53 protein-coding genes (2 of these 53 cut by a window edge) are annotated in these 57,671 nt (G+C 62.1%); 7 read left to right on the top strand and 46 right to left on the bottom strand.

Annotated features, from left to right (window positions below; all coding sequences use genetic code 11):
- The 28 genes from pnp to CRO46_RS13705 form a co-directional block, all read right to left on the bottom strand.
- Positions 1-914: the 5' portion of a polyribonucleotide nucleotidyltransferase gene (pnp, locus tag CRO46_RS13840; protein WP_097108386.1), read on the bottom strand. The gene continues 1,207 nt to the left of window position 1, outside the view; the window shows 914 of its 2,121 coding nt (coding positions 1-914); its start codon is at positions 912-914; its stop codon lies beyond the left edge, outside the window.
- Between the two features lie 327 nt (positions 915-1,241).
- Positions 1,242-1,586, bottom strand: coding sequence for a 30S ribosomal protein S15 (rpsO, locus tag CRO46_RS13835; RefSeq protein ID WP_244577897.1), 345 nt, complete (start codon positions 1,584-1,586; stop codon positions 1,242-1,244).
- Positions 1,587-1,721: 135 nt separating this feature from the next.
- Positions 1,722-2,075 carry a hypothetical protein gene (locus tag CRO46_RS13830; protein WP_097108384.1) on the bottom strand — a complete coding sequence of 118 codons (354 nt, stop codon included), beginning with the start codon at positions 2,073-2,075 and terminating at the stop codon, positions 1,722-1,724.
- A 110-nt stretch (positions 2,076-2,185) separates the two neighbouring features.
- Positions 2,186-3,121, bottom strand: a complete 936-nt coding sequence (gene truB, locus CRO46_RS13825) for a tRNA pseudouridine(55) synthase TruB (protein ID WP_097108383.1) — start codon at positions 3,119-3,121, stop codon at positions 2,186-2,188.
- A 1-nt stretch (position 3,122) separates the two neighbouring features.
- Positions 3,123-3,563 (bottom strand): 30S ribosome-binding factor RbfA, encoded by a 441-nt coding sequence (rbfA, locus tag CRO46_RS13820; protein ID WP_097108382.1) that lies wholly within the window; start codon positions 3,561-3,563, stop codon positions 3,123-3,125.
- A gap of 187 nt (positions 3,564-3,750) precedes the next feature.
- Positions 3,751-6,471 carry a translation initiation factor IF-2 gene (gene infB, locus CRO46_RS13815; RefSeq protein ID WP_097108381.1) on the bottom strand — a complete coding sequence of 907 codons (2,721 nt, stop codon included), beginning with the start codon at positions 6,469-6,471 and terminating at the stop codon, positions 3,751-3,753.
- Between the two features lie 93 nt (positions 6,472-6,564).
- Positions 6,565-7,179, bottom strand: coding sequence for an RNA-binding protein (locus CRO46_RS13810; RefSeq protein ID WP_280176271.1), 615 nt, complete (start codon positions 7,177-7,179; stop codon positions 6,565-6,567).
- Positions 7,180-7,217: 38 nt separating this feature from the next.
- On the bottom strand, positions 7,218-8,855 hold the full coding sequence (gene nusA / locus CRO46_RS13805; RefSeq protein ID WP_097108380.1) for a transcription termination factor NusA: 1,638 nt from the start codon (positions 8,853-8,855) through the stop codon (positions 7,218-7,220).
- A 109-nt stretch (positions 8,856-8,964) separates the two neighbouring features.
- Positions 8,965-9,594, bottom strand: coding sequence for a ribosome maturation factor RimP (gene rimP, locus CRO46_RS13800; protein WP_097108379.1), 630 nt, complete (start codon positions 9,592-9,594; stop codon positions 8,965-8,967).
- A 389-nt stretch (positions 9,595-9,983) separates the two neighbouring features.
- Entirely contained in the window at positions 9,984-10,685 is a 702-nt protein-coding gene (gene trmB / locus CRO46_RS13795) for a tRNA (guanine(46)-N(7))-methyltransferase TrmB (protein ID WP_097108378.1), read from the bottom strand.
- Positions 10,686-10,712: 27 nt separating this feature from the next.
- Positions 10,713-11,954, bottom strand: a complete 1,242-nt coding sequence (metK, locus tag CRO46_RS13790; RefSeq protein WP_097108377.1) for a methionine adenosyltransferase — start codon at positions 11,952-11,954, stop codon at positions 10,713-10,715.
- A gap of 246 nt (positions 11,955-12,200) precedes the next feature.
- Positions 12,201-12,620 (bottom strand): helix-turn-helix domain-containing protein, encoded by a 420-nt coding sequence (locus tag CRO46_RS13785; protein ID WP_097108376.1) that lies wholly within the window; start codon positions 12,618-12,620, stop codon positions 12,201-12,203.
- A 153-nt stretch (positions 12,621-12,773) separates the two neighbouring features.
- A complete protein-coding gene (gene lnt / locus CRO46_RS13780) occupies positions 12,774-14,369 on the bottom strand; it encodes an apolipoprotein N-acyltransferase (protein WP_097108375.1) in 1,596 nt (531 codons plus the stop codon).
- Between the two features lie 215 nt (positions 14,370-14,584).
- Positions 14,585-15,727 (bottom strand): hemolysin family protein, encoded by a 1,143-nt coding sequence (locus tag CRO46_RS13775; RefSeq protein WP_097108374.1) that lies wholly within the window; start codon positions 15,725-15,727, stop codon positions 14,585-14,587.
- Between the two features lie 13 nt (positions 15,728-15,740).
- Positions 15,741-16,256, bottom strand: coding sequence for an rRNA maturation RNase YbeY (gene ybeY, locus CRO46_RS13770; protein WP_097108373.1), 516 nt, complete (start codon positions 16,254-16,256; stop codon positions 15,741-15,743).
- On the bottom strand, positions 16,253-17,299 hold the full coding sequence (locus CRO46_RS13765; RefSeq protein WP_244577896.1) for a PhoH family protein: 1,047 nt from the start codon (positions 17,297-17,299) through the stop codon (positions 16,253-16,255). Before CRO46_RS13765 ends, ybeY begins: the two co-directional genes overlap by 4 nt.
- A 30-nt stretch (positions 17,300-17,329) precedes the next feature.
- Complete coding sequence (gene miaB, locus CRO46_RS13760; protein ID WP_097108371.1) at positions 17,330-18,739, bottom strand: tRNA (N6-isopentenyl adenosine(37)-C2)-methylthiotransferase MiaB; 1,410 nt, start codon at positions 18,737-18,739, stop codon at positions 17,330-17,332.
- Between the two features lie 43 nt (positions 18,740-18,782).
- Complete coding sequence (gene olsA, locus CRO46_RS13755) at positions 18,783-19,580, bottom strand: lyso-ornithine lipid O-acyltransferase (protein WP_097108370.1); 798 nt, start codon at positions 19,578-19,580, stop codon at positions 18,783-18,785.
- 50 nt (positions 19,581-19,630) lie between these two features.
- Positions 19,631-20,056 (bottom strand): Fur family transcriptional regulator, encoded by a 426-nt coding sequence (locus CRO46_RS13750; protein ID WP_097108369.1) that lies wholly within the window; start codon positions 20,054-20,056, stop codon positions 19,631-19,633.
- A gap of 62 nt (positions 20,057-20,118) precedes the next feature.
- The gene (locus CRO46_RS13745; RefSeq protein WP_097108368.1) at positions 20,119-20,610 is read right to left on the bottom strand and encodes a GNAT family N-acetyltransferase; all 492 of its coding nucleotides are present in this window, start codon (positions 20,608-20,610) and stop codon (positions 20,119-20,121) included.
- Positions 20,610-21,332 carry a tRNA (adenosine(37)-N6)-threonylcarbamoyltransferase complex dimerization subunit type 1 TsaB gene (gene tsaB / locus CRO46_RS13740; RefSeq protein WP_097108367.1) on the bottom strand — a complete coding sequence of 241 codons (723 nt, stop codon included), beginning with the start codon at positions 21,330-21,332 and terminating at the stop codon, positions 20,610-20,612. Before tsaB ends, CRO46_RS13745 begins: the two co-directional genes overlap by 1 nt.
- 58 nt (positions 21,333-21,390) lie before the next feature.
- Complete coding sequence (locus CRO46_RS13735) at positions 21,391-21,954, bottom strand: NifU family protein (protein ID WP_097108678.1); 564 nt, start codon at positions 21,952-21,954, stop codon at positions 21,391-21,393.
- A 94-nt stretch (positions 21,955-22,048) separates the two neighbouring features.
- Positions 22,049-22,540, bottom strand: a complete 492-nt coding sequence (locus CRO46_RS13730; protein ID WP_097108366.1) for a universal stress protein — start codon at positions 22,538-22,540, stop codon at positions 22,049-22,051.
- Positions 22,541-22,662: 122 nt separating this feature from the next.
- Positions 22,663-23,727, bottom strand: a complete 1,065-nt coding sequence (gene trpS, locus CRO46_RS13725; RefSeq protein ID WP_097108365.1) for a tryptophan--tRNA ligase — start codon at positions 23,725-23,727, stop codon at positions 22,663-22,665.
- A 112-nt stretch (positions 23,728-23,839) separates the two neighbouring features.
- Positions 23,840-25,405, bottom strand: coding sequence for a murein biosynthesis integral membrane protein MurJ (gene murJ, locus CRO46_RS13720; protein WP_097108364.1), 1,566 nt, complete (start codon positions 25,403-25,405; stop codon positions 23,840-23,842).
- A 7-nt stretch (positions 25,406-25,412) separates the two neighbouring features.
- Positions 25,413-28,262 carry a [protein-PII] uridylyltransferase gene (locus CRO46_RS13715; protein ID WP_097108363.1) on the bottom strand — a complete coding sequence of 950 codons (2,850 nt, stop codon included), beginning with the start codon at positions 28,260-28,262 and terminating at the stop codon, positions 25,413-25,415.
- A 126-nt stretch (positions 28,263-28,388) separates the two neighbouring features.
- Positions 28,389-29,846: a RimK family protein gene (locus CRO46_RS13710; protein ID WP_097108362.1), complete on the bottom strand. Its 1,458-nt coding sequence runs from the start codon at positions 29,844-29,846 to the stop codon at positions 28,389-28,391.
- Positions 29,839-30,951, bottom strand: a complete 1,113-nt coding sequence (locus CRO46_RS13705) for a GNAT family N-acetyltransferase/peptidase C39 family protein (RefSeq protein ID WP_097108361.1) — start codon at positions 30,949-30,951, stop codon at positions 29,839-29,841. The genes CRO46_RS13710 and CRO46_RS13705 overlap by 8 nt, the downstream gene beginning before the upstream one ends.
- A gap of 250 nt (positions 30,952-31,201) precedes the next feature.
- Here CRO46_RS13705 and CRO46_RS13700 point away from each other — a divergent pair, with 250 nt between their 5' ends.
- Positions 31,202-31,915, top strand: coding sequence for a sulfate transporter family protein (locus tag CRO46_RS13700; protein WP_097108360.1), 714 nt, complete (start codon positions 31,202-31,204; stop codon positions 31,913-31,915).
- Positions 31,916-31,965: 50 nt separating this feature from the next.
- Here the strand turns inward: CRO46_RS13700 and CRO46_RS13695 are convergent, their stop codons facing one another.
- The 3 genes from CRO46_RS13695 to nth all read right to left on the bottom strand — a co-directional run bounded on the left by CRO46_RS13695 (position 31,966) and on the right by nth (position 36,223).
- Positions 31,966-34,047, bottom strand: coding sequence for a TRAP transporter permease (locus CRO46_RS13695; protein ID WP_097108359.1), 2,082 nt, complete (start codon positions 34,045-34,047; stop codon positions 31,966-31,968).
- Between the two features lie 98 nt (positions 34,048-34,145).
- Complete coding sequence (locus tag CRO46_RS13690; protein WP_097108358.1) at positions 34,146-35,147, bottom strand: TAXI family TRAP transporter solute-binding subunit; 1,002 nt, start codon at positions 35,145-35,147, stop codon at positions 34,146-34,148.
- Positions 35,148-35,455: 308 nt separating this feature from the next.
- Entirely contained in the window at positions 35,456-36,223 is a 768-nt protein-coding gene (nth, locus tag CRO46_RS13685; protein WP_097108677.1) for an endonuclease III, read from the bottom strand.
- Positions 36,224-36,317: 94 nt separating this feature from the next.
- Between nth and CRO46_RS13680 the strand changes: the two genes are divergently transcribed.
- Both CRO46_RS13680 and CRO46_RS13675 read left to right on the top strand, forming a co-directional pair.
- Positions 36,318-36,785: a DUF2244 domain-containing protein gene (locus tag CRO46_RS13680; protein WP_097108357.1), complete on the top strand. Its 468-nt coding sequence runs from the start codon at positions 36,318-36,320 to the stop codon at positions 36,783-36,785.
- Positions 36,786-36,906: 121 nt separating this feature from the next.
- Positions 36,907-37,794: a methylated-DNA--[protein]-cysteine S-methyltransferase gene (locus CRO46_RS13675; protein WP_097108356.1), complete on the top strand. Its 888-nt coding sequence runs from the start codon at positions 36,907-36,909 to the stop codon at positions 37,792-37,794.
- A gap of 122 nt (positions 37,795-37,916) precedes the next feature.
- Here the strand turns inward: CRO46_RS13675 and CRO46_RS13670 are convergent, their stop codons facing one another.
- The 7 genes from CRO46_RS13670 to CRO46_RS13640 form a co-directional block, all read right to left on the bottom strand.
- On the bottom strand, positions 37,917-38,552 hold the full coding sequence (locus CRO46_RS13670) for a 2,3-bisphosphoglycerate-dependent phosphoglycerate mutase (protein WP_097108355.1): 636 nt from the start codon (positions 38,550-38,552) through the stop codon (positions 37,917-37,919).
- A 44-nt stretch (positions 38,553-38,596) separates the two neighbouring features.
- Entirely contained in the window at positions 38,597-39,406 is an 810-nt protein-coding gene (gene dapB / locus CRO46_RS13665) for a 4-hydroxy-tetrahydrodipicolinate reductase (RefSeq protein ID WP_097108676.1), read from the bottom strand.
- A gap of 17 nt (positions 39,407-39,423) precedes the next feature.
- Complete coding sequence (locus CRO46_RS13660) at positions 39,424-41,223, bottom strand: ABC transporter ATP-binding protein (RefSeq protein WP_097108675.1); 1,800 nt, start codon at positions 41,221-41,223, stop codon at positions 39,424-39,426.
- A 151-nt stretch (positions 41,224-41,374) separates the two neighbouring features.
- Complete coding sequence (locus tag CRO46_RS13655; RefSeq protein WP_097108354.1) at positions 41,375-42,400, bottom strand: glucokinase; 1,026 nt, start codon at positions 42,398-42,400, stop codon at positions 41,375-41,377.
- 69 nt (positions 42,401-42,469) lie between these two features.
- Positions 42,470-42,847 carry a methylglyoxal synthase gene (locus tag CRO46_RS13650; RefSeq protein WP_097108353.1) on the bottom strand — a complete coding sequence of 126 codons (378 nt, stop codon included), beginning with the start codon at positions 42,845-42,847 and terminating at the stop codon, positions 42,470-42,472.
- Positions 42,848-42,989: 142 nt separating this feature from the next.
- Positions 42,990-44,048 carry a penicillin-insensitive murein endopeptidase gene (mepA, locus tag CRO46_RS13645; protein WP_097108674.1) on the bottom strand — a complete coding sequence of 353 codons (1,059 nt, stop codon included), beginning with the start codon at positions 44,046-44,048 and terminating at the stop codon, positions 42,990-42,992.
- A 166-nt stretch (positions 44,049-44,214) separates the two neighbouring features.
- Positions 44,215-46,065 (bottom strand): hypothetical protein, encoded by a 1,851-nt coding sequence (locus CRO46_RS13640; RefSeq protein WP_143439050.1) that lies wholly within the window; start codon positions 46,063-46,065, stop codon positions 44,215-44,217.
- A 109-nt stretch (positions 46,066-46,174) separates the two neighbouring features.
- On the opposite strand from CRO46_RS13640, the gene CRO46_RS13635 reads away from it, so the two are divergent.
- Entirely contained in the window at positions 46,175-47,206 is a 1,032-nt protein-coding gene (locus CRO46_RS13635) for a glycosyltransferase (RefSeq protein ID WP_097108351.1), read from the top strand.
- A gap of 66 nt (positions 47,207-47,272) precedes the next feature.
- Here the strand turns inward: CRO46_RS13635 and CRO46_RS13630 are convergent, their stop codons facing one another.
- On the bottom strand, positions 47,273-48,259 hold the full coding sequence (locus CRO46_RS13630) for a Gfo/Idh/MocA family protein (RefSeq protein ID WP_097108350.1): 987 nt from the start codon (positions 48,257-48,259) through the stop codon (positions 47,273-47,275).
- A 290-nt stretch (positions 48,260-48,549) separates the two neighbouring features.
- Between CRO46_RS13630 and CRO46_RS13625 the strand changes: the two genes are divergently transcribed.
- Entirely contained in the window at positions 48,550-48,936 is a 387-nt protein-coding gene (locus CRO46_RS13625) for a GtrA family protein (protein ID WP_097108349.1), read from the top strand.
- Between the two features lie 21 nt (positions 48,937-48,957).
- Here CRO46_RS13625 and CRO46_RS13620 read toward each other — a convergent pair whose 3' ends face one another.
- Positions 48,958-50,343 carry a nicotinate phosphoribosyltransferase gene (locus tag CRO46_RS13620; RefSeq protein ID WP_097108673.1) on the bottom strand — a complete coding sequence of 462 codons (1,386 nt, stop codon included), beginning with the start codon at positions 50,341-50,343 and terminating at the stop codon, positions 48,958-48,960.
- 238 nt (positions 50,344-50,581) lie between these two features.
- Here CRO46_RS13620 and CRO46_RS13615 point away from each other — a divergent pair, with 238 nt between their 5' ends.
- Entirely contained in the window at positions 50,582-51,262 is a 681-nt protein-coding gene (locus CRO46_RS13615) for a ZinT family metal-binding protein (protein WP_097108348.1), read from the top strand.
- A gap of 115 nt (positions 51,263-51,377) precedes the next feature.
- Here the strand turns inward: CRO46_RS13615 and pheT are convergent, their stop codons facing one another.
- The 6 genes from pheT to infC form a co-directional block, all read right to left on the bottom strand.
- Positions 51,378-53,789 (bottom strand): phenylalanine--tRNA ligase subunit beta, encoded by a 2,412-nt coding sequence (gene pheT / locus CRO46_RS13610; RefSeq protein WP_097108347.1) that lies wholly within the window; start codon positions 53,787-53,789, stop codon positions 51,378-51,380.
- A 13-nt stretch (positions 53,790-53,802) separates the two neighbouring features.
- The gene (locus CRO46_RS13605; RefSeq protein WP_179759064.1) at positions 53,803-54,213 is read right to left on the bottom strand and encodes a GFA family protein; all 411 of its coding nucleotides are present in this window, start codon (positions 54,211-54,213) and stop codon (positions 53,803-53,805) included.
- Complete coding sequence (gene pheS / locus CRO46_RS13600) at positions 54,210-55,295, bottom strand: phenylalanine--tRNA ligase subunit alpha (RefSeq protein WP_097108345.1); 1,086 nt, start codon at positions 55,293-55,295, stop codon at positions 54,210-54,212. Before pheS ends, CRO46_RS13605 begins: the two co-directional genes overlap by 4 nt.
- 170 nt (positions 55,296-55,465) lie before the next feature.
- Positions 55,466-55,867, bottom strand: a complete 402-nt coding sequence (gene rplT, locus CRO46_RS13595) for a 50S ribosomal protein L20 (RefSeq protein ID WP_097108344.1) — start codon at positions 55,865-55,867, stop codon at positions 55,466-55,468.
- 36 nt (positions 55,868-55,903) lie between these two features.
- Positions 55,904-56,104, bottom strand: a complete 201-nt coding sequence (gene rpmI / locus CRO46_RS13590; RefSeq protein WP_097108343.1) for a 50S ribosomal protein L35 — start codon at positions 56,102-56,104, stop codon at positions 55,904-55,906.
- A 258-nt stretch (positions 56,105-56,362) separates the two neighbouring features.
- Positions 56,363-56,899 carry a translation initiation factor IF-3 gene (gene infC, locus CRO46_RS13585; protein ID WP_179759082.1) on the bottom strand — a complete coding sequence of 179 codons (537 nt, stop codon included), beginning with the start codon at positions 56,897-56,899 and terminating at the stop codon, positions 56,363-56,365.
- Between the two features lie 193 nt (positions 56,900-57,092).
- On the opposite strand from infC, the gene CRO46_RS13580 reads away from it, so the two are divergent.
- Positions 57,093-57,671, top strand: the 5' portion of a protein-coding gene (locus tag CRO46_RS13580) for an alpha/beta hydrolase (protein ID WP_097108342.1). 219 nt of this gene lie beyond the right edge of the window; the window shows 579 of its 798 coding nt (coding positions 1-579); its start codon is at positions 57,093-57,095; the stop codon falls past the right edge of the window.

Genomic DNA, 57,671 nt, shown 5'->3' with positions numbered 1-57,671 from the left:
TTGGCCTGCAGCGTCTTGAAGACGGCGCCGATGACTTCGGACGCGTAGCGCGGCTCTTCACCTTCTGCCGGAGCGAAGTGATCCTTGACCTTGGCCTTGACCGCGTCGATGGCGGCATAGCGGGCCGCCTTGTCGGTGTTGGTGTAGGCCTGGCGCAGATCGGCTTCGCACATGGCGAGCATTTCGGATTCGAGATCGGAATGATCGGGAGCTGCGAAATCGCGCGGTTCCTTGGCGGCGGCTTCGGCCAGCTTGATGATGGCGTCAACAACCGGCTGCATCGACTTGTGGCCGAACATGACCGCACCGAGCATGACGTCCTCGGAGAGTTCCTTGGCTTCGGATTCCACCATCAGCACGGCGTCGGAGGTGCCGGCCACGACGAGGTCGAGATCCGATTCCGGCATTTCGTCGACATGCGGGTTGAGCACGTATTCGCCGTTGATATAGCCGACGCGGGCACCAGCGATCGGGCCCATGAAGGGGATGCCGGAAATGGTCAGCGCAGCAGAGGCCGCAACCAGCGCCAGGATGTCGGGGTTGTTTTCCAGGTCGTGCTGCAGAACGGTGATGATGATCTGGGTGTCGTTCTTGTAGCCTTCAGGAAACAGCGGGCGCAGCGGGCGGTCGATAAGGCGCGACGTCAGCGTCTCGTTTTCGCTCGGGCGGCCTTCGCGCTTGAAGTAGCCGCCGGGGATCTTGCCGGCTGCGTAGGTCTTTTCCTGGTAGTTGACGGTCAGCGGAAAGAAATCCTGGCCGGGCTTGGGTGCCTTCGCCGAAACGACGGTGGCAAGCACGGTGGTCTCGCCGTAGGAGGCGACGACGGCGCCGTCAGCCTGGCGGGCAACCTTGCCGGTTTCCAGTGTGAGCGGACGGCCGCCCCATTCAATCTCGACCTTATGGGTATCGAACATGTCTTGTCCTTCGTGTGCGGGCTTGTGGGCGTGGCAACTCCGTGGCCGCGCGCGTCACTGTCCCGTGTGTTTGAGCGCATCTTGGGCAAGACAGCGGGAGGCTTTGAGGAGGCCGTGTCTTGAACGGCTAAAGCATCCGGCAATCCTGCCCCGTGACAGGCTATTTTGATGTCCTGATCCGAATGTCCGGAGAGCAGAACGGTTTCGGTGCGATTATCCGGCCCGGTTGGCCGGATGGCGCGCGCCGCAGCGCCACGGTCCCGATATAACAGGACCCGAGAATGGTTTCGGCGGGCGGTGCACGAGACCCCGCCCACCGAAAAGCAGTTAGCGGCGGATGCCCAGGCGGGCGATCAGCGCAGAGTAACGCGCTTCGTCCTTGCGCTTGACATAATCAAGCAGGGAACGACGCGTGGACACCATCTTCAACAGCCCGCGGCGTGAGTGGTTGTCCTTCTTGTTGTCCTTGAAGTGACCGGTCAGGTTGTTGATCCGTTCGGTCAGAATGGCAACCTGAACTTCCGGCGAGCCGGTGTCGCCTGGCTTGGTGGCGTATTCTTCAATCAGCGCAGCCTTGCGCTCAGCAGTAATCGACATCTCGTATCCTTTCATTCTGGATGGATCTGGCGCCCTCTGCCGGGATGTCGTCCAGCAGGGGCCTCGACGTGGCATGCAGGAAAAACCTGCAGCAACGGCTGGGCTATAGGCCAATTACCGCCAAAATGAAAGGAAAATGTGGCGGAGACCCACGAGAGTTCAGACCCGGCCAGGCGGGAACCGCCACTCCCGGCAGCCGGACCTGTGAAGTCAGCAGCCGCGCTTGACATAGGCGTCGGGCACAGCCTCAACCCAAGCAACCGAGCCGGCCTCTTCCTTCGAAATGTAGGGGCCGTCGGCAACACAGTAATAGCCGTTGCGAAAACCGTCGACGTCCGAGGTGTTGATAACACGCGATCCGGCGCCACCGCCAACTATCGGGCCGCCGAGTTGCAGCAAGCTGCGCTTGGCATCCGGGCGGCTCGTCGAGCAACCAAGAACGATGTACCAGCCGCAACCATTGACATCGAAGCCCGGCGTCTGTGCCCTGCCCGGATCAAGGGTTGCGCCGGACATCGCAGCCGCAAAGCCGGCGACTGCCGCAAAATGCCTATATCTGGTCATGGCTTCATCCCCATGGTCCTGCCCGGCTGTCGCTTAAAACGGCGAGGTTTTGAAGGTGGCAGTCTGTAACGCGGCAAGGCCCGGCGCAAATCTCGCGCCCATATCCCCGATCAGCCCTTGAAAACTCGCCGCGGGCGGAACTCGCCATCGGCAACTTCGCCGATCGAAAGCAGCTGGCCCCGTACGAAGGCGCAGGCGTCGTCGGTTGCAACCGGCGCGTCGCGGCCACGCAGAATGATCGGATTGCCCATGCGGATGCGGTGGGCCTGATCTTCACTCACATTGATCCGCGGCAGCATGCCCAGCGCCTCGCCGGGCGGCACCAGATATTCATCCAGCTTCGCCAGCCGCTCCGCGTCATCCTCGATTTCCTCGAGCGCAACCAGATCGGTGAGCGGAACCATGGCGTCTTCGGAGAACGGGGCGACCATGGTGCGGCGAAGCGCAGAAATGTGCCCATAGCAGCCGAGATCGCGGCCGAAGTCACGGGCCAGCGCGCGCACATAGGTGCCCTTGCCGCACTCGACCTCGAACACCGCATGATCGGCATCGGGGCAGCCCAGAAGCGTGATCCGGTGGATTTCGACTTCCCGCGCAGGAATATCAACCACTTCACCATCCCGGGCCATGTCGTAAGCGCGCTCACCTGCGATCTTGACGGCTGAGAACGCCGGCGGGATCTGCTCGATGACGCCGGTATAGCGAGGCAGCAACGCCTCGATGGCGGTTCTATCGGGGCGGTCGCCGGAGCTCGCCACGACCTCGCCCTCGAGATCGTCGGTGTTGCGCTGCTCGCCCCAGGCGACGGTGAATTCATAGACCTTGCGGCCGTCCATGATGTAGGGAACGGTCTTGGTGGCGTCACCAAGCGCGATCGGCAACATGCCCGAAGCCAGCGGGTCGAGCGTGCCGGCATGACCCGCCTTTTCGGCCTTGAACAGCCACTTGATCTTGGAGACCGCTTCTGTTGACCCGAAGTCCCAGGGCTTGTCGAGGACCAGCCAGCCGGAAATCGGGCGACCCTTCTTCTTGCCGCGACGGCCCATGTCAGGCCTTCCCTTCGGCTTCTGGGCCTGCGTCAGCCTCGTCGCCCTCGTCCCCGCGATCGAGGTCGCGGGCCACTTCAGGCGAACGCAGCAACGCGTCTATCTTTGAATAATTCTCGAAGCTGGTGTCGTCGCGGAAGCGGAGCTCGGGAATGTTGCGCATCTGGCGCAGTTCCGGCGAGACGCGGCCGCGGATGAAGCGGGCGTTCTTGTTGAGTGCGGCAATGGTCTCGGCGTGATCGTCAACGCCCAGCGGCGTGACATAGGCGGTGGCCACCTGGAGGTCTGGCGACATCCGGACTTCGGTCACGGAAATCAGGGTGTTGGAGATGACGGGATCGCGAATCTCACCGCGCTGCAGCACCTGGGTGAGGGCTGCGCGGACCTGTTCGCCAACACGCAGCATTCGCTGGGATGGGGCGGATGAGGATGATTTGGGCATGGGATTCCAACCAGGTTTGCGGGCCAAAGCGCCTGTTCAAACCGGTTGCCGGTGACGCACCTTGCCCCAATGTTCGTACATGTCGTTTTCGCAACACCGCTGCACATGCTTCCGCGACATGCATCATATGGCCCGAGGTGCAAAACGGAAGTCAGCCCGGCGCATAACGCGCCGGGCCTTTATCCGATTACAGCGAGCGCGTGACGTGTTCGACGCGGAAGCACTCGATGACGTCGCCGGCGCGGATGTCCTCGTAGTTCTCGAAGGCCATGCCGCATTCCTGGCCGCCATTGACTTCGGCGACTTCGTCCTTGAAGCGCTTCAATGTCTTGAGCTTGCCTTCGTGAATGACAACGCTGTCGCGGATCAGGCGGACGCCCGAGCCACGCTCGACCTTGCCTTCGGTGACGCGGCAACCGGCAACCTTGCCGACCTTGGTGATGTTGAACACCTCGAGGATCTCGGCATTGCCGAGGAAGGTCTCGCGACGTTCCGGCGACAACATGCCCGACATCGCTGCCTTCACGTCATCCACCAGATCGTAGATGATGTTGTAGTAGCGGATCTCGACATTGTCGCGCTCGGCGGCATCGCGTGCCTGCTTGTTGGCACGGACGTTGAAGCCGATGATCGCGGCGCCCGATGCTTCGGCGAGGCTGATGTCGGATTCGGTGATCGCTCCCGCGCCGGAGTGGATGATCCGGGCGCGGACCTCGTCGGTGCCGAGCTTTTCGATCGCGCCGGCAATGGCTTCGATCGAGCCCTGCACATCACCCTTGACCAACAGCGGGAATTCCTGGCTGCCGGTATCCTGCAGCTGGGTCATCATCTGCTCGAGCGAGCCGCGTGAACCGCTCTGACGCGCCGCCGCCTTGTCGCGGGCAAGCCGCTGACGGTATTCGGCGATCTCGCGGGCGCGGCCTTCGTTCTCGACCACTGCAAAGCGGTCGCCAGCCTGTGGCGTGCCCTGGAGGCCAAGAATCTCGACCGGGAACGCCGGACCGGCTTCCTTGACCTGCTCGCCACGGTCATTGACCAGCGCGCGCACACGGCCCCACTGGTCGCCAGCAACGAGGATCTCACCCGGGTGCAGCGTCCCGGTCTGAACCAGAACGGTGGCAACCGAACCACGGCCGCGATCAAGCTTCGCCTCGATGACCACGCCTTCTGCGGTGCGGTCGGGATTGGCCTTGAGGTCGAGCAGTTCTGCCTGCAGCAGGATGGCGTCGAGCAGCTTGTCGAGGTTGAGCTGCTTGGTCGCCGAAACCTCGACGTCAAGCACCTCACCGCCCATGCTTTCGACAAACACTTCATGCTGCAGCAGATCCGTGCGGACCTTGTTTGCATCGGCTGTCGGCTTGTCGATCTTATTGATCGCCACGATGATTGGCACACCGGCCGCCTTGGCGTGGTTGATCGATTCGATCGTCTGCGGCATCACGGCATCGTCAGCGGCAACCACCAGAATGGCGATATCCGTCGCCTGGGCCCCGCGGGCGCGCATCGCGGTAAAGGCGGCGTGACCCGGAGTGTCGATGAAGGTGATCAGCTGACCGTTCTTCTCGACCTGATAAGCACCAATATGCTGAGTAATGCCCCCGGCTTCGCCGGAGACGACATTTGCGTCGCGAATGGCGTCGAGCAGCGAGGTCTTGCCGTGGTCGACATGCCCCATGATGGTGACCACCGGCGGGCGCGACACCTGGTTGCCCTCGTCGTCCTTGACGTCGAAGATGCCTTCTTCCACGTCGGACTCGGAAACACGCTTGACGGTGTGGCCGAATTCGCCGGCAATCAGCTCAGCCAGGTCGGCATCGATGATGTCGCCGGGCTTCATCATCTGGCCTTCCTTCATCAGGTACTTGATCACGTCGACCGAGCGTTCGGACATCCGCTGCGAAAGTTCCTGAATGGTAATGGTTTCGGGCAGCTGCACTTCGCGCATCACCTTCTCGCGTGGTTCCTGCGTCATCGAGCGACGCATCTTCTCCTGGCGTCGACGCATTGCCGACAGGGAGCGACCACGCGAATTGCCGTCATCATTGAGCGCAGAGGTAAGCGTCAGCTTGCCGCGGCGGCGATCATCCTCACCCTTCGGGCGTGTCGGCTTGGCAGCTTCAGGGCGAGCAACCTTGGCACCCGGGCGTGCGGGAGCGCCAGGACGGGCAGCGCCACCCGAGCGGGCCGGCGCTTCATCGTCGTTTTCGCGGCGGCGTCCCCGCCCCGAATCCGCAGACGTGGGCGGCACGGCTTCATCAGGCGCATTGGCGGCGGCTTCCTTGGCGGCCAGCGCCTCGGCTTCGGCTTCCTTGGCCCGCTTGGCATCCTCTATGGCCTGAAGCCGGGCTGCCTCAGCCTCTTCTGCTGCGCGGCGTGCATCTTCCTCGGCCTTGCGTGCGGCTTCTTCCTCTGCGCGCTTGCGCTCTTCCACGTCACGGATCCGGCTGTCCTGCAGAGCGCGGCGGCGGGCTTCGAGTTCGCTTGCCGAAAGCTGGTTGAGCACGGCACCACGCGGCGCTGACTTCTGCGGCGCGGGGCGTGCGGCAGCCGCCTTCGGCTCGGCGGCAGCCGGGGACGGCGCGCTCGGCGCAGCCTTGGGAGCCGCCTCGGCACTCGCAGGGGTCTGGCTCTGCGCCGGCGTAGCTGCTTGAGCCGGGGCCGGCTGGGCAGGCTTATCAGCGGCCGGAGCGGCCGGGGTCGCAGGGCGCGGCTTGAGAGTTACCGGCGGAACCGGCTTGTCGTCCTCGGGGCGGTTGATGCGGCGCTTGCGCGTCTCCACCACCACCGCCTTGGTGCGGCCGCGTCCCATCTCCTGGCGAACCATCCCCTGTTCCACAGAGGGGCGCTTCAGCGAGAAGGTCTTCTTGCCGGTAACACTGATCGTCTTGTCGTCGTTGCTGTCGCTCATTCCGTATCCGTTTCCGCGGGAAACCGCATCGCGCCTGAGCGCGTCGGCTTCTTGATCTTTCGCATCCGGGGCATGAACCCCGGCAGCCCGTTTTCAGCCCGGCCCCGCATCGGGGCCGTTTCTGTAGCGCGCAAGCATCTGTGCGCGCTTCACTACACCCTCACCGGCCTGCCCTGCAAGCGCGGCGGCATGGATAAAAGCGCCATCACCCAGGACAAGCGCCAATTCATCGGCTGAAAACAGCCGAAAGACGGGTATTTCCGCCTCCTTGACGCCCATCGCTCGCGCCGTGTTGGCCTGGCGCAATTTGCGTACGCCGTCATCAGCCGCATCCGTCGCATGCATCAGCGCCAGTGCGGCGCCGGAGCGGATGGCATCATCCACCTTACCAGATCCGGTGATGAACTGGCCGGATTTTCGCGCCAGATTCATCATCCCGAAAAGGCTGTCGCAAAGCAGCCTGTCGACCACTGCCCCCAACTCGGGGTCGGTGGTCACTTCACATTTCAGCGCCCGGCCGAAGAGCTTGCGCTTGACCGCAAGATCGACAGAGCTCCGCTCGGCCGTTACCCAGCAACCGCGCCCCGGAAGGGCGTGGCGCAGGTCCGGAACCACGGTCCCGTCCGGTGCGGCGACAAACCGGATCAGGCCATCCGGCTGGCCACGCTCCCTGGTTACTATGCACATCCGGTCGTTCACGGGCTCGATCCTGACCTTCACCGCAGAGCCTCCGGGGACACCCGGCCTCAGGCCTGTTCGCCGCCTGCCGCTGCCACTTCTGTTTCCGCTTCGCCGTCTTCGGCCTCGGCGGCTTCCTCTTCCTCGACGACCAGCTCGTCTTCAGTGATCCAGCCGACCGCAAGGCGGGCCTGCAGGATCATCTGCTCGGCTTCCGCACGGCTGACTTCGAGGTCCGAGAAGAGCCCGTCGAACCGCTTGGTTTCGCCATCCTTGCGCTCCGACCAGCCGGTCAGATCGTCGACGGCGCAACCGGCGAAGTCCTCGACCGTCTTGATCTCGTCGCCACCAAGCGCCACCATCATTGCCGTGGTGAGACCGGGGATCGAGCGAAGCTCATCCTCGACGCCCAGCTCCTTGCGCTTGGCGTCCAGTTCGGCTTCGACCTTGTCGAGATATTCGCGCGCACGGGTCTGCAGCTCGTTGGCAGTTTCCTCGTCGAAGCCATCGATCGCAGTGATTTCACCGATCTCGACATAGGCGACTTCCTCGACCTGGCTGAAACCTTCCGAGGCAAGAACCTGGCCGACCATCTCGTCGACATCGAGAGCTTCCATGAACAGCTGCGTGCGCTCGTTGAATTCCTTCTGACGGCGCTGGCTTTCTTCTTCCTCGGTGAGGATGTCGATGTCCCAGCCGGTCAGCTGCGAAGCAAGGCGGACGTTCTGGCCACGGCGGCCGATGGCCAGCGAGAGCTGCTCGTCGGGCACGACGACCTCGATGCGCTCGGCATCTTCGTCGAGAACGACCTTGGCCACTTCGGCCGGCTGCAGCGCATTGACGATGAAGCTTGCAGGCGATGGCGACCAGGGGATGATATCGATCTTCTCACCCTGCAGTTCGCCGACCACGGCCTGCACGCGGCTGCCGCGCATACCAACGCAGGCGCCAACCGGATCAATTGAGGAGTCATTGGAAATCACCGCAATCTTGGCGCGGCTGCCCGGGTCACGCGCAACCGAGCGAATCTCGATGATGCCGTCGTAGATTTCAGGCACTTCCATCTGGAACAGCTTGACCATGAACTGCGGATGGGTGCGTGAAAGGAAAATCTGCGGGCCGCGCTGCTCGCGGCGGACGTCATAGACATAGGCGCGGACGCGGTCGCCATAGCGGAAGGCTTCGCGCGGGATGGTCTCATCGCGGCGGATGATGCCTTCGCCGCGGCCGAGATCGACGATGACGTTGCCATATTCGACACGCTTGACCGTGCCGTTGACGATCTCGCCGATGCGGTCCTTGAATTCGTCGAACTGCCGGTCGCGCTCGGCTTCGCGTACCTTCTGGACGATGACCTGCTTGGCGGACTGGGCGGCGATGCGGCCGAAATCCATCGGCGGCAGCGGATCGGCAATGAAGTCGCCGAGCTGCGCATCGGGGTTCCGGTCGCGTGCCAGCATCAGCGGGATCTGAATCGAATAGTCTTCGGCATGCTCGACAACCTCAAGCAGTCGCTGGAGGCGGATTTCGCCGGTCTTGGCGTTGATGTCGGCGCGGATATTGGATTCCGAGCCATAGCGCGAGCGGGCAGCTTTCTGGATTGCGTCAGCCATGGCGGCGATAACGATTTCGCGGTCAATGGACTTCTCGCGAGCGACCGCATCGGCGATCTGAAGAAGCTCAAGCCTGTTTGCACTGACTGCCATGTCTGTCTCCATATGTCGGGCTGCGGCTGGCAGCCCTGGTCTGGTTTGGGTCCATCAACGGGACCGGATCAAAGGAACGCCGAAGGGCGGTCCGAATTTCTGCCCGGGATCAGGCGCTGTCGTCGTTCCCGGAGTCTTCCTGGGTTGCCCCGGCATTGTTCTCGTTTGCCGCGGCGGCAGCCTTTGCAGCCTTGTCGGCGCGTAGCGATTCGCGGATCAGCTCGTCGGTCAGCACCAGCTTGGCTTCGGCGAGTGCCGAGAACGGGATAACCGCAACATTTTCTTCACCGTAGGCAGGCTGATCACGCTCGACCGAAAAACCGGTATCGGTGACATTGCGGATATATCCCCGGAAGCGCTTGCGGCCATTGATCAGAACAGACGCGTCGCAACGGGCGAGATGACCTTCCCAGCGGACAAAATCGGATTTGCGCACCAGCGGACGGTCGATGCCTGGCGATGATATCTCAAGATGATACGCCTTCTCGACAGGGTCTTCAACATCAAGCACCGGCGAGATCGCCCGCGACACCGCTTCGCAATCCTCGACGCTCATGGTGCCGTCGTTGCGCTCGGCCATGATCTGCACGGTCAGGCCGTTCTGGCCCGAGGAGCGGACCCGCACCAGGCGCATGTCCAGCGACTGAATGACCGGCTCGACAATCTGTGCAATGCGCGCGTCAACACCGGTCTCGGTGACCAGTCGTTCCTCATTGGGCATTGCCGTGTCTTCTGTCATTGGGCCGTGTCCTGACTGCTGCAAGCGCCGCACCTCCAACAAGACCCGAGGGAGCAGGAGATGCAGCACCTTGTGAGTGCCGCAGCGCCCCGGTCCGTCATGCTCAAGGTGACGCGCTGCAATTGTTCGTCTGACCGTCCGGCAACAAAAAAGAGCGGGTCCTTGCGGGCCCACCCTTGTCCAAACGACCAAGAATTTGGACGTTGTATAGTCCGATTTGCGCCAGCGGGCAAGCCATTTCGATCCCGCGGCCGGATACAGCGTTTTCGTGCACAGCCGATTCGCGGTCGGAAGGAAGCACACAGCGCGTGACCTTGCCTGAAATGTGCCGAACAGATCGTGCCGGAGGTCACCTGCTTCCGCGCGACGTGATACGCCAGCCGGCTTGTTCAGCTGCGCAGAAATTCCAGGTAGCAGGGTGTACGGCCTTCACGGATCGCCTTGGCCTCGTAACGTGTGCCCGGCCAGCCCTGCCACGGTTCCCGCCAGTCGTCAGCCTTACGGGCCGTCCACTCGAACTCGGGATGGTCGCCGATGTGCGCAAGCGTCCAGTTGACATAGGTGTCGATATCGGAGGCAAAGCAGAAACGGCCGCCGGGCTTGAGAACCCTGGCGAAGCGATCGAGATTGACCCGGGACACGAAACGCCGCTTCCAGTGCTTCTTCTTGGGCCATGGATCCGGATAGAGCAGATCGATGTGATCGATGCAGGCATCGGGCAACCAGTCGAGAACCTGGGTCGCGTCGTCATCGTAAACACGGATGTTGTCGAGAGCTGCGCTCTCCAGGCCACCGAGCATCTTCGCCATCGAGTTGACGAAGGGCTCGACACCGATGAAGCCGGTGTCGGGCGCCAGGCCGGCGCGGTGCAGCAGGTGTTCACCGCCGCCGAATCCGATCTCCAGCCGGACCGCCGAGACCGGTTTCGGCCAGAGACTTGCAAACGGTTCCGGCGCGGGCTTTGAAAGATCGAGCTTGAGCACAGGAAGCAGCCCCGACAGCGCTGCCGCCTGCGGAACCTTGAGGGCCTTGCCCTTGCGGCGGCCGTAAAACGCCTCGGTGGCGCGGCTGCGCCTGTGCGGGCTGGTCATGTTCGGATCCCCGGCGTCAGACCTGTCTCAGCCCTTGATCGCTTCCTTGAGCGGCTTGACCAGGTCAAGCTTTTCCCAGGAGAACGATCCGTCGCGGCCGGCCTTGCGGCCGAAATGGCCGTAGGCCGCGGTGCGGGCATAGATCGGCTTGTTCAGGTCCAGATGCTTGCGAATGCCGCGCGGCGTCAGGTCCATGACCTTGGGCAGAGCGTCTTCCAGCGCCGCTTCAGACACCTTGCCGGTATCATGGAAATTGACGTTGATCGACAGCGGTTGCGCGACGCCGATGGCATAGGCAAGCTGGATGGTGCAGCGGTCGGCAAAGCCCGCGGCAATGGCGTTCTTGGCCAGATAGCGGGCGGCATAGGCCGCGGAACGGTCGACCTTGGTGGTATCCTTGCCCGAGAACGCGCCGCCGCCATGGGGCGCTGCGCCACCATAGGTGTCGACGATGATCTTGCGGCCGGTGAGGCCGGCGTCGCCATCCGGCCCGCCGATTTCAAACTTGCCGGTCGGGTTGATGTACCATTTGCAATCATCCGCGATCTCGAGCCCGGTCAGCGCTTCGCGGATATAGGGTTCGCAGACCTGCCGCACCTTCGCCGAATCCCAGCTTCCATCAAGGTGCTGGGTCGACAAGACGATCGAGGTGACTTCCGACGGCTTGCCGTCAACATAGCGCACCGTGACCTGGCTCTTGGCATCCGGCCCGAGTGTGCCGACATCGCCCTCGCCCTTGTGACGTGCGGCAGCGAGCAATTCGAGGATCTTGTGGCTGTAGTAAATCGGAGCCGGCATCAGTTCCGGCGTCTCGTTGCAGGCATAGCCGAACATGATGCCCTGGTCGCCGGCACCCTCGGACCCCTGATGGTCGGCAGCGTTGTCGACACCCTGTGCGATGTGGGCGGACTGAAAATGCAGCAGCACGTCGATCTTGGCCGTCTTCCAGTGGAAGCCCTCCTGCTCGTAGCCGATGGACTTGATCGCCCTGCGCGCGGCAGACTTGAACTTGGACGGGTTGATGACTTTCTTGCCGTTCTTGTCGGTCTTGACCAGCGATGGCGGTACGCGAACCTCACCCGCGATGACGACACGGTTGGTGGTTGCCAGCGTCTCGCAGGCGACGCGGACGCTCCATGGATCTACGCCGGTCTTCTTCGCCTCCCGATAGACCAGATCGACGATCTCATCCGAAATACGGTCACACACCTTGTCGGGGTGGCCTTCGGAAACAGATTCACTGGTGAAAAGGAAAGTCGAGCGCTCCATGGCAGGCTCCATCAGTTTGAAGTGTTGAAGCTTCTTAGTGGTAACGCATGATTCTGACAAGGTCAGAATGACATAAATATATCTTGATATGATTGACTTGAAACGCCGATATTGCCCACCACCCGGCAGCGCTCAGCCAGGGCTTCATCATGGCAAATGCGCCGCGTCCGCACTCTCTTCGTGCGGCACGCGGCGCAATCAGGTCCGGCACTTACCCGATACTGTCAACAAACGGGTCGCGGCAGTTCAATCGGTGTCAGGTTCCGAAGCGAGCGACTTGACCAGGTCCACCAGCTTGCGGCGGACCTTCGGGTCAGGGATCTTGATGAAGGCGCGGTTGAGCTGCAGACCCTCTGAAGAAGACAGGAAATCCACCACGTAATTCGAGCTGTTGGCTTCGGCCATTCCCGGCTGGGAAGTGGCCGGATCGCCCGGCGCATCCTCGAAGAAGAAACTTACCGGCACGTTGAGAATGGTCGAAATATTCTGCAGACGGCTGGCACCAACCCGGTTGGTGCCCTTTTCATATTTCTGGATCTGCTGGAAGGTGATGCCTAACGCCTCGCCGAGCTTCTCCTGACTCATGCCGAGCATGGTCCGCCGCAAGCGGATCCGGCTGCCGACATGGATGTCGATCGGGTTGGGTTTTTTCTTGTTTTCTATCATGCTTTCGTCCTGACAAGAGCCGCGGCCCTAAGGTTGATTTATCCCGCATTGATTGCAGCTCATAAATAGCCGGAAGCGTCCGGTCAGTCAGTGAGTAACCTCCGACGGGAAATGGGTTGACGAAAACAACTATGCTATTTTGGGGGTTTTGCGTCAATCAAACCGTTGATTTTTACTTCTGCGAGCAACGACCGCCATCACAACCATTATGACGATTATCAATCCAAAGTTAAATCGCCTAATTCTTATAAGCAAAAACTGGTCGGACGGAGACGGCAAGGCAACGTCGAAAACCCCGGCTTCACCGAGCGGCAAACTGCCGATTATCCGGCCACCGGTGTCAACCACCGCGGAGATGCCATTATTGGCCGCGCGGACGAGCGGACTGCGGGTCTCGACGGCCCGCAACTGCGCCTGGCGCAAATGCTGATAAGGGCCCGGTGTCATGCCATACCAGGCGTCGTTGGTGAGATTGAGGAGCAAGTCACCGCGTGCTTCCGGCACACTCGACAACGCGGGAAAAATCGCCTCGTAGCAAATCAGCGGCACCGCGCCCAAACCACCGGGCAAGGCCAGCAGACCGCGGCGGTCGGCAGCGGAAAAGCCGCCGAAGGTTTCCGCGACGGGGGTGAAGCCAAACCGGCGCAACAGGTTTTCGAACGGCAGGTATTCGCCAAAGGGAACCAGGTGCGCCTTGTCGGCCGATCCGATGATCTGGCCCTCATCGTCAATTACGTAGATCGTGTTGTAGTAACGCTGTGGCGCGCCTCCCACTCCATCCTCGAAACGGACCGCTCCGGTGACCAGCGTCTGACCGACCTGGAGCATGTCGGCTATGCGGGAAAGCGCTCCGGGGTTCTCGGTCAGCAGGAAAGGCAGTGCAGTCTCGGGCCAGATGATATGCGTCGGGCGCGGCTCTCCCTCGCGCGGCGGCACCGCGCTGAAGGCCAGAAGCCGCGCAAAGATCCGTTCGCGCGCCTCGAGATCCCACTTAGCGGACTGGTCGATCGCCGGCTGGACAATCCGGACGATGGCATTGGAGGCGACGGCGGACGTGGAATCGAGCCGGTACAGTGCAAACCAGCCATAGCCGAGATGGGCGGAGAAAAGTACCAGCGCGGCAACGAGGCCCGTGACCGCACCCTGCCTGGTTCCGACCAGCGCAGGCGCTGAAAAGACGAACACGGTCAGGGCCGACATGCCGAACAGGCCGACGAACTCCACCGACTGCATCATCAACGGCGCCGGCATGGCCGCATAGCCCATTGCATTCCAGGGAAAGCCTGTCAGCACGAAACTGCGCAGCCACTCGATCAGGCCGAAGGCAGCGCCCAGTGCCGCGATCCGGCCGATGCCGTCGGACCACAGCAGCCAGGCCGTAGCGGTGGCAAGTCCGTAAAACAGCGCCAGGATCGCCGGCAGGCCGAGCACTGCAAGCGGCAGAGCCCAGGCGAAACCACTCGCGTCCACCAGCAGCGCATTGCCAAGCCACCAGAGACCAGCAACGAAATAGCCGAAGCCGAACCACCAGCCGGTCGCGAAAGCAGGCCGAATCCGTCCCAGCAACCCACGTTCAGCCGATCCGCTGGCGCCGTCCAGCAACCAGACGAGGACCGGAAAGGAAATGAACAACACGGCAAAGAAATTGAAAGGCGGCAATGCCAGAACCGCCAGGGCTCCGGCGGCGAATGCCAGCAGGATGCGCTTGCCGCCCCAGCTCAGCATGATGGATTCAGCGATCCGTTCCAAATCCGGTCTACTCCCCGCCAACAAGGATCCTGCCCAGCCGATAGCTATCGGATAAGCGAATCAGTAGCCGCATCTTTTCAAAAAACCAGCGGCATGTCCGTCATCCGACGCGGCTTTTTTCAGCTTGCGCAAGGAGTGGGTTGTCCGTGTCACGGGCATTCGGTGGCCGATCGGATACCAGACCCCGGACTGGCGCTGCATATGTGGTTCAAATCTCAGGCGGCGCTGGCGTCACCCGGGTCGGAACTCTTCTTCTGCGCGGCTTCGCCACGGGCCGGACGACGGCGCGGTGGCTGGCGTTTCCGGATGATGCGCACCCGTTTGACGCGGCGCGGATCGGCATCCATGACGTGGAACTCGAAGCCCTGCAGGGCCTGCACAACTTCGCCGCGGGCGGGCACACGCCCAAGCTCGGAGAAGATCAGCCCGCCGATGGTGTCGACCTCTTCGCTTTGTTCGCGAATGTCGAAATCCCTGCCGATCTCGTCGGCAAGATCTTCCAGTTCGGCCTTGGCGTCGACAACCCAGATGTCCTCGCCTGACTTGGTGATCAGGGTTTCGTCCTCATCATCATGTTCGTCGGCGATATCGCCCACCACCATCTCGACAATGTCTTCAAGCGAAACCAGGCCGTCGGTTCCACCATATTCGTCGATCACCAGCGCCATCTGGATCCGGTTCGCCTGCATCCTTTGCATCAGGTCGGAGGCCAGCATGGAGGCCGGCACGAACAGCACTTTGCGGGTAATGCCTGACTCCTGCAGCGTCTTGCTCAGATCGACGCGTGAAAGTTCCAGCGCATTCAAGGAATTGAGTTTCTGCAGCGCCGTGGCGCTCTTGGCCGCCGACTTGCGCTTGGCACGGGCCTGCTTGGTGATCCAGGCAAGCAGATCACGGATATGAATCATCCCGCGCGGGTCGTCGAGATTCTCGGCATAGACCGGCATGCGCGAATGTCCCGACTCCTCGAAAATCTCGAGAAGACGGCCGAGCGATGTGGTCTGATCGACGGCTTCGACATCGGCGCGCGGCACCATGACATCTTCCACCCGCACCTCGCGCAAGCGCAGGATGTTGTGCAGCATGGCGCGTTCATCAGGCGAAAACGCCTCATGCAGCTCCCCACCCGATTGCAAGGCGTCGTTCAGATCTTCGCGGATCGACTCGCGGTCAGACGGAGGAAACAGCGCGCGCACGAGCCGCTGCCAGAGGCCCATGCCGCCACGTTCATCTTCATGGACAATCACTTCTCCCCCGCGTGCAGACACGGGGGGATGACTGGGGGCTTCTTCTGTGGAAGGTGCGCTCGAAGCGCTTTGCGCGTCTCCGGTCGGGGCCGGGGCATTGCTCTGTTTCATCGTCTCTTCAATGTCAAACCGGCTCGGTATCGCCGTATGGGTCAGATAGGTCAAGCGAGGCCAAAATGCGAGTCTCGATGGCCTCCATTTCCTCGGCATCACTGTTTTCGATGTGATCATAGCCGAAAAGATGAAGAAATCCGTGCACAATCAGGTGTGTGATGTGCTCGTCAATCGGCTTGTCCAGCTCAGCGGCCTCACGCTCGATTGTCTCGCGGGCCAGAATGATGTCGCCGAGCATTGGGCCCGGCTGGCCACCCGGTACCAGCGGAAAAGCCGGGAATGACAGCACGTTTGTCGGCTTTGGCTGGTTGCGCCACTGGCTGTTGATGTCGGTCATCATCGCATCATCAGCCAGCACGAGCGAGACTTCAGGAGGCGTTTCGGGAAACGGCTGCGCCTCGTGACCGGCCAGATCCGCGACGGCCGCCGCAAGTGCCGTCTCGGCCAAAGCCTCGACCGCCTCGAGGTCGCCCCACTCGCCACCTTCGACCGCTAGTGCCAGGCTGATTGCCGGAGATTTTGTCATTCCTCGGCGTCTGGCTTCGGGTAGAGCTTCTTGTCGTAGGCCTCGACAATGCGCTGCACCAGGGGGTGGCGCACCACATCAACACCACGGAAGCGGCAGGTGACGACACCGTTGACGCCGTCCAGAACCGACAGGGCTTCAACCAGGCCGGAGGTAACACCGCGCGGCAGATCCACCTGGCTGGGATCGCCGGTGATGATCATGCGCGAGTTCTCGCCCAGACGGGTCAGAAACATCTTCATCTGCATCTGGGTGGTGTTCTGCGCCTCATCGAGGATGACTGCAGCATTGGCCAGGGTGCGGCCACGCATGAAGGCCAGCGGCGCGATCTCGATAACGCCGGCGGTCAGCGCACGCTCGACCTTTTCACCCGGCATCATGTCGTAAAGCGCGTCGTAAAGCGGCCGCAGATAGGGATCGACCTTTTCCTTCATATCGCCGGGGAGAAAGCCCAGCCGCTCGCCGGCTTCCACCGCCGGGCGTGACAGGATGATGCGCTCGACAGAGCCGCGCTCGAGCAGCTGCGCCGCGTGGGCAACCGCCAGATAGGTCTTGCCGGTGCCGGCGGGCCCGACACCGAACACCAGCTCCGCACGCTCCATGGCGCGAATATAGGCGTCCTGGGTCGGCGTCCGGGCAATGACGGTCTTCTTGCGGGTGGCGATCTGCGCCAGGCTCATCTTGCCCTTGCGCTCCAGTGTAGGCAGCACCAGCTGGTCGTCGGCCGCGAGCGCCATGCGGATGGCACCCTCGACGTCTGACGTCTCGACACTGGCGCCCTTGAGAAGCCGGTCGTAGAGATAATCCAGCGCCCGGCGCGCCTGGTTGGTGGAGATTTCCTCGCCCCGCAGAGTGACCGTATTGCCACGCGCCCGCGCGTCGATCTTGAGCTTCTGCTCGATCAGCGCCAGGTTCTGGTCGAACTGGCCGAAAAGCTCACTGGCAAGACGGTTGTTTTCAAAAGTCAACGCGAGGTGGGTGGTATCCGACGCGCCCGATTTGGGCGTCGCAGCTTCTGTCCTGGACAGGTGCTCAGCTGTCAAACGATCTGGCTCCATAAATGCACCGGGCGATCACTCCGCGGGTTCCGCGAAAAGACCGGACGTGCCGGGTTGCGTGATTCTCACACGAACAATGTCACCGATTTTCCCGAGCTTTGCATCAACTATTACCGGCTGCAGCCAGGGTGAGCGGCCAATCAGCTGGTCAGTGTTGCGTCCGGGTTTCTCAAGCAGAAGATCGACCACTTTTCCGACACATTCGCGACCGAAGGCCCGCGTCTGCTCATTGATCAGATCCTGCAGCCGCGCCAGTCGTTCGGTCTTGACCGCTTCCTCGAGCTGGCCTTCCATATCGGCGCCGGGTGTGCCGGGACGGATCGAATACTTGAAGGTAAAGGCCGAGGCGTAGTTTACCTCGCGAACAAGCCGCATTGTGTCTTCGAAATCCTCGTCCGTCTCGCCGGGGAAGCCGACGATGAAATCGCCCGAGAGCGCAATGTCCGGGCGGGCGGCGCGGATGCGCTCGACGAGCCTAATATATTCCGCGGCCGTGTGCCGTCGGTTCATCGCCTTGAGAATCCGGTCCGAGCCGGCCTGAACCGGCAGGTGCAGATAGGGCATCAATTCGGGCAGGTCGCGATGGGCCTCGATGAGCGCATCATCCATGTCGCGCGGATGGCTGGTGGTATAACGGATGCGGTCAATGCCGCCGATGGTCGCGAGACGGCGAACCAGCTCACCCAAACCCCATTCACGGCCGTCTGCGCCCTTGCCGTGCCAAGCATTGACGTTCTGGCCGAGCAGCGTCACCTCGCGGACTCCCGCGCTTGCCAGCCGCTCCGCCTCACCGAGGATCCGGTCGACGGAACGCGATACTTCCGCGCCGCGGGTATAGGGGACGACGCAGAAGGTGCAGAACTTGTCGCAACCCTCCTGCACGGTAAGAAAGGCAGCCACGCCGCGAGCCCGGATAGCTTTCTCAGGCGTCTTTGGCAGGCCGTCGAACTTGTCCTCGGTGGGAAACTCGGTTTCGACCACACTCTCGCCCTGACGCGCCTTGGCCAGGGCTTCCGGCAGCCGGTGGTAAGTCTGCGGACCGATGACCACGTCGACCACAGGGGCGCGGCGAATGATCTCGCGGCCTTCAGCCTGGGCCACGCAACCGGCGACGGCCACCATCAGGTCACCGCCCTCGGCATTGCGCTGCTTCTTCAGCTTGGCCAGACGGCCGAGCTGCGAATAGACCTTCTCGGCAGCCTTTTCGCGGATGTGACAGGTGTTGATGAGGACCAGATCCGCTGCCTCGACCGTATCGACGGATTGATAACCGTCACGGGTCAGCGCATCGCCCATGCGTTCGCTGTCATAGACATTCATCTGGCAGCCATAGGTCTTGACGAAGACCTTCCTGGACTGTCCATCGGAGTGTGCGCCAGTTCCGTCTTGGGAATTGGCATCAGGTGTGAGGATTGCTTGTGTCATGGGGGCGCTTGTAGCGATAAAACTGCGGCTTGAAAATGGCCGTTCACCTATTGAGTTCACCGCGCAGTGCCGCGTTGAGACCTTCGCGCACACGCGCCTCAACCAGACGGGCGATGGCCTTGCGGTTGGTGGCGGCATCGAACGGCACGGCGTCGGCAAGAACAATGTCGACGTCGAGCGCGCCGTCGCGGATGACACGCAGCATGTGCGGCCCCAGCGCAACATCGCCGGGCCAGCCGGCGACCGGCCGGTGATAGCGGCCCATCGGTATGCCGTGGAAGCCGGTATAGGCGATCGAAACCGGCTGGATATACACCTTTCCCTCGGGCGCGAACGGCAAGGCAGCGCTGGCGGCGCCAAACAGCGAGGAGTTGAACGGCATCACCCGGTTGCCGTCCGATGTGGTGCCCTCGGCAAACAGCACCACCACTTCCCCCGAGACCAGCCTGGCAGACACATCGGAGATCTGGGTCCCGGTCTTGCGCCGAACCTCGCGCTCCACGAACACCGAGCGCTGAAGCCGCGCCAGCCAGCCCAGAACCGGCCAGTCACGAATTTCTGATTTGGCGACAAAGACGACATCGGCAACCGATCCGAGAACCAGAATGTCCTTCCAGGAGATGTGATTTGCCACAAGCAGCAACGGTCTGTCCCGGGACAGCTGCCCGCTGACGCGCACATTAAGCCCGATGATCCGGCACATCACCCGGTGCCACCAGCGTGGCAGCCGACGCATCACCGGATGGCCGGTGGCGAGTGCTATCAGTTGAACCGGAAGCAGCGCCAGGGTCAGGATCAGAAATGCCACGGAAACGACCGCAACGCGCAGGGCGGCGATCATGGCAGGACCGGCGAGGCTGAACAGCAGGCGGGATCCGGCATCGGGGTATTCTATTTCTTTTCGGACTTGATCGGAATGCCGTAAAGCTCGAGCCGGTGATCGACCAGCCGGAAGCCGTGCTCCCGGGCAATACGCTCCTGCAGGGCCTCGATCTCGGCTGAATGGAATTCGATCACCTGACCGGTGCGAAGATCGATGAGATGATCGTGATGCTCTTCCGGTACGGTCTCATAACGTGAGCGGCCATCGCGAAAATCATGCCGTTCGATGATGCCGATATCCTCGAACAGCTTCACCGTGCGGTAAACGGTCGACATGGAAATGCGCGGATCGACAAGAACGGCACGACGGTGCAGTTCCTCGACATCGGGATGATCATCGGCGCCATCGAGCACGCCGGCAATGATCCGGCGTTGCTCGGTCATGCGCATGCCGCGCTCGGCACATCTGTCTTCCAAGGATTTCTGCTCGTCCATCGCCGCCCCGCCAGTTCTCGTGCAGAGGATGCCGGCAATCAAAGCCGACGATCCACTGCGGACTAGCGAAGATCGCAGCGCATGACAAGCGCCGTCGTGCGCGCGCCGCCCTGCTGGGCGTAATAGGCGCTGCGTTCTCCGACCTTCGCAAAGTCGAGCTTGCGATACATCGAAACCGCGGCGGTGTTGGTTTCATCGACTTCGAGAAACATCTCCTCGGCGCCACGCCGCCTGGCTTCCTTCATAGCGCTGAGCATCAGCCGCCATCCCAGTCCGCTGCGGCGCTGCCTGGGGGAGATGCCGATGGAAAGAATCTCCGCCTCCCCTGCCGCTTCCCGCGCCAGCACGAAGCCTGCAGCCCCATCGCGGGCACGGCCCTCCGGACAAGCTAAGAAGCCGAAGACGGAGTGCTGTGAAATGAGGCTTTCGAACTCCCCGTCGCCCCAGGCGCGGGCAAAGGCTTCACCGTGGATGCGCGAAGCCGTTCGCGCGTCCTGCATTTCGATGGACAGAATCAGGCATTGCGGGGAACGCGAGAAAAAGCTGAAGGCCATCACTTCGCAGCCTGATGCGGCAGCACGAAGCCGGCCTGAGGCTTGGCGTCGGCATCGCGCAGATAGCGTGGTTCAGCCGGACTGGATGCCGGGTCGAGAGTTGCGGCCAGGCGGGCAACATCCTCGATCTCTGGCGCAACCCGTTCGCCGATGATCTGCTGAGCGAGAGCCGGATTGAGACCGGCAAGCAGAGGCGCACCGCTCCCGGTGATCAGGCAGCCGGCCTTGAGCGCCAGTGCAGACGCGGCATCGGGGGTGAATTCTGCTGCGGGGCTGATTTCTGTGCCCTCAGCATCAACCAGCATGGCCCAGACGTGATCGCGCCGGGCGTCCAGCACCGCCATGACTGATTTGCCATGCTCCGAGGCAGCAGGGAGCACGATGGCTTCGAGCGAGCCAACGCCGACCACCGGCACATCAAGCGCCAGGCCCAGGCCACGGGCAAACGCAACACCGACACGGATTCCGGCAAAGGAGCCGGGCCCAACCGTAACGCCAATACGCTTGAGTTGGGGCAGTTCAACCCCGGCTTCACCGAGCACTGACTGGACTATGGCAGGCAGTTGTTCGGCGTGGCCGCGTCCGATGTCGGGACTGGCCGCAGCAAGAAGCCTGCCCTCACCGGCTTCAAGCACAGCGACCGAACAAAACCTTGCGGAACAATCAATGGCGAGCGTCAGCACCGGGCACATCCGTTGGAACAGGCCGCACCACCAGCGCACGGCATCGTGTCCCCGAGTTTAATAGGGACAGAGACCGGCGCGGTAAAGCTCGATCGGGTCAGACGGCTTCGACTTCGCGCACTTCCGGCACAAAATGCCTGAGCAGATTCTGGATGCCGTGCTTGAGCGTTGCCGTCGAGGATGGGCAGCCGGCACAGGCGCCCTTCATGTGCAGGAATACTTTGCCGTCACGAAAGCCGCGGAAGGTGATGTCGCCGCCATCCTGGGCAACGGCTGGGCGGACCCGGGTTTCAAGCAGTTCCTTGATGGTGGCGACGATGGTTTCGTCTCCATCTTCAAAGAATTCCTCGTCTGGCATCGGTGCACTATCTCCGCCGGCGGCCATGATCGGCGCGCCAGACATGAAATGCTCCATGATGGTGCCGAGAACGGCGGGCTTGAGGTGCTGCCAGTCCGGACCATCCTTGGTGATGGTGATGAAATCGTAGCCGAAGAACACGCCGGTGACGCCAGGTATGCTGAACAGTTTGCCGGCAAGCGGCGAGACCATGGCGGCCTCTTCAGCGTCGCGGTAATCGGCGGTGCCCTGATTCATCACGACCTTACCGGGCAGAAATTTCAGGGTCGCGGGATTGGGTGTGGATTCGGTCTGGATGAACATGTCGGTCTCCATGCCGGGTGCATTGACCGGCCAGTTTAGAATTCTTCAAAACAAGATAAGCCTCGCGAGGCTCGCAATCAAGGGCTGATGCCGATCAACTCAATGCGTCGATTTCGTCATCGGTCAGCGCATCAGGGATCACCGTGACCGGGATCGGAAACGCAGCCCCCCGTCCGGCGATCGATGTCACCAGCGGCCCGGGGCCATCCTTGGCGGAGCCTGCAGCCAGCACCAGGATGGCAATGTCCTGGTCTTCCTCGATCACCGCATGGATTTCTTCGGTGGTCTTGCCCTCGCGGATGACCACCTCCGGATCGATGCCGATGATCTGCCGCATCTTTTCGCTGGCCTTGGCCAGTGTCGCCTCGGCTTCTTCCATGGCTTCGGCGCGCATGATTTCCTCGACACCGAGCCAGTGCTGGAAATCGCCGGGCTCGATGACATAGACCAGAACCAGGCCCCCGCCGGAGTTGTAAGCCCGCATGCCTGCGTAGCGCATGGCGCGTTCGCACTCGGGCGTGTCGTCGATGACTGCGAGGAACTTGCGCCGGTGGCCAGCTTCGCGGGAGCGTCTTTTCGATACCATGGGCGGGACAATGCCATCAGAGCGGGCCGTCCTGCAAGTGGGTTTTTGAGACCGCCGGGAATCCCCGGCAACCCGGCATTTTCCACCGATTTGCCGGGCCTCAAGGTATCATTCCGCTCGTTCTAGACGAAACCGATGATCTCGCGAACGTCCTTCATGGTCTTATGAGCAATCACGTTGGCGCGGGCGCTGCCATCCTTCAGAATCCCTTCGATATGCGCGGGATCATCCATCAGCCGCTTCATTTCGCCGGTGATCGGGGCGAGAACGTTGACGGCCAGTTCGACCAGGGCCGGTTTGAAGACGGAGAATTGCTGCCCGGCATATTCCTCCAGCACATCCTTGCGCGTCCGGTCGCTAAGCGCCGCGTAGATGCCGAGCAGATTCTGCGCCTCGGGGCGGCCCTCGAGCTCCTCGAGCGTTTCCGGCAGCGGAGCAGGATCGGTCTTGGCCTTGCGAATCTTCTTGGCGATGGTGTCGGCATCATCGTCGAGATTGATGCGGGAAAGATCCGACGGGTCGGACTTCGACATTTTCTTGGAACCGTCACGCAAGCTCATGACGCGCGGCGCCGGGCCCTCGATCAGCGGCTCTGTCATCGGGAAGAAGCCGGAGACCTTCTCCTCACCAACCATCATGTCGACGCCGACCCCGGCGTCGCGGATGCGGTCGGAAAAATCGATGTTGAATTTCTGGGCGATGTCGCGGGTCAGTTCGAGGTGCTGCTTCTGGTCGTCGCCGACCGGCACATGGGTGGCGCGGTAAAGCAGAATGTCGGCGGCCATCAGGCTGGGATAGGCAAGCAGGCCGAGTGAGGCATTCTCGCGGTCCTTGCCGGCCTTGTCCTTGAACTGGGTCATGCGGTTCATCCAGCCGATGCGGGCGACGCAATTGAAGATCCAGGCGAGCTCGGCATGGCCGGAAACGGCGGACTGGTTGAAAACGATGTGCTTGATCGGGTCGATGCCCGAGGCAATGAAGGCTGCTGCGATCGAGCGGGTCTGGGTCTTGAGATCGTCATGCACCAGCTGGGCCGTGATCGAGTGCATGTCGACGACGCAGAAGATGCAATCATGCTGTTCCTGCAGTGCCACGAACTTGCGGATGGCACCGAGATAGTTGCCCAGGTGAAGATTGCCGGTGGGCTGAACGCCGGAGAAAACCAGCGGCTTGAACGTGTCGGACATTGCGTGCTCCCGCCGGGCTTGTGGAGGGCCCGGATACCTCGTTGAAATCGGGCGGGGTTATGCGGCTGCAGCGAAGGCAGGTCAAGGGCCTATCCGTTGCGCAGACCTCACCTCAGACCTTTTTGCGACGTCTGAGCAAGCGGGCAAGTTCACGCCTGTCGAGCGCGCCGCTGGCAAAGGCGAAACCGAAATACACCAGCCCACCCACCAGTACGGTGACCAGCACCGACACAAGCCGGACAATCAGCGGCGCATCAAGCAGCAAATGTGGAAAGCTTGCCTCGGCCCACCACAACAGCGCACCCATCAATGCCGCACCGACAACCACAAGCACGATCCGCTTCAGGGTTATCGCTGCGGGACGGTAGAGATTGCGGCTTACAAGCTGCTGTCCGAGATAGAGCGACGAGACCCAGCCCGCCAGGCTGGTGGCCACCGCCAGGCCCATCACGCCGAGCCGCGGAAACAGGATCAGGCTGCCCGAGATATTGATGAAGACCGACAGGGCAGACGCCCAGAGCGGCGTACGCATATCTTCTCGAGCGTAGAAAACAGGGGTGAAGATTTTCATCAGAACGAAGGCCGGCAGGCCGACGGAAAAGGCCGCCAGCACCTGTGACGTGACGAGCGTCGTTTCGCGCGAAAAAGCGCCGCGCTCGAACACCAGTGCGACGATCGGTTCGGGCAACAGCGCCAGGCCGAATGCGGCCGGCACGGTGATCGCCATACCGAATTCGAGGCTGCGGTTTTGCAGATGCTGCGCTTCCTTCGCGTCGCCTGCACGCATGGCGCGGGAAAGTTCCGGCAGCAGCACCACACCAATGGCAATGCCGATGACGCCGAGCGGCAGCTGGTTGAGACGGTCGGCATAATTGATCACGGCGATGGCGCCCGCCTCGGCGGAGGCGATGATCTGGCCGACCAGCAGGTTGATCTGGGTGATGCCCCCGGTCACGGCTGCCGGCAGGGCCAGCCACAACAGGCGCTTGACGGCAGGCGTCAGCCGCGGCCGCACGAAGCCGAGATTGAAGTTTTCGCGCTTAACTGCCCAGACAAGCAGCCCGAGCTGAAGCAAGCCGGAGATAGTAACTGACCAGCCCAGCACCTTTCCGATATCGGGGGCTGCAAGGTCCAGATAACCCGCAGCCCCCAGGCCTGCGACGAGCACCACATTGAGGAGCACCGGGGCCAGGGCCGCCAAGAAATAACGACGCAGCGAGTTGAGGATGCCGGCCAGCATGGCAACCAGACTCATGGCCGCGAGATAGGGAAACATGATGCGGGCCAGAAGCACGGTGAGATCAAATTTCTCCGGATCCGCGGCGAATTTCGGTGCGATCACGGTTCCGACCAGAAATGGCATGAAGATCATCGCCAGCGCTGACAGTACGAACAACGACAGCAACAGCACCGCGAGCACCTGTTGGGCGTATTTCTGTGCAGCAAGCTGCCCGCCGCCCTCGATCTCCTTGGCGAACAGCGGCACGAAAGCCGCGTTGAAGGCGCCTTCGGCAAACAACCGGCGGAACAGGTTGGGGAAGCGGAAGGCGGCATAGAACGCATCGGCCACCGGACCGGCGCCGAGAAATGCCGCGATCATGGCCTCGCGCACGAAACCGAGAACGCGGCTTGCCATGGTGGCGCCACCGACGCTTGCGAATTTGCCAATCAGGCTCATGCCACTGTCAGCCTTGTGATGCGGAGGACTTGCTCCGCCGGGTTGAGCCTTGCGGGGCAATCATGCCTGGAGGCATCTTGTCGCGCACTTCGTCTTCTTCCTTGGCCAGCACCGCCTTGAGCCGTGCGACGATGTTGGTCTGGCGGTTCTCGTTAGTGATCTTCTGACCGACCAGGTCGCGGACATAGAAGGTGTCGACCACCTTCTCGCCGAAGGTGGTGATGTGGGCCGAGGCAATGTCGAGCGACAGGTCCGAGAGCACCGAGGCGATTTCCGACAAGAGCCCGGTACGGTCGAGACATTCGACCTCGATGACGGTAAACTTGTTGGACAAGGTGTTCGAAATCGTCACCTGCGGCTTGATGATGAAGGGCCGTTTTTTCGACTTGCCGCGGGTCTTGCGGGCGATCACCTCGGGAATATAGGCACGACCAGCCAGCACCTCCTCGATCATGCGCCCGACGGAGGCGCCGCGCCGCAACTCATCCTCGTCATCGGGCAGTTCGCGGTTGATCAGGATGGTGTCGAGCGCGCGGCCATCGGATGTGGTGAAGACCTGGGCATCGGCGATGTTGGCGCCAGCCGCGGCACAGGCGCCGGTGACAATCGACAGAAGCCGCGGATGGTCGGGTGACAGAAGCGTGATTTCGGTGATGGCGTGGAAGGCGTGGGTGCGCACCATGGTGGCGAGCGGCTTGTTCGCCGTGTCGGCCTCGCGGACGAAATTGGCGTGACGCACCTGTTCCTCGAGCGGAACAGCCAGGAGATAGGGTTCATAATGAAGCTTGAGATAGGCCTTGCGGTCCTTCTGGCTCCAGTCGGACAGCGCCTCGCCGAGCTCTTCCCGCGCATGCGCTGCGCGCTCCTTGCGGGAGACTTCCGAAAAGCCGCCCGAAAGCATCAGTTCGGTCTCGTAATAGAGCGTGCGCAGCAGTTGTCCCTTCCAGCCGTTCCAGACGCCGGGACCAACCGCGCGAATATCGCAGACCGAAAGAATCACCAGCATCTTCAGGCGTTCGAGCGTGCGCACCTTCTCGGCGAAATCCGAGATCGTCTTGCGGTCGTTGAGATCGCGGGTCTGCGCCACCATCGACATCGTCAGGTGCTCGGCAATCAGCCAGGCCACCAGTTCGGTCTGGTGGGCTGAGAGGCCGAGCCGCGGGCACAGCTTGCGGGCCACTCTGGCTCCGGCGACGGAATGATCTTCCGGGCGGCCCTTGGCGATATCGTGCAGGAAAAGCGCCACGTAAAGCACCTCGCGCTCCTCGATCCCCGGCATCAGCTTGGAGGCCAGCGGATGTTCGCGCTCGCCATCGCCCTTGTCGATGTCCGAGAGCACACCCACGGTGCGGATCAGGTGCTCGTCGACGGTGTAATGGTGATACATGTTAAACTGCATCATGGCGACGATCTTGCCGAATTCGGGAATGAAGCGACCCAGCACACCGGCCTCGTTCATGCGCCTGAGCATGATGGCAGGTTGCCGGCGCGAGGTCAGGATCGAGAGAAAAAGCCGGTTTGCCTCTTCGTTTTCGCGCAGTTCGGCATTGATCAGCCTGAGCGAGCGGGTCACCCGCTTGAGCGCGTCCGGGTGGAATTCCAGACCGCGGATATCAGCGAGATGAAACAACCGGATGATGTTGACCGGGTCGCGCTTGAAGGTGTCGGCGTCGGCCAGATTGATCCGGCCCTTGTCCTCGATGAAATCCAGCGTGCCGGGGATCTTGCGCGGCCGGCTGGCAAAGCGGCTGATGACGCCCGTGAGGCCCGGCGCCTGCTTGGCCTGCTGATCCTCAAGACCGGCGCAGAAGATGCGGGTCAGGTCGCCGACATCCTTGGCGACAAGGAAATAGTGCTTCATGAAGCGCTCGACTGCCGAAAGGCCGGGGTGATCCTGGTAACCGAGACCGGAGGCAATGTCGCGCTGGATGTCAAACGACAGCCGCTCCTCGGACTTGCCGGTGAGGAAGTGCATATGGCAGCGCACCGCCCAGAGAAAGTCCTCCGCCTTGACGAACAGGTTGAACTCGCGCTTTGACAATACGCCGAGACCGACAAGCTCGCGTGTGTCGCGGATGTGATAGAAGTATTTGGCGATCCAGAACAGCGTGTTGAGATCACGCAACCCGCCCTTGCCCTCTTTGACATTGGGCTCGACCAGATAGCGGGTGTCGCCGGCCTTGCGGTGACGTTCATCGCGCTCGGCCAGCTTGGCAGCGATGAATTCCGGACCGGTGTTCTCGACGACCTCGTTTTCGAACCGCGCACCAAGATCCCTGAACAGCTCTTTTTCGCCGCACAGAAAGCGGGCCTCGAGAATAGCCGTGCGGATTGTCATGTCGGAACGGGACAGTCGGATACACTCGTCGACATTGCGGGTAGCGTGACCAACCTTCAGCCCCATGTCCCAGAGAATGTAGAGAATCCATTCAACGACCTGTTCGGTCCAGGGCGTGTTCTTGTAGGGCAGCACGAACAGCAGATCGATGTCAGAGCCGGGCGCCAGGGTGCCGCGGCCATAGCCGCCGACGGCAGTGACAGTCATGCGCTCGGATTTCGAGGGGTTTTCCACCCGGTAGACATGGACGCTGGCATAATCATAGAGCGCCGATGTGATTTCATCCTGAAGATAGGAGATCCGCATGGCGCAGGCCGTGCCACCGCCATCGTCAAACAACATCTTGCGCGCCACGTCGCGGCCTTCGGCGTTCACCCGCTTGACCTCCGCCAGCACTGCCATGCGCGCTTCCTGGGTCGCTCCACCATGCTTGGCAGCAATGGCATTGAGCGCCTTGCGCAGTTTAGCCGGATCGACAATCTGTTGGAGATTGAGGTTGTCTTCGGCGGCATCGGGCATAAACGGGATCCTGGGTCACACTCTTCGTCAGGCCCGGGGCACGGGGCCGCGGCTGCTATAACCTGTTTCGCTGCGAAACGACAGCCGGAGCGGGCAAGAGATCCGCATTGCTCCCGGCACGACCGCTCAGGTGGCGATGCGCTCGATGAACCAGTTCGTCAGCCGGGTCCAGACCTCGTCCTTTTCCGCCGCATCCTCGACACCATGTTCAAGGTTCGGGTTGTCATTGACCTCGATGACGAAGACCCCGTCATTGGTCTCCTTGAGATCGACGCCATAAAGACCATCACCGATTGAGCAGGCGGCGCGCAGACCGGTGTCGAGCACCAGCGGCGGCACCTGCGCCAGCGAGAACGATTTGAAGCCGCCTTCCAGCGGCTTGCCGCCGGTGTCGTGCTGGACGATCTGCCAGTGCTTCTTGGCCATCAGGTACTGCACGGCAAACAGCGGCTTGCCGCCGAGAACGCCGATGCGCCAGTCAAAGCTCGTGGGCATGAACTTCTGTGCGATCAGAACTTCCGAATCATGCAGCCAGGCGCTGGCCAGCGCCTTCAACTCCGCCATCGAGGCAACCTTCTTCACGCCCCGGGAAAAGGACGAATCGGGTACTTTCAGGACCATCGGAAAGCCGAGCTGGTCAGCGGCACGCTGGAAATCTTCCGGCCCGATCAGCATCACCGTGTCCGGCACCGGAATGCCGTTAGAGGCCATCAGCTCGTCGAGATAGACCTTGTTGGTGCAGCGGATCATCGACACCGGGTCGTCGATCACCGGCATGCCTTCCTGCTGGGCGCGGCGGGCGAAACGATAGGTATGGTTGGAGATCGAGGTTGTCTCGCGAATGAACAAGGCATCGAAATTGGCCAGCCGCGGCAGATCCTTGCGAGTGATCGGCTCGACCGAGACGCCCATGCGCGCAGCGATCCGCGCCCAGTGCTTGAGACTGTCGATCGAAGATGGCGGCAGTGCCTCGTTGGCATCGACCAGGGTGGCAAAGGAATAGCGTGCCGGCGCCCGCGACTTGGCGTCTTTCCATTGCCGGGCAGTGTAGCGCGCCATGGCCTGGAACAATGTCTCACGGCCCTTCTCGTCGAGCTTGCTGAAGGGCAGCAGAGCGACCTTGGAGATCGAGACCCAGTCTCCCTGCTTCAATGTCAGTTCGAGAACGGGCGCGCGGAACCAGTCAAACAGCAGCCTGCCAAAGCGTTCGAGCCGCGGATCGATACAGGTGCCGAAAAACACCCGCAACCGCGACGGCAAAGGCTCACCCTCGGCCCCGCGGAGGCCCTTGTTGAGCGCGTCTTCCAGTTCGGGGATGGCATTCTCGTAGAGCTTGCGCGCCGACAGGTCGATGATGGTTTCGACTGACGGGATGACCCGCTGCCCGCGAGCCGCAGCCAGCAGCGAAGCATAGTAGCCGCGGCTCTGATAAGCATAGGAGCGCGACAGGTTGATGATGTTAGGCCTGGCGCCGCGAAACATTTCCGGCCGTGCGAGATAATCCCTTGTGGCAAGTACCTTGTGCTTGGTGGCGGCATGATCGAAGCCCGCCAGCGCGGTCGACAAAATGATCCAGTCAGACATGAAGCAAGTTTCCCTTGATAAGCACAGCGGCGCGCAGGCCCGAGCGGCCAAAACGGGCGATCCGGTCAAACACGGCATAGGGCACCGGAATATTGGCGGCGTCCGCGACGGTTTCCCCCACCTCGTCCTCGACCCAGGGATCATGAACGAAAATATGGCGGCCGTCATCACCGTGAGCGAGCACCCAGTGCGGCACCTTCTTGCCCATCATCAGGTAACCGCTGACCAGAATGATGGCGACATGGCCATCTGCCAGCCGGGCGCGGAGCCAGTCGAGATCGAAGGCCTCGTAATGGACCGCCGTGCCTTCGGCGGCGACACGGTTGCGAAAATCGGTCTGGGCCAGTTCCATCACCCGGCGCTTCTCCGGGTCCCGAACGGTTTCGAGGAACAGCATTTCTTCTGTGGAGCACCAGACCTCGGGTTCCAGCCCATGCTCGCGCGCGACCATGGCGAGACCGAATGGCTCGCAGCCGCCCGGGCCTGAAAGCATGAATACGGTGGTCGCCTCACGCCAGAGCCGGATTTCCCACAGCGGATCGAGGAAATTGGGCGAACGGAACCGGGCAAGCGCCATCAGCAGGCAGGCCGAACCGCAGGTGAAATCCGCGGTCTGCTCGTAGAATGGTGTCATCACATCCGGGGCTTCGGGGCCACGCAGCAGCTTTTCAAACCGCAGAGCAGCCATGCCGTCGGCATAATAGTCTGCAACCCGGCCGATGTTGCGGTAGCCGGTGGTCCTGTAGAGCGCGATTGCCGACGCATTGTCCTCGCGCACCTCGAGCCTGAGCAGGATGCGGTCATGATCCATCGCGGCCTTTTCCGCCGCGGCCAGCAGGGCCTTGCCATACCCCTTGCCCGCCTCGCCCTTGGCCACCGCCAGCGAGTAAAGACGGGCCAGCGCAGCACCAGCGCGAAACAGGATCATGGCGTAGCCGCGGATCGCTCCATCCGCCTCTATGACCAGCGTTTCGGCAGTCGGACGGTCTATCAGCGTGCGAAAGGACCGCCGCGAAATCCGGTCGCCCGGAAACACTGCGGTCTCGATCGCATCCAGTGCGTCAATGTCGGAAATGGTGGCAGGGCGTATCCGCGGTGCGGACATGAGACATCCCGGAAAAGCAAGTGATCAAAGCCATTGGCGGCCTGCCCCTGAGGCGCTCGAATCATGGCTGATTTGTGTCGATCTGTCACCGGGTCCGGGCATTATTTCGCAGCAGCCGCCATCGTTGCGAAACGGGTCCGGAGTTGATCCCGATGGCCACACTCCCCACATGCAGCTCTGCCGCCACGCGGGCCGGGCGTGTGCTGTCGCCGCCACGCTCGTCTGGCCGATATCGAAGAGGAATTCATTCATGATCATCGAAGCCGCCAGACTGAGCGGACGAAACCTGGTCTCACCGGCCTCACGTTCGGTCCTGTTCAAATCGCTCGGGCTAACAGTTCTGTTGCTGACGGGCCTCTGGTTCGGCCTGGGCGAAGCGTTTTCCGTCTTTGCCATGCCCTGGCTTGAAAACCTGCTGCCGGGATTGCCCGACTGGGCGGGATGGGCCGGTACGGTGGCAGCAATCATCGCCGGCATCGGCCTGGCGCTGGTGCTGGCGCTGTTCGTGGCGCCGGTGACGGCTGCGATGGCCGGGCTGTTTCTCGATGACATCGCCGAGGTGATCGAGACCCGTGACTATCCCGAGGAGACGCCCGGGCGGGCAATGCCGTTGATGCAGTCGATCCGGCAATCGCTGGGCTTCCTGCTGGTGGTTGGGCTCGGCAACCTGTTCGCGCTGGTGCTGCTGCTTGTCCCGGGCATCAACATCGCGGCGTTCTTCCTGGTCAACGGCTATCTTCTGGGGCGGGAATACTTCGAATTCGCCGCCATGCGGTTCATGAGCCCGGCGGATGCCAAGCGGCTGAGATCGCGCCACTCGACGACGATCTTCTTTGCCGGCCTGATCATCGCCGCCTTTCTCTCGGTGCCGCTTTTCAACCTGCTGACCCCGATGTTCGCTGCGGGCATGATGGTGCATCTGCACAAGATGATTGCGGCAAGGACGCAGGCTCGTCCTCACTGACATGGCACCCGCAAATGGTCCGATCGGCGGACTACCTGTGACAACCGCGCCTAGCCAGGGGCAGCGCGGTTCTTCCGCAGAAGCTGGATAAGAGCAATCGGGATGACGAGCAGAAGGCCAATCGCCGTTGCGGTCAGGTCCGGCGCAACCAGCAGGATGGCAGACAGCACCAGCGCGATGCGTTCATACCAGCGAAGCGGTGCAAACAACCAGTTGGACACAGCCGCTGCCAGGGCCCAGATGCCGAGCACTGCACCGCCGAAGGCGAGGAAGAACGCGGTCCAGGTGAAATTGGCGGTGACAAGAAGCAGCGCCGGCTGGAAGGCGAAGACGAAGGGTACCAGTGCCTTGCCCATCGAAAGCCTGAAAGCCGTGTTGCCTGCATTGAAGGCATTGGCATTGGCGATGCCGGCACCGGCATAGGCTGCCATTGCAACGGGCGGCGTCACATCGGCCAGCACCCCGTAGTAGAAGACGAAGAAATGCGCGACCAGCGGCTCGACGCCGAGGAGGCCGAGGATCGGCGCGGCAACCGCAACCATAATGATGTAGTTCGCGGTCGTCGGAATGCCGCACCCCATCAGGATACAGACGATACCTGTCAGGATGAGGGTGAAGAGCAGTGTCAGCGTTGGAACAGCCATCAGTTCGAAGGGCAGGAAAGCCAGCAGGCTGTGAACCGAGCCGGCCCAGTCCTGGGCAATGCCGGTGACCATGTAGGCGATCTTGAAGCCGACGCCGGTCAGCGTCACCACACCGATGACGACACCGACGAGGGCTGCGGCAGCGGTGACGGAAAGCGACTGCTTGGCGCCGAGGATGAAGCCCTCCCATACACCGTGGAAGGTGCCGCGCAGACCGGCCACGATGCCGCCTGCGCTGACCTGCTGGATCACCATGACGCCGATACAGGCCGTGATCGACCAGAAGGCGGCAGAAAAAGGCGTACGCCCGGACAACAGGATAGCCACCAGAACAATCAGTGGAACGACCGACAGCCAGCCTTCCTTCAGGACCTTGAAGGCATTGGGCAGTTCGGCGGCGGAAAGGCCGCGAAGGCCAAGCCGCCGGGCTTCCAGATGGACCTGCACCAGAACGCCGAAGAAATGCATGAAAGCGGGCACCAGGGCGGCGGTAAGAATGGTGGTCAGCGGCAGGCCCAGATACTCGATCATCAGGAACGCGACGGCTCCCATTACCGGTGGCGTGATCTGCCCGCCGGTCGAGGCCGCGGCTTCAACAGCTGCGGCGAAGTGGCGTGGATAGCCGATACGGATCATGGCGGGAATCGTCAGCGCGCCGGTGGTTACGGTGTTGGCGATCGAGGACCCCGAAATCGAGCCCAGAAGCGCGGATGACAGAACCGACACCTTGGCAGGTCCGCCGGCATAGCGGCCGGCGAGGGCGGAGGCCACGTCGATGAACAGCTGCCCCAGTCCGATCCGGGTTGCCATGACGCCGAACAGCACGAAATGGAACACATAGGTGGCAATGACGCCGAGCGCAGTGCCGTAGATGCCCTGGGATGTCAGATAAAGGTGATTGACGATGTTCGACCAACTCGCCCCCGGGTGCACGAAAATGCCGGGCATCGCCTTGCCGAAATAGGCGTAGGCAATGAACAGAAGCGCGATCACCGGCAGCGGCCAGCCCATGGAGCGGCGCACGGCTTCCAGCAGCACAAAGATCAGCACCGTTCCCATGATCACGTCGATCGGCAAAGGATTGCCGACGCGGAAGGCCAGGTCGCTGTAAATCCACGGAACATACAGAGCCGCGACCAGGCCGGCGATGCCGAGCGCCCAGTCACCAAGCGGCAGGCCGAATGGCCTCAGCGCACCCGGCTCATACTCTTTCTTGCCGAAGGCCGAAAAGCTCAGGAAAACAACAAGCAGCGTGACGCCGAGATGCATGCCGCGATGCACCGTTGCCTGCGGAATGCCGAAGCCTGCTGTGTAGTAGTGATAGCATGAGAGCACGAACAGGACAGTTGCCGTGAGGATGGTCAGAGGCCAGACCAGGACGCGGAAACGAAGCTCCGGATCGTAGGTTTCCTCGATCGCCTGCAATTCATCGGCTGTCAGATGACGGACATCTTCGGTTGCTTCCGGATTTTTCTTGTCCACGCTCATGGTCCCCACCAGGATATTGTCGCTTTAGAAACGGAGGGCCGTGCATCGACTGCACGGCCCTCCGGGGTTCGCGTTGCTTTGCAAAAGCACTGTCAGCCTTACTTGAGAAGCCCGGCTTCCTTGTAGAACTTTTCAGCGCCCGGATGCAGCGGAATGCCGACGCCGTTAAGTGCAGTGTCCGCAGTGATGGCCTTGCCCTTGGCGTGTCCGGCATCGAGCTGCTTGCGGGTGTTGTCGTTCCACAAAGCCTTGGTGATGCCGTAGATCAGGTCTTCCGGCTGATCGGCGCTGGTGACCCATTGCGCGCCAACGGCCAGGGTCTTCACGTCGTCCGCATTGCCTTCATAGGTGCCGCCCGGCACGGTGTCGGCGGCAAAGAAAGAGTATTTCTCGCAGATCGAGGGTGCTTCGTCGCAGGAGATCGGAACCAGCTTGACGTCGTGCTGGCTGGCAAGCTCGGCAATCGCGCCGGCCGGATAGCCGCCAACGAAGAAGAACGCGTCCATGGCATCGTCACGCATGCGGTCTGCGGCCTGGTCCGGCTTCAGGTATTCCGGCGTAATGTCGGCTTCCGACAGGCCGTAGCCTTCGAGAATCACGCGGGCATCGACGAGAGTGCCGGAGCCCGGCTCGTCCAGCGAAACGCGCTTGCCCTTGAGGTCGGCAACGCTGTTGATGCCGGAATCGGCGCTCGCCACGAGGTGGATGCTCTCGGGATAGAGGTTGGCGATGGCGCGCAGCTTCTCAACTGCGGGCTTGCCTTCCCAGATGCCGGTGCCGGTATAGGCCCAGGTCGCGACATCGGACTGAGCAAAACCGGATTCCAGCGTGCCGCCGGCGATCGCGTTGATGTTGGCGACCGATCCGTTGGCCGACAGTGCCGAGGCAACAAGGCCGGGCACGCCGCACGAACCACCTTCTTCGCAGGGGCGCGAACCGGGCGGGTTGGAGATCGCATTGGCGAGCAATCCGCCGATCGGGTAATAGGTGCCGGCAGTGCCGCCGGTGCCGATGCGGAAGAAGGACATGTCCTGCGCAACGGCGCTGGTGGCCAGGCCAAGCGCCAGCACGGTACCAGCGATGAATTTGTAGTGTTTCATGGATAACTCCCTATTTGCTTTTGTAATTTCCCGTCAGCTTATGTGTGTTCGCAAACGCCTGCAAGAGCCACTGTGCCGAGCGGCATTGGTGTACACGGTAAATTGCCCGCTCTGGGTTTTGCCAACGGGAACAACGATGGGCAAGTCTGGATTTAGAGCCGGAACCGTGTCCCGGCGTACTGGCGGAACAACCGGGCTCAGGACCAAAAACAGCGAAGCCCCGGCGGGTGTCGCGGGCTGATGACCTGATTCGGAGGTGCTTCCGGACCAATAATCACATGGCGACAAATGCTGGACGCTGTTCGACTTCAGACAATCTGCGTAGGCAGTTCGACCAGGGGTGCTGCCACATCGACGGTCTTTTCGGGTGACTTGCAGATGTCGGCGATGACGCAGCGTTCGCATTCGGGCTTTCGCGCCTTGCAGCAGTAGCGGCCATGGAGAATCAGCCAGTGGTGGGCGTGAAAGAGATAATCTTCCGGGATAATTCTGAGAAAGGCCGCTTCAACCTCATCGGGCGTCTTGCCGGGCGCGATCTTCAGCCGGTTTCCGATGCGGAAGACATGAGTGTCGACGGCCAACGTCGGCACGCCGAAGGCCATCGACATGACCACGTTGGCGGTCTTGCGGCCTACACCGGGCAGCGTGACCAGTTCCTTCTCCGTTTGCGGGACCTCGCCGCCGAATTCATCGACCAGCTTCTGGCTCAGCGCAATCACGTTTTTTGCCTTGTTGCGATAAAGACCGATGGTCTTGATGTAGTCGCGGACCCGGTCCTCGCCGAGCGCCAGCATCTTCTCCGGCGTATCGGCGACGGCAAAAAGCGCCCGCGTCGCCTTGTTGACGCCGGCATCGGTGGCTTGTGCCGACAGCGCCACCGCAACCACCAGGGTGAACGGGTTGACGTGCTCGAGCTCGCCCTTGGGCTCGGGCCGCTGGACCGAGAAACGGCGGAAGATCTCGCGGATCTCTTCGGGGGTATAGGGGATCTTGCGGCTGCGCGACGCAGGTTTCTTCCGGGCCGCGGGTTTGGCTCGCGCCGGCTTCCCGGCTGCTGCACTTGCAACAAGCGACATTTTGGCAGGTTTCTGGCTCTTGGGCTTTTCCATTCCTCCCCTATAATCGGGCAGGCGGGGATATGGCAAACACCTGCTGGAAGCGAGAGCAAGAATGAACGACGAACCGTTGTTTGAAGCTGTTCTGAGCCCCTACCGTTCGCTGGGGCGGGTAGGCTTCGTGGTGCTGATGGGTGTCACCACCCTGATAACCGTCATTCACATGGCAATCTTCGCCCGGGTCGGCGCGTGGCCGGTATTTGCGTTTTTCGGGCTCGACCTGGCGCTTTTGTTCGGTGCTTTCTGGCTCAGCTACCGCTCCGCGCGGGCGCGCGAGTTCATCCGCATGTCACGCACGGATCTTTCCATTCGCAAGGTTGCACCTTCCGGGCGTTCGGAAGATCACCAGTTCAATCCGTTCTGGACCCGGTTCAACATTGCCCGGCACGAGGAAATCGGTATCACCGGCATGCGCGTTTCGAGCCGTGGCCAGCAGACGGAGGTGGGCGCGTTTCTCAACCCTGAGGACAAGGAAAGCTTTGCCACCGCGTTCCAGCGGGCGCTTGCGACTGTCAAACGCTAGGGCGTTTTGTCGGGCGGCGTATTTCGGGTGGCGGCGCCTGGCGGCACGTGGTTGAGTGCGGCCATCTAATGAAGCGCAGCAGCTAAGCGGGACACCGCGCGGGGCTGCAGGGAGCCAGACCATGAATGTGACTGCACAGCTTGACCGTGACATCACGCCGCATGGCGATGATTACGATCTTGTCCGCAAGACCATTGAACGGATCTCGCTCGATTACCGGGCCCAGCCGTCGCTGGAAGAGATCGCGTCGGATATCGGCGTGGCGCCGGGGCGCCTGCAAAAGACTTTCAGCCGCTGGGCCGGACTGACACCGAAAGCGTTCCTGCAGGCGGTGACGCTGGATCACGCCCGCCGGCTGCTCGGTCATGAAGGCCTGCCGTTGCTTGATGCCAGCTATGAATTGGGGCTTTCGGGGCCGGGGCGGTTGCATGATCTTTTCGTCACCCACGAGGCGATGAGCCCCGGCGACTTCAAAAGCGGCGGGGCCGGGCTCGAGATCAGCTACGGCTTTCATCTCTCCCCGTTCGGCATCGCCGTAGTGATGGCGACGGAGCGTGGATTATGCGGGCTGGCCTTTGCCGATCCGGGCCAGGAAGCCGCCGCACTGGAAGACATGACCAGGCGCTGGCCCGGCGCCCGGGTAACACAGGATCAAGAGGCAACCGCATCCTATGTCGGCCGTGTGTTCTCACCCGAGCTATGGCGCGCCGACAGGCCCTTGCGCATTGTCCTGATCGGCACCGACTTTCAGGTGAAGGTGTGGGAGGCGCTTTTGCGCATTCCGCTGGGTACTGCGAAGACCTATTCCGATGTCGCAACGGAGATCGGCAAACCATCCGCCTCACGCGCCGTTGGCGCAGCCGTTGGACGCAACCCGATCTCGTTTGTGGTGCCGTGCCATCGGGCTCTGGGCAAGTCCGGCGCACTCACCGGCTACCACTGGGGGATCACCCGCAAGCGGGCGATGCTCGGCTGGGAGACGGGGTGTGTGCAGTCGGGTGGGGCTTAAGCGCGAAAAAAGGGGCGGTAGACCCCTTTGTCACCGGGTGACTGAAGAGCGAGCCACGGGTTTCGCCTTACCTCCGCCCCCCCGCAAGGGGGAGACCGGAGGCTTTCAGCTTAACCAGAGGCTCAGTGCGCCTTTGACATATCGCCCAGCACTTCTTTCGAAGCGACAGTGGAATCGGCGTTGAGCTTGTAGACCATGGGCACGCCGGTGGCGAGGTTGAGCTTGACAATCTCCTCGCGCGACATGCCGTCGAGGATCATCACCAGCGATCTGAGTGAGTTCCCATGGGCTGCCACCAGAACGGTCTCGCCACGCAACACGCGAGGCAGGATCTCGGTCATATAATAGGGCCAGACGCGCGCACCGGTGTCCTTCAGGCTTTCGCCGCCCGGAGGCGGTACGTCGTAGGACCGGCGCCAGATGTGGACCTGCTCCTCGCCCCACTTCTCGCGCGCGTCGTCCTTGTTGAGGCCGGCCAGGTCGCCGTAGTCACGCTCGTTGAGCGCCTCGTCACGGATGACCTCGAGACCGGTCTGACCGATGCCCTGCATGATGAGATCCAGCGTGCGCTGCGCGCGGATCAGGTTGGAGGTAAAGGCGATATCGAATTTGAGGCCCGTGCCCTTCAGCGCCTCGGCGCCGGTCTTGGCTTCCTCGACGCCGAGCTCGGTGAGATCAGGATCCTTCCACCCCGTAAACAGGTTTTTCAGATTCCATTCGCTTTGGCCGTGGCGGACAAGGACGAGCGTTCCGGACATGATGAATTCCCCTTTTCAAGCAGGTTGGAGTCAGGCGATTAATATCAATGGTCTGCGAGGCCGAGCACATCGAGCATGGAATAGTATCCCGGTTTCTGAGCCCGCGCCCAGAGAGCTGCGCGAACGGCGCCGCGGGCGAAGATCGAGCGGTCGATGGCCCGGTGGGTCAGTTCAACGGTCTCGCCCTCGCCGGCCAGCAGGACTGAATGTTCTCCGATCACCGATCCGCCGCGCAGTGTGGCAAAACCGATTGTGCCCGGCTCGCGCGGTCCGGTGTGGCCGTCGCGGATCCGGACGGAATGCTGGCCGAGACCTATTTCACGACCCTCGGCTGCGGCCTCGCCCAGCAGCAGCGCCGTGCCCGATGGCGCGTCGACCTTGTGGCGGTGGTGCATTTCAAGCACCTCGATGTCCCAATCGCTCGCCTCGAGCGCCTTGGCGGCCTGGCGCACCAGCACCGACAGAAGATTGACGCCAAGGCTCATATTGCCCGACTTGACGATGCGGGCATGGCGCGAGGCGGCATGCAGCCTGGCCTCGTGGCTTTCATCCATGCCTGTGGTGCCGATGACGTGGACGATGCGGGCCTGGGCGGCGAGTTCGGCAAAACCCAACGTCGCTGCGGGTGCCGTGAAATCGAGCACGCCTTCGGCCTGGGCGAAGACCGGAAGCGCGTCATCGGTGACGATGACACCATTGCTGCCCAGCCCCGCCAGTTCGCCAGCATCCTTGCCGAGCGCGTCCGAGCCGGGACGTTCAATGGCCCCGGTCAAATGCACGCCTTCGATGTCGGCGATGGTGCGGATCAGGGCCTGGCCCATGCGGCCGGCGGCACCGACAACGATCAGGCCCATGCTTCCGGTTGGTGTGGTCATGGCTTGGTTCCTTTCGTGTCGGCTGCTGTCTCATGGGCGGTGCCCAGGCCGGACTCTGCCGGGGCGGTGTCGCTTCCGGCCTCGCTGTAGGCCTGGAGCCGCGCATAGAGCCCGTCCCTGTTGGCGCTGAGATCCGCATGGCTTCCAACCTCAACCACCTGGCCTGCCTGCATGACGACAATACGGTCAGCACGGGCAATGGTCGACAGCCGGTGGGCAATCACCAGCACGGTCCGGTTTTGCATGGCGCGTTCGAGCGCCTTCTGCACGGCGGCTTCGGATTCGTTGTCGAGCGCGGAGGTGGCCTCGTCAAGAAGCAGGATCGGTGCATTGCGTACCAGTGCCCGGGCAATCGAGATGCGCTGGCGCTGGCCGCCGGAGAGGTTGACGCCGTTCTCGCCAAGCATGGTGTCATAGCCTTGCGGCTGGGCCAGAATGAACTCGTGCGCATTGGCGAGTTTCGCCGCCTCCTCGATTGCGGCATCGGTTGCTTCGGGCCGGGCATAGCGCAGATTCTCACGGATCGAGCCTTCGAACAGCCACGGCTGCTGCGAGACATAGGCAATCTGTTGGCGCAGGGAGGACTTGGTGACCGATGCAATGTCAGTGCCGTCGATCAGCACCTGACCCGTGACCGGATCATGAAACCGTGGCACCAGCGAAATCAGTGTCGACTTGCCGGCACCCGACGGGCCGACAATGGCCGTGGTCTTGCCGGCTTCGGCGGTAAAGCTCACACCATCGAGCACGATCTCGCCTTCCCCGTAGCCGAAGCCGACATTGCGGAACGCGATCTCGCCGCCACGCACTTCAATGGCGACAGCGTCGGGCTGGTCGCCCTGCGTCGGCTCCTCGTCAAGAATCTCGTAGATCATGCGGGCATTGACGACCGCACGCTCGAGATTGATCTGCAGCCGGGCCAGGCGCCGGGCCGGATCATAGGCGAGCAGCAGCGCGGTGATGAAGGCAAAGAAGGCGCCGGGCAGAACATCGCCATAGATCGACCGGAAAGCCGCGTAGGCGATAACGCCGGAAATGGCGATGCCGGCCACGGTCTCGGTCAGCGGCGAGGTACGCTCGGTCAACCGGGCGATGCGATTGGACCGGCCCTCGGCCGCCTTGATCAGCTTCGCCGTGCGGCGGCTGATCTGCTCTTCCATCGTAAACGCCTTGACGATGGTGATTCCCTGCACCGTCTCCTGCATGGCGGACAGCACCCGGCTGTTGAGATCGATCGATTCGCGGGTGGCGCTCCTGAGCCGTTTAGAAATATAGCGCAGGGCGAGGAGCACCGGTGGCGCGACAACGAACACGATCAGGCTGAGCACGGGATCCTTGGTCACCATGACCACGATCAGGGCTATCAGCGTCAGCAGGTCGCGGGCAAACGAGGTGATGGTCAGGTTCATGACATCGCGGATGCCGGCGACATTCTGCGAAATCTGGGCCGCGATCTGGGCCGAGCGTGTGTCGCCGAAGAAGCTGACGCCGAGGCTCATCAGATGATCGATCAGGCGTTGCTGATAGCGCGCGACGAGATTGTTGCCGACCTGCGCCAGCGCCACCGCCTGGCCGTAGGATGCGGCACCGCGGATCACGAATGCGGCCAGAACCGAGCCGCAGATGAGCCAGATCACATCGGCATTCTTCTTGGCGAAGGCCTCGTTTATGACGGCTTCCATGATCCAGGCCATGAAGGCCGTCGAAGCCGCAACCAGCGCCAGGCAGACGGCGGCGAATACATAGGTCTTGACGTAGTCGCGGCCGTTCTCACGGATGATCCGGCGGATCACCATCGTCAGCGATCCCACATCCTGTTTGATGTTCCTGCCGCGCTTCACGTCTCATCTTCCTGTCAGGCATTCCACGCGAACGCCCTCATACAATCAGCCGGGAATGTCCCCGCACCGTTCATGGCGGCTCTATAACGGGTTGTATCGGGTTTGCCTATGCTTTCCAGCGACGGCCTTCGGTCGCGACGCCGAAACGGACCGGGGTGCGGGCATAGGCCGCAAGGCCCGACAACGCTGCCAGCGGATGGGTGATGACGAATGTCGGGATGGTCTTGAGGATCTGTGAATGCGGCGCCTTGTCTTCGAAAGCCTCGCGAAAGCGCGGCTGATTGAGCGCCGGCAGGATCTTCTGGACGATGCCACCGGCCAGATAGACGCCGCCCCGCGCCATGAAGACCAGCGCCAGGTCACCGGCGACCCGGCCGAGATAGGTGACGAACAGCTCGATTGTCTCGACTGCTGCGGGATCGGAACCGTCGGCCCAGTGCGCCGTGACTTCGGCGGGCGTTTTGGCTGCGGGCTTGACGCCATTGGCCTTGCAGACGGCGCGGTAGATATTCATCATGCCGCGACCACACAGCAATTGCTCGGCGGACACCCGGCCCTCTATGGTTTCATAAAGTGGAAACAGCTCGTAATCGCGCTTGCTGCGCGGGCCCATGTCGACATGGCCGCCTTCTCCGGGCACCGGGAACCAAGTGTGGCGCGCATGCACCAGGCCCGAGACGCCGAGGCCGGTGCCCGGGCCGACCACCACGCGCGAGGTGGAGGGACGGATTTCGCCACCGCCAACTTTCTTCAGATATTCCTGACCGAGCGATGCCGCAGCCAGCCCCTGGGCCTCGAAATCATTGATCACCACCACATTCTCGAACCCGAGATCACTGATCATGACTTTCGGCCGGATCACCCAGTCGCAGTTGGTCAGATCGATCTCATCGCCCTTTATCGGGCCTGCCACCGCCAGGATCGCCGATCGCGGTTGCAACGAAGTCTTGTCGAGCACGCCGGTCTGGATCGCCTCATCGATGGTGGAAAAATCGGCTGTCGCGAGGATCGGGAATTCCTTCGGCTCGGCATAGGCATCGGACAGGATGGCAAAACGGGCATTGGTGCCGCCGATGTCGCCGATCAGAACCGGGAACGCGATTGTGTGGTCGATTTCGTAGGATGTAGGCATGCTCTGTTCCCGTCGGCCTGATAGGGTTGCGGTGCGGCCCAAGAGGCGGCACCGGATCAATTGAACTGACTAGCCAAGCGCTTTGAGCAAGGTGTCAGCCGTGGCACGGTTAAGCGCCATCGGAATATCATAGACGATGGCAAGCCGCATCAGCGCTTTCACATCGACATCATGCGGCATTGCCGTCAGCGGATCGACGAAAAAGATCACCAGGCTGACATCGCCGGTCGCAATCAACGCGCCGATCTGCTGATCACCGCCGAGCGGCCCGCTTTTTAACCGCTGTATCTGCAGCTCCGGACAGGCATCGGCAATCCGGCCACCGGTGGTGCCGGTCGCCACGATCGGAAACCGGGCCAGCGCCTTCTGGTGCGACCGGGCGAAATCAGCCAGATCATCCTTTTTCTGATCATGCGCGATCAGGGCGATGGCTTTGTGAACACTCATGGCGGCTCATCATCCGAAGACCCCTTGTCCAGAGGACGGATCCTTCATTTCAATCGATTTATAGCTTTCTATAGCTTGTCCTCAGCGCAAACAAAAGCCGTTGCCTCTGCGAATTTTCGATGCCGCGATTTACTGGGACCATCTACCTTGCAGGTCGGGGCACCGGAAGCGGGATGCGCCCGGGCAGGGGCAGTGCGGCAAGGCCCGAAACACTGGCGGCATTGGCGTTGGCGCGAGCAATGCGGGCAATCGGGTCTGCGCCCAGGGTCACCTCGGCCTCGGAGGCGGGTCCGGGCGCCATTGCCACCAGCGAGCAGGCCGACGGAAGATCGGAGAGCTGAATCTCACGCTTCTCGGGCTTGGGCCTGGTGTCCTTCTTGGGTTTGGCCGGAGCCCAGGGCTCATCGGTGAACCACCAGGCGAGGGACTTGTCGCAGCCCGGGCCTGGCGGCGGCGGGTTCTGTGATTTGCAGCCGCTGGCGCCGGGCGGGCACTTGATGCGAATGTGGAAATGATAGTGATGGCCGTAATAGGGCCTGATCTTGCTCATGGCAGCACGATCCCCGTCCCAGCTGTCGCAAAGCTTCTTCTTGATGCCGGGATGAACGAAAATCCGTTCGACTTCCGGGTAGCTGGCGGCCCGCATCAACAAGCGGCCATGGGCGGGTGTCCAGACGCGGTCGTCGACATAAAGCGAGTTCCTCTTCAACATCGAGGTGGCGGAGAGATTTTCGCGCTCCGCGGCAGACAGGGTGCGGTCCGGCATCGGGGTGAGCCAGATATCGGCATCGAGACCGATCTGGTGCGAGGCATGGCCAGAGAGCATTGGGCCACCGCGCGGCTGCGCGATATCGCCGACCAGCAGCCCGGGCCAGCCGTCATGAGCTGCCGCCTCGCGCGAGAGCCGCTCCACCAGCGCGATCAGATCGGGATGCCCCCAGCGGCGGTTGCGTGACAGCCGCATCGCCTGCCAGGTCGGCCCGTCGGCAGGAATGGCGATGCCGCCGGCCAGACAGCCCTTGGAATAGAATCCGATGGCGCGGGCCGGCAGGACAGCCGGCAGCTTCGCGGCGCCAAAGACCTGCTTGGCGGGCTGATCAGCCGCAGCCGGGGACACGCCTCCGGCAATGAGCAAGGCTGTGACCAATGCAGCCCGGACAGCTTGACGTATTGCAACAACAAGGCGGCTATCGGTGGTCACGGGCTCGGTCTCCAGGCTCACGGGCGAGGCAGGCAGGCAAATCACCTGTCCCAGACTAGAACATCCTGAGCCCGGACGGAATCGCCTGCAGTGAATATACCCGGGTCGCGTCACCGCACCAATTTTTCACCGGACAAGGATACTGCGAAGCCGAGTGCGGCCACGGTCAGGGCTTGACCCGATAGAGCTGCAACGGCAGGGCCTGCGTGCCGGGAACCGGCTCAAGCCACGCCGGAATGCGCCCCTGACCCAGCTGGGCGTAGAGCCCATCGGGGGCAACCCGGGTGATGCTTGCGACCTGCGGATCCGTCTTGCAGAATGCCACGAGGGTGACACCGGCACCGCGCAGGAACTTGACCGCATCCTTCGGGACGGCCATCGCCGCATGCAGCTCGGTGAGCATGCCACCCTGATTGCGGTGATAAGGCGCGGACAACACCCGGTGGGCGGTAAAGCGCAGGATATGGGCACCCATGTTGGATGGCGAGGCCACAACACCGGCGGGCTCAGCCGCCAAGGCCCGCAGGGCGGCGGCCCCGGTGCAGGCGTTCTCCTCCAGCACGGGAAGGCTTCCGACCTCTTCGCCGGTCACCGTGTTGACGGCCATCGAGAGGAGCGCGCCCGACAGCGCCCAGACGAAGGGCACCGCTGCCAGTGCGGTCCCGGCAAACATCAGGCCCTTACGCAGGTTCTTCTGATCGGCATTGGCGCGGACGCGCATTTCGGCGACCAGGGCCGCCATCGGAATGGCGGAGAGCAGGTTGGCAAACACTGCGCCGCGCACCTGTACCAGCGCGATGGCCCAGGAGACCGCCAGCAATGCCAGAAGCACGCCATAGGCCTGGACGTCGCGGCGCTGACAGATGCGGCGTACGCAGAGCATCATGGCCAGAACCGGCACCAGGTAGAACCCGGCGAGAGACCAGGGCTCGGTAATGGCTTGCGCGAAAACCGACTGGGCTTCGGTCACGCTGCTGAGCCACATGCTGACCAGCAGGGGGTCAAGCGTTGCAAGCGGATTCCCGAGGCATTGCGGCGCAATCAACAACGCAGCGCCGAGGGTGACCGTCCCGGCAAGACCGAGCGCCGTCAGCCGCCATGCAAAATACCGCTCGGAAGTTGCCGACACGGCAAGGAAGAAGCTGCCCGCGCCGATCACTCCGAGAGAATAGAACCCGGTCGACAGCGCATCGCAGGCGACCTCACCATAGCGCGCGGGTGGAACGGTGAGAAAGAACACAGCGCTCAGGGCTGCAGCCATGGCAAGGGCAAAGACCGAGGCCGCGGCTTTCATGTCTCTGCCGATCCAGAGCCACTGGATCGCGACAATAAGGGCTGCGACGAGGATGTGTGGCGTGGTTTCGGCACCGATGGCGATGGCCAGGGCAGCGGCCCCACCGGCGATCGCATGGGCGAGCGGCGGACGTCCCGGCAGCATCAGACAGGCCGCGATGGTGGCAATCAGCCCCAGCTGGACATTGTGGTGGTCGATCGAACCGGGCTGGAAACGGTTGCCGCCAAGCACGAACAGGAAAGCAAGGGCAAGTGCGATCAGGCGGCCGGGCTGGCCGGCCAGAACGTTGCCACCCAGCGCCAGGGCATAGAAAATTGGCAAAGTGGTCAGCAGCGGCCAGACGAACAGGGCCGAGGCTTCCGCCATGACCGGGCCCATGAACAGCGAGAACAGCATCACCAGATTGGCGATCGGAAGGTCGATCAAACGCGACCAGTGCATCAGGGTGCCGCCTTCGAGCCCCAGCCGGTACTGCGTCAGGTCAAACCAGCCCTGGCCTGAGAGCAGGTCGCGTACCTGGACCAGCCGCATCACATCATCATTGTCGGCTCCGACATAGTCGACATAGGTGGCGAAATGCATCCCCGCCGAGGCAATGATGAAGACGACGAAAGTCAGAAGCACGGGCCTGTGCAACGGCGCAAACGGCGAGATGCGGGTACGGTCGCGACTGCCGGTATCTGCAATTCCGGTCCCGCTTTCGGCAGGGCTGGTCTCGGTCACAGGCAACTCCAACGCATAGATTTCTCCCGGTCATTCAACCTAGCCTTAACCTTCTCAAGAAATAGTAAAGCCACGGGCGTGACTGGCCCTCAGCTAACGGGGAACTCCGATGACGGACGGTTTGCTTGATGGCCTGGATATCGCGGTGCTGCTGCCTTGCTACAACGAGGCCGCAACCATCGGCGACGTCGTTGCGGGTTTCCGCGCAGCGCTCCCGAGTGCACGGATCTATGTCTACGACAACAATTCGAAGGACCAGACGGCGCTGCGTGCGGCACTGGCCGGAGCAATCGTCGTGCGCGAACCACGCCAGGGCAAAGGCCACGTGGTCCGGCGGATGTTTTCCGACATCGAGGCCGATATCTACCTGATGGCCGACGGCGACGGCACCTATGCGCCCGAAGACGGGCCGGAGCTGATCCGCACCCTGCTGACCGAGCGCTGCGACATGGTGGTGGGTACGCGCCGCGGCGTAACAGATGATGCGGGCCGGCGCGGCCATGCCTTCGGCAACTCGATCTTCAACACGCTCTACCAGTCCATTTTCGGAAAAGATTTCACTGACATCTTTTCGGGCTACCGGGCCTTCTCGCGCCGCTTTGCCAAGAGCTTTCCGGCCGTCTCGGGCGGTTTCGAGATCGAAACGGAGATGAGCGTGCATGCCTCGGTGCTGAAGCTGCCGGTGACCGAGCTGGCGCTCGATTACGGGCGCAGGCCGGAAGGCTCGCACTCGAAACTGTCGACCTTCAAGGATGGCGCGAAGATCCTATGGATGTTCGCGATGCTGATGAAGGAAACCCGGCCGTTCACATTCTTCTGCTATCTCAGCGGCATTACCGCCGGTATCTCGATGATGTTCATGACGCCGGTGCTCAGCGAGTACTTCGCCACAGGCCTGGTGACGCGGATGCCGACATGGGTGCTGGCCATGGCGCTCATGATGATGGCGCTGATGATCTTCTCGGCCGGTGTGATACTCGATTCCGTGGCCCGCGGACGGGCCGAACAGAAGCATTTCCACTACATGTCGATCGCCCCCACCCGGGTCGACCTGAGCCCCGCTGCCGGGCGCAACGAAACAGCGCCGGCCCCGGCGGAAGCCCTGGCAGTCAGACGTGAGAAACCCAAGCTGGCTTCCTGAGGCCGGGCCTGGTTCTGCGCCTGAAACGCGCCGCACAACCGAACCGGGGCACGGCGCTGTCCTGTGTCAGACTGTTTCCCAGCCATCATGTTTTGCGGCGCGATAGACGGCGTCGATGAATTTCTGGTTGAGTGCCGACTGCTCGAGCGAGAACACCTCGTCATCGCTGCCCCCGACCTTGCGGGCAAAAGCCTCGGCCTGCAGCCGGTACTGGCGCACGCCGCCAAAGCGGAAGGTGGTGGCCTCATGGTGCCCGCGCCGCTCAAGGATGACGGTCGGGTGGCCGTATTCACCCGAATTGAACGGCGCGGTGACCTCGATGTAACCATCTTCGCCATGGAAGACCATGAGCTGGCGCGCCGCCATCTGGGTCGAGCAATAGAAGCTCATCTCGAACTCGCCGAAATCCGCTCTCAGGCTGGCATAGCGGTCGGTGCCGAAATCCGGGTCCATTTCGACGGTCGACTGAACCCTGAGCGGTTCCTTTCCGGTCGAAAACCGGGTGGTGACCGTGGGATAGACGCCGATATCGGGCAGACCGCCGCCGCCGAGCGAAGCGTTGTTGCGCATGTTGGACGGGTCGGTGTTGTAATAGCTGAAGGCGCCCTGGACCTGGCGCAGACGGCCGATGGCGCCCTCACGGATCAGCGCCCGGACCTTGTGCCACTGCGGATGGTAGGTCACCATGAAGGCCTCGCTGACCAACACATTGTTGGCGTCACGGGCAGCGATCAGCGGTGCGATCTCGCTGGCATGCAGCGAGATCGGCTTCTCGCACAGAACATGCTTGCCGGCCTCGGCCGCCTTGATCGACCATTCGATGTGTTGCGACGTCGGCAGGGGAATGTAGATCCCGTCAACCTCATCGGAAGCCAGAAGCTCTTCATAGGAGGCGTAAGCCAGCGGTATGCCGAAGCGGTCGGCCACCGCGCGCGCCCGGGCATGATCGCGGCTGGCGATGGCCGTGACGACGCCATTCTCGGAATCCTGAAATTGCGGGATCACATGATCACGGCCGATCTTGGCCGTGGATAAAATTCCCCATCGAAACATGACTTGCTCCCACAACAGCTATTGCGGCGCCGGCACGCGGCGCCCTTAATCCGCCTGCATTCAAGCCTGCTCCGGGCGGGGCCTGTCAACAGCCGGGTTGCATTCGCCCACCGATTGGATGAATAAGGGACCAAAGACACCCCGGCGCCAAGCCGGCCTGCACAATCGGGCACCCTGCCCCGGAGCCCAAAGGACGGTCTTGCGCGGGTTGACCCTTGCAGGATTGTAAGCAAGGACTTGCACCCCTCAAGTCGGATCCTGACTGCCAACCGAAAGCCGAAACCCGCTTCATGAAAAAACTCACATTCTTCCTGTTTGCGGGCGCCATCGGGTTCGTGGTCGACATGGGGATGCTCTGGCTGCTGATCGAATTCCGGATGCTTGATCCATTCAGCGCCCGGGCCCCGGCCATCGGCGCAGCACTTTTTTGCACCTACATGATCAACCGCACCTTCACTTTCGGCGCCTCGCACCGGAAAGTGGCGGTCGAAGGCGTGCGCTACGGCAGCGTCGGCCTGATTTCGACACTGATCAACTATTGCGTCTATTCGGGCCTGCTTTTAACTCTGCCCGGCCTGTCGCCCTATATAGCGCTGATCTTGGGATCCGGCTCGGCCACTTCGTTTGCTTATCTCGGCTATTCCCGCTTCGTCTTCGGGCGCGGACCGGATCTGTAAGCTCACCGGTCCTGGCCGAGGTCAACCGCTCGAGGCCGCCCGCTCTCGGATTTGGGCAAGTGTCCAGTCGACCAGCAATTCGCCGTCCTGCCAGACCGGTTGCAGAAGATTCTCGCGCTCGCCGATATCCTTGAGCGGCATTGCCACCAGCTTGCCGTTTTCGCGTATCACCGCCTGGCGGTAGCGTTTGGACGCCTTGCCGGGATCGGTTTTCGGGTTCTTGTTGATGCCATGCCACTGGCCGTCACCATCCTGCCGGGCATTGGCCTTCATGGCGAAACGCAGCGTGTCGCGGTTGACTTTCTGCAGGAGGCCGGCGCCCATGCCGAAGGCGATGTTCTCCGCCGACCAGCCCTTGTCCTCGAGCCTGCCGAGGATCAGCCTTATGGTTTCAGGCGTGACGCCGTCGCCCTGGATCACCCGCACGGCCGGATTGAGCACCCTGTAACCCTTGTTGTTGATGGTGAAGCCGAAGATTTCGCCCAGCATCTGCACGGTATCAACGGGCACCCGGGTGGCGTCACCGGAATCGGGACGCACCACCAGCGTGCCGCCCGAGGCCTCGACCTCGGCCTTGAGTTCCTCGCCCCAGATGGTCTTGACCGCGCGGTAGAGATCGTAGGAATCCGAGACCACTGCGACCAGCTTGCCGGGACCGGCGAACTGGGTGAGCATGTTGCGGTAGGCTTCGGTCTCGCGGTCTTCGCCCCAGCTGGTCATGGTCGAATGCTCGGCAGCGGGGATGGAGAAGCCGGCCATGTCCTCATGATAGAACCGACGGGCGTAAACCAGTGCGCTGACGGTGTCGGTGCCCATGAAGCTCACCAGATGGGCGACGCCGCCAATGCCCGCCTGTTCGAGAGAGGTGGCACCGCGGGCGCCGAAATCATGCAGGCGGAACGGCAGGACTTCACCCGGCGCGTCGCAGGTGCGCTCGAGCGAGGCTGAGATGATCTGACGCGCGCCGTGAGAGACAGTCGCGACCGTCGACGGATACCAGACGGCACGCAGAAGCGCCGTTTCGATGAAGGTCGGCAGCCAGAAGAAATCTGGATCGGTGTTCCTCACCTGCACCAGCGGCGTGCCGGCAGGCGCGACCATGCCTTCCGGCAGCGCCTCGATCAGCAACGGGAAATGACCATTGTGGCGGGTGACGATCTTCTCGAAACCCTCACGGTGAAACGGCAGGCCGTGGGCGGTGATCATCGCTTCCGCCTCGTCGACATCGGCCATGGTGATCTGGCGCGCGAGATAGTCCTTCAAAAACATCTGCAGTCCGAAGAACAGCACCTGTTCATGCTTGCCACCGGGCCGCGCCTCGATATAGGCCGAGATCGCCTGGGTTTCGGGCGGATACTGCGCGAAATGCGAGTATTTGTAGCTGTCAGAATTCAGGATCAGGTTCATGGTGGCCATTTCTCATGCGAGTTCGGTTCGCTTATAGACCGCCGGATTGCGGTTCGCCTACCTCGCGGATAAAATTTCCTGGAACGGTCTGGGCAATGACCAGATCAGTACGACCGTGCCCGAATTTTCATCTGATGGGCTTGCCATTTTCCTGGACCAGCGTTATTCAGCATGTGTAACGTTATTACATGACGCCTTCATCAGAAGTGAATTTTCCTCCAAAGTTCGGGGTTCAGACATGAAAAACACATCTATTTCCGGTTTTACCAGGGCTCTCGGGCTCGGCTGCGCAATGCTGCTTACAACAAGCTTGCTGGCAGACGACACAGCTGCACAAGCTGCATCCGACAATAAACATGACCACGCGCATGGGTCCGAGAAGAGCGACGATATCTATCGTGGGTATTTTGAAGACAGCCAGATCAAGGCCCGGACGCTTGCTGACTGGGAGGGCGAGTGGCAGTCGGTTTACCCCTATCTCGTCGACGGCACCCTCGACCCGGTCATGGCCCACAAGGCCGAGAACGGCGACAAGACTGTCGAGGAATACCGCACCTATTACGACACCGGCTACAAGACCGACGTCGAGCGTATCGACATCAAGGGCGATATTCTGACGTTTTACCGGAACGGCAATCCCGCCCAGGCGCATTATGCCTCCGACGGGTACGAGATCCTGACCTACAAGAAGGGCAATCGGGGCGTCCGTTACATCTTCAAGAAGACCACCGGCGACGACGAAGCGCCGATGTTCATCCAGTTCAGCGACCATGCCATCGCGCCCAACAAGGCTGATCATTACCACCTCTATTTCGGCGACGACCGCGTCGCCCTGCTGAACGAACTCAGCAACTGGCCGACCTATTACCCGTCAGACATGACGGGCGACGATATCCTCGCGGAAATGCTGGCGCATTGATTGCCTTAGACAAGCAAGCAATCTGATGAAACAAAGTCGGCGCTCCTTTTACCCAGGAGCGCCGATTTAATTTTGCGCGGATGAGCCTCACCCCGAAACCGGAGTGGTAGACCGCTCATCCCCTGAGTACGCCGCCCGCCGACTTCTCGACATTGGCGATGACGGATTTGGCCAGCTTGTCGAGGTCTTCCTCGGTGAGCGTCCGGTCGCGCGGCTGGATGGTGAGCTCGATGGCGACCGATTTCTTGCCTTCGCCCAGCGACGGGCCTTCGAACAGGTCAAAGACATTGACACTGGTGACCAGCTGCTTGTCAGCGCCCTGGGCCGCACGGATCAGCGTGGCCGCCGGCACGGTGCTGTCGACGACGAAGGCGAAGTCGCGGCGCAGCGCCTGGAAGGCCGAAAGCTCGAGCACAGGCTTGGTACGGGTGGGTTTGCGCTTGGGCTCGGGGATCCTGTCGATGAACACTTCGAAACCGCAGAGCGGGCCGGAAACATCGAGCGCATCGAGCGTGTTGGGGTGAAACTCGCCGAAATGGCCCAGCACCACCTTCGGGCCGAGCTTGATCAGACCGGAACGGCCGGGGTGATACCAGTCCGGCCCGCCCTGCTCGAACTGGACATTTGCCATCGGCAAGCCGCAGGCTTCCAGCGCCGCCAGCGCATCGGCCTTGGCATCGAAGACGCCGACCGGCTTGGCCGCACCATCCCAGTGACGGCCCGAGCCTGCCAGACCGGCCGTGCCCCGGCGGATGCCACCGGCAACCCGGCGATGGCCCTTGGGCGTGTCATCCTCATAGGTGCCGGAAACCTCGAACAGCGCCACGTCGCCATAGCCGCGGGCCGCATTGCGGCCGGCAGCAGCGATCAGTCCCGGCAGCAGCGACGGCCGCATGTCGGACATGTCGGCCGCGATCGGGTTGGCGAGCTTCAGCTCGGGCCTGCCGCCGCCGAACAATTTCGCCTGGTCTCCGGAAATGAACGACCAGGTCACCGCCTCAAGCATGCCGCGCGCCGCCAGCGCCCGCTTGGCTGACCGGGTGCGGATCTGCAGCGTGGTCAGGATCTTCTCGTTGACCGCACCGATTGAAGGCAGCGGCTCGGGCCTGATCTTGTCAACGCCGTGAATGCGCATGACCTCTTCGACCAGATCGGCCTTGCCGTCGATATCCGGACGCCACGACGGCACCTTGACCGAGACGGTTTCACCGGAACCGGATACCTCGAATCCGAGGCCGGTGAGGATGCCGGTTGCCTCCTCGTTGGAGACGGAAAGCCCGGTCAGGCGGCCGACTTCGGCGAAGGGAAATTCGACAACCTTGTTTTCATGCCCCTTGTAACCCTCAACGCGGGCGGCTGCGGCGGTGCCGCCGCACATGTCGAGCACCAGTTCGGTGGTGCGCTCGAGCCCCGGAACCATGTATTCGGGATCGACACCGCGCTCGAAACGGTAGCGTGCATCGGTGATGATGCCATGGCTGCGGCCGGTCTTTGCTATGTTGATCGGATCCCACAGCGCCGACTCAATGAGCACATTGGTGGTGTTCTCGTCGCAGCCGGAATGCTCGCCGCCCATGATGCCGCCGATGGATTCCGGGCCGTTCTCATCGGCGATGATGACATTGCCCGGATTGAGCGTGTAGGTGCGTTCATCAAGCGCCAGGATCTGCTCGCCTTCCTGCGCACGGCGCACCACCAGATCGCCCTTGACCTTGTCGGCGTCAAAGACGTGCATCGGACGGCCCTGATCGAACGTCATGTAGTTGGTGACATCGACCAGTGCGGAGATGGGCCTGAGACCGATGGCGAGAAGCCGCTTCTGCATCCATTTCGGGCTCGGGCCGTTCTTCACACCGCGCACCAGCCGCCAGGCAAAGCCCGGGCAAAGGCTCTCGTCATCGAGCTCGATCCTGATGTTTTGCGTGGTCGCGCCTTCGACCGCGAAGCTCGGGGCTTGAGGGGTCTTGAGAGTGCCCAGGCCGGAGGCTGCCAGATCGCGGGCGATGCCGAAGATCGAGGTGCAGTCGGGACGGTTCGGCGTCAGGTTGATCTCGATGACCGGGTCATCAAGCCCGGCATAGGCGGCAAAGGACGTGCCGACCGGCGCGTCTTCCGGCAGATCGATGATGCCGTCATGGTCGTCGGACATGTCGAGCTCGCGTTCGGAGCACATCATGCCGTGGCTTTCGACGCCGCGAATCTTGCCGACCGACAGGGTCACGTCGATGCCAGGCACATAGGTGCCGGGCTCGGCGAGCGCGCCGATCAGCCCGGCGCGGGCATTGGGCGCGCCGCAGACGATCTGCACCGGCTTGCCGTCGCCCTTGTCGACCATCAGCACGCGGAGCTTGTCGGCGTCGGGATGCTGTTCGGCGGAGATCACCCTGGCGATGGTGAACGGCTTGTAGGCCGCCTTGTCGTCGACATCCTCGACCTCGAGACCGATCGCCGTCAGGTGCTCGCAGATCTGCTCCAGCGTGGCGTCGGTCTCAAGGTGATCCTTGAGCCAGGAGAGTGTGAATTTCATCAGTCTTGTCCAGTCATGATTGGGAGCGCTTTACGGAAACCCCGTCGAAGCGCCGGAGATCATCGGTCATGTGGAGGAATGGCAATTGCCGGGCGACAAAGGCATGCGATGTGGGCGGATAGCGTTCCGGTTCGTCCATGAAGCCCAACGCCAGATAGACCTCCTCTGGCAAACGGACGTCGGTGTAACCGATCTGGCTGCCGCAGTGGCCACAGAAACTGCGCTCCACCCCGCCGGCGCCGCGCCAGGTCTTCGGTTCACCGAACCATGTCAGGTCGTCCTTGCGAAAGCCGACATAGGCCATGACCGGCGCACCGGTCTGCTTGCGGCAATCCCGGCAATGGCAATAGGACTGCCAGACGGGCTCGCCCGAGCTTTCGGCCGAGATCAGTCCGCAACGGCAGGATCCCTGGTGCTTGCTCACCCGCTCAGCCCCCCGAACAGCGTCGGCATGTCGAGCGGGCGGAAGCCGTAATGGTTGATCCAGCGCACGTCGGCATCAAAGTAATCGCGCAGATCGGGCATGCCATATTTCAGCGTGGCGATGCGGTCGATGCCCAGGCCCCAGGCAAAGCCCTGATACTCGTCCGGATCAAGCCCGCCGGCCCGCAGCACGTTGGGGTGCACCATGCCGCAGCCGAGGATCTCCATCCAGTCGGTGCCTTCGCCGAACTTGACGATCGGACCGGAGGTACGGTCGCACTGGATATCGACCTCGAACGAGGGCTCGGTGAAGGGGAAGAACGACGGCCGGAAGCGCATGGTGACATCATCGACCTCGAAGAAAGCCTTGCAGAACTCTTCCAGCACCCAGCGCAAATTGGCAACATTGGCGGTCTTGTCGATCACCAGGCCCTCGAGCTGATGGAACATCGGCGAGTGGGTGGCATCGGAATCCTGCCGGTAGGTCTTTCCCGGAATGACGATACGGATCGGCGGCTTTTCCGCCTCCATGGTGCGGATCTGCACCGGCGAGGTGTGGGTACGCAGCACCTTGCGCTCACCCTTTTCATCCGGCTGGAAGAAGAAGGTGTCGTGCATTTCGCGCGCCGGGTGGCCGTCGGGGAAGTTGAGCGCGGTGAAATTGTAGTAGTCGGTCTCGATGTCCGGACCTTCGGCAATCGAGAAGCCCATGTCGGCAAAAATCGCGGTGATCTCGTCGATGACCTGGCTGATCGGGTGAATGCGGCCACGCTCCGCTGGCGAGGAACGCACCGGCAGGCTGACATCGACGGTTTCGCGGGCCAGGCGCTCGGTGATGGCGGCATTGCGAAGCTCGGTCTTGCGGGCGGCGATGGCGTCGGCCACGCGCGCCTTCAGGCCGTTGATGGCGGGGCCTGCTTCCTGGCGCTCTTCCGGAGTCATCTTGCCCAGCCCCTTGAGCAATTCGGAAACGGACCCCTTCTTGCCGAGTGCAGCGACGCGAACGGCTTCGATAGCCGCCTCGTCCGCGCTGGCGGCGATCTCGCCCATGATGGAGGTTTCAAGCGTCTGGTACTGACTCATGATCTCTGACTACCTGTATTTTCTGGCCCTATCTGGCGGGCGCCGGACCCGTGCTTAAACGAATTGCGACGCGTGGGAAACAGGCGATTGCCCGGTTGGAAAACGAAGAATCCCGCGCCAGCCGTGCCAGCGCGGGATCCCAAAATTCATATTCTGCGGGAAACGCTGGCTTAGGCGACAGCGCTTTCAAACTCGTTCGGAGTCTTGTCCTTGAGGTATTCGAGCGCCTTCTTCGAGGCGGCAACCAGAACACCGAATGCTTCCGCATCATGGATCGCCATGTCAGAAAGAACCTTGCGGTCAACCTCGATGCCGGCCTTGGTCAGACCGTCGATGAAACGGCCGTAGGTGAGGCCGTGCTCGCGCGCAGCTGCGTTGATTCGCTGTACCCAGAGGGCGCGGAAATTGCGCTTGCGGACCTTGCGGTCGCGGTAAGCGTACTGCATCGACTTGTCGACGGCAGCCTTCGCGGCGCGGATGGTATTCTTGCGGCGTCCGTAAAAGCCCTTGGCTTTCTTCAGAACCTTCTTGTGTTTTGCATGGGCGGTTACGCCCCGTTTTACGCGTGCCATATCGTGATATCCTTAAAACGCTGGTCCCGGCTCTGCTTACAGGCCGTTGGGGAGGAACTTCTTGACGATCTTGGCGTCGGGTTCAGCGAGAACCATGGTGCCGCGTGCGTCGCGAATGAACTTGTTGGACCGCTTGATCATGCCATGGCGCTTGCCGGCGGCTGCTGCGAGGACCTTGCCGCTCGCAGTGATCTTGAATCGCTTCTTGGCAGACGATTTCGTCTTCATCTTGGGCATTTCGCTACTCCTTGTCAGACCGCTTGGGTGCCGGGGTGACACTGCAGGGTCATTTCTTGTTGGGTGAGACAAAGAGGCGAAGCCCCTCTTCGTCTAGCGTTGGAAACCGCCTCGGCATGCCCTGCCGGCCGGTTTGAACGCGCGCCTTATAGCTCCGGCTTGGCAAAAGCGCAACGGGCATTGCAAGGATTCATCCCGATTAAAGCAAAAACCGGCCAGGCATCAGCCGGACCGGTCTGCATCGGACGGGTGAAGCTGTTACTTCGGCGCCAGCACCATCATCATCTGACGGCCTTCAAGCTTCGGCTCGGCTTCGACCTTGGCGATCTCGACGGTGTCGTCTCTGACCTTGTTGAGCAGTTTCATGCCCAGTTCCATATGGGCCATCTCACGGCCACGGAAACGCAAGGTCACCTTGACCTTGTCGCCCTCATCGAAAAAGCGGTTCATGGCCCGCATCTTCACCTCGTAATCATGGGTGTCGATGTTGGGGCGCATCTTGATTTCCTTGACCTCGACGGTCTTCTGCTTCTTGCGCGCCTCGGAGGCCTTCTTCTGCGACTGGTATTTCAGCTTGCCCAGATCAACGATCTTGCAAACCGGGATATCGCCGTTGGAATTGATCTCGACGAGGTCGAGGCCGGCTTCTTCGGCCAGGCCCAGCGCTTGCTCGGTCGGCACGACGCCATGGTTCTGGCCTTCGGCGTCAATAAGCTGGACCTGCGGGGCCCGGATATTCTGGTTTGCGCGGGGGCCTTCGTTTACGGTTGGCGGCGCTCTGAATGGTCTGCGAATGGCTTTGGTCTCCTGATTAACTCTTACGGTCCAGCCGGTGGCTGCGCACGAGTATATATGTCCCGAGCGCAATGTCGTCATCAGCTGGCCGGTGTCAATAGCATGGCTTTGCGAAAAAATCACCATCGGCCCGGCAAAGCGGCGGCGAATCTTGTAAAAGGCGCCTCAACGAGACAATGGGAGTCGAACCAGCATGACGGAACCGGTCGCCAGCAACCTCGAGGTGGGCAAGGGCGAGGATGTACGATCCATCGCGGCGCTGACCCGCGCTGCAACACCAGAAGGCACAGGAATGCCGGGCGTGGTCTGGCTCGGTGGTTACCGTTCGGACATGACCGGCTCAAAGGCCGAAGCGCTGTGCCGGCAGGCCGGCAGCAAGGGGCAGGCTTGCCTCAGGTTTGACTATTCCGGCCATGGGGCTTCCGGCGGCAGCTTCCGCGAAGGCACGATCTCGCGCTGGCTCGAAGAGAGCCTTGCAGCATTCGAGCACTATACCAAGGGCCCGCAGATCCTGGTCGGCTCGTCGATGGGCGGCTGGATCGGGCTTCGCATGGTCCAGGAACTCAACGCGCGCGGACAGGGCGACCGGATCGCCGGCCTGGTGCTGATTGCACCGGCGCCGGATTTCACGCTGGAACTGATGGAGCCGGAGCTCACCGATGAACAGCGCGCCGCGCTTGAGCGCGATGGTTATTACGAGGAGCCTACGCCTTACGGGCCGGATCCGAACGTGTTTACCAGGGCGCTGTTCGAAGACGGGCGCAAGAACCGG

Origin of the sequence: Parahoeflea halophila (genome assembly GCF_900220985.1) — a bacterium.
In the GTDB taxonomy this organism is placed as follows: Bacteria; Pseudomonadota; Alphaproteobacteria; order Rhizobiales; family Rhizobiaceae; genus Hoeflea; species Hoeflea halophila.
Note: the sequence above shows the minus strand (reverse complement) of the source record. Positions and strands in the feature narration are given on the sequence as shown.

Coding starts and splice junctions, on each gene's coding strand:
- CRO46_RS13710 (WP_097108362.1), bottom strand. CDS start 29,846: ATGTCTGACTGGATCATTTTGTCGACCGCGCTGGCGGGCTTCGATCAT.
- nth (WP_097108677.1), bottom strand. CDS start 36,223: ATGTCGCTTGTTGCAAGTGCAGCAGCCGGGAAGCCGGCGCGAGCCAAA.
- CRO46_RS13705 (WP_097108361.1), bottom strand. CDS start 30,951: ATGTCCGCACCGCGGATACGCCCTGCCACCATTTCCGACATTGACGCA.
- CRO46_RS13715 (WP_097108363.1), bottom strand. CDS start 28,262: ATGCCCGATGCCGCCGAAGACAACCTCAATCTCCAACAGATTGTCGAT.
- infB (WP_097108381.1), bottom strand. CDS start 6,471: ATGAGCGACAGCAACGACGACAAGACGATCAGTGTTACCGGCAAGAAG.
- pheS (WP_097108345.1), bottom strand. CDS start 55,295: ATGAGTCAGTACCAGACGCTTGAAACCTCCATCATGGGCGAGATCGCC.
- CRO46_RS13660 (WP_097108675.1), bottom strand. CDS start 41,223: ATGGTGATCCGCCGGATCATCCGTGAGAACGGCCGCGACTACGTCAAG.
- dapB (WP_097108676.1), bottom strand. CDS start 39,406: ATGGGCCTGATCGTTGTCGGTGCCGCCGGCCGCATGGGCCAGGCCCTG.
- rimP (WP_097108379.1), bottom strand. CDS start 9,594: ATGACAGAAGACACGGCAATGCCCAATGAGGAACGACTGGTCACCGAG.
- pheT (WP_097108347.1), bottom strand. CDS start 53,789: ATGAAATTCACACTCTCCTGGCTCAAGGATCACCTTGAGACCGACGCC.
- CRO46_RS13750 (WP_097108369.1), bottom strand. CDS start 20,056: ATGGACGAGCAGAAATCCTTGGAAGACAGATGTGCCGAGCGCGGCATG.
- rplT (WP_097108344.1), bottom strand. CDS start 55,867: ATGGCACGCGTAAAACGGGGCGTAACCGCCCATGCAAAACACAAGAAG.
- CRO46_RS13630 (WP_097108350.1), bottom strand. CDS start 48,259: ATGTTTCGATGGGGAATTTTATCCACGGCCAAGATCGGCCGTGATCAT.
- CRO46_RS13695 (WP_097108359.1), bottom strand. CDS start 34,047: ATGAGCGTGGACAAGAAAAATCCGGAAGCAACCGAAGATGTCCGTCAT.
- truB (WP_097108383.1), bottom strand. CDS start 3,121: ATGGGCCGTCGCGGCAAGAAGAAGGGTCGCCCGATTTCCGGCTGGCTG.
- rpsO (WP_244577897.1), bottom strand. CDS start 1,586: ATGCCACGTCGAGGCCCCTGCTGGACGACATCCCGGCAGAGGGCGCCA.
- CRO46_RS13745 (WP_097108368.1), bottom strand. CDS start 20,610: ATGGCCTTCAGCTTTTTCTCGCGTTCCCCGCAATGCCTGATTCTGTCC.
- ybeY (WP_097108373.1), bottom strand. CDS start 16,256: ATGACAAAATCTCCGGCAATCAGCCTGGCACTAGCGGTCGAAGGTGGC.
- CRO46_RS13615 (WP_097108348.1), top strand. CDS start 50,582: ATGAAAAACACATCTATTTCCGGTTTTACCAGGGCTCTCGGGCTCGGC.
- nusA (WP_097108380.1), bottom strand. CDS start 8,855: ATGGCAGTCAGTGCAAACAGGCTTGAGCTTCTTCAGATCGCCGATGCG.
- CRO46_RS13625 (WP_097108349.1), top strand. CDS start 48,550: ATGAAAAAACTCACATTCTTCCTGTTTGCGGGCGCCATCGGGTTCGTG.
- CRO46_RS13635 (WP_097108351.1), top strand. CDS start 46,175: ATGACGGACGGTTTGCTTGATGGCCTGGATATCGCGGTGCTGCTGCCT.
- CRO46_RS13735 (WP_097108678.1), bottom strand. CDS start 21,954: ATGTTCATCCAGACCGAATCCACACCCAATCCCGCGACCCTGAAATTT.
- CRO46_RS13700 (WP_097108360.1), top strand. CDS start 31,202: ATGATCATCGAAGCCGCCAGACTGAGCGGACGAAACCTGGTCTCACCG.
- CRO46_RS13650 (WP_097108353.1), bottom strand. CDS start 42,847: ATGAGTGTTCACAAAGCCATCGCCCTGATCGCGCATGATCAGAAAAAG.
- CRO46_RS13730 (WP_097108366.1), bottom strand. CDS start 22,540: ATGGTATCGAAAAGACGCTCCCGCGAAGCTGGCCACCGGCGCAAGTTC.
- rbfA (WP_097108382.1), bottom strand. CDS start 3,563: ATGCCCAAATCATCCTCATCCGCCCCATCCCAGCGAATGCTGCGTGTT.
- rpmI (WP_097108343.1), bottom strand. CDS start 56,104: ATGCCCAAGATGAAGACGAAATCGTCTGCCAAGAAGCGATTCAAGATC.
- olsA (WP_097108370.1), bottom strand. CDS start 19,580: ATGATCGCCGCCCTGCGCGTTGCGGTCGTTTCCGTGGCATTTCTGATC.
- CRO46_RS13670 (WP_097108355.1), bottom strand. CDS start 38,552: ATGTCCGGAACGCTCGTCCTTGTCCGCCACGGCCAAAGCGAATGGAAT.
- CRO46_RS13655 (WP_097108354.1), bottom strand. CDS start 42,400: ATGCCTACATCCTACGAAATCGACCACACAATCGCGTTCCCGGTTCTG.
- CRO46_RS13785 (WP_097108376.1), bottom strand. CDS start 12,620: ATGATAGAAAACAAGAAAAAACCCAACCCGATCGACATCCATGTCGGC.
- CRO46_RS13775 (WP_097108374.1), bottom strand. CDS start 15,727: ATGAAACAGAGCAATGCCCCGGCCCCGACCGGAGACGCGCAAAGCGCT.
- CRO46_RS13690 (WP_097108358.1), bottom strand. CDS start 35,147: ATGAAACACTACAAATTCATCGCTGGTACCGTGCTGGCGCTTGGCCTG.
- miaB (WP_097108371.1), bottom strand. CDS start 18,739: ATGACACAAGCAATCCTCACACCTGATGCCAATTCCCAAGACGGAACT.
- trpS (WP_097108365.1), bottom strand. CDS start 23,727: ATGTCCGACACGTTCAAGCCGCTGGTTTTCTCCGGCGTTCAGCCCACC.
- CRO46_RS13620 (WP_097108673.1), bottom strand. CDS start 50,343: ATGAACCTGATCCTGAATTCTGACAGCTACAAATACTCGCATTTCGCG.
- CRO46_RS13675 (WP_097108356.1), top strand. CDS start 36,907: ATGAATGTGACTGCACAGCTTGACCGTGACATCACGCCGCATGGCGAT.
- murJ (WP_097108364.1), bottom strand. CDS start 25,405: ATGAGCCTGATTGGCAAATTCGCAAGCGTCGGTGGCGCCACCATGGCA.
- metK (WP_097108377.1), bottom strand. CDS start 11,954: ATGGAGCGCTCGACTTTCCTTTTCACCAGTGAATCTGTTTCCGAAGGC.
- trmB (WP_097108378.1), bottom strand. CDS start 10,685: ATGACCAGCCCGCACAGGCGCAGCCGCGCCACCGAGGCGTTTTACGGC.
- CRO46_RS13680 (WP_097108357.1), top strand. CDS start 36,318: ATGAACGACGAACCGTTGTTTGAAGCTGTTCTGAGCCCCTACCGTTCG.
- CRO46_RS13830 (WP_097108384.1), bottom strand. CDS start 2,075: ATGACCAGATATAGGCATTTTGCGGCAGTCGCCGGCTTTGCGGCTGCG.